Source organism: Pseudomonas sp. 05N433, assembly GCF_056396925.1.
The window spans coordinates 1-46036 of the sequence record NZ_JBFTML010000042.1 but is presented as its reverse complement, the minus strand read 5'-3'; the positions used below and the strand labels follow the sequence as shown (position 1 = coordinate 46036).

47 protein-coding genes and 1 pseudogene are annotated in these 46036 nt (G+C 60.0%); 17 read left to right on the top strand and 31 right to left on the bottom strand.

Annotated features, from left to right (window positions below; all coding sequences use genetic code 11):
* Positions 1–349: 349 nt before the first annotated feature.
* Positions 350–1411 carry a DNA polymerase IV gene (dinB, locus tag AC1DIS_RS21170; protein ID WP_477743356.1) on the top strand — a complete coding sequence of 354 codons (1062 nt, stop codon included), beginning with the start codon at positions 350–352 and terminating at the stop codon, positions 1409–1411.
* Positions 1412–1508: 97 nt separating this feature from the next.
* Here the strand turns inward: dinB and AC1DIS_RS21165 are convergent, their stop codons facing one another.
* The 4 genes from AC1DIS_RS21165 to AC1DIS_RS21150 form a co-directional block, all read right to left on the bottom strand.
* Positions 1509–2462, bottom strand: a complete 954-nt coding sequence (locus tag AC1DIS_RS21165) for a hypothetical protein (protein WP_258612619.1) — start codon at positions 2460–2462, stop codon at positions 1509–1511.
* 17 nt (positions 2463–2479) lie between these two features.
* Entirely contained in the window at positions 2480–4195 is a 1716-nt protein-coding gene (locus tag AC1DIS_RS21160; RefSeq protein WP_018926940.1) for a proline--tRNA ligase, read from the bottom strand.
* 130 nt (positions 4196–4325) lie between these two features.
* On the bottom strand, positions 4326–5894 hold the full coding sequence (locus AC1DIS_RS21155) for an AmpG family muropeptide MFS transporter (protein WP_018926939.1): 1569 nt from the start codon (positions 5892–5894) through the stop codon (positions 4326–4328).
* Between the two features lie 44 nt (positions 5895–5938).
* Positions 5939–6319, bottom strand: coding sequence for an MGMT family protein (locus AC1DIS_RS21150; RefSeq protein WP_219731186.1), 381 nt, complete (start codon positions 6317–6319; stop codon positions 5939–5941).
* Between the two features lie 138 nt (positions 6320–6457).
* On the opposite strand from AC1DIS_RS21150, the gene AC1DIS_RS21145 reads away from it, so the two are divergent.
* A complete protein-coding gene (locus AC1DIS_RS21145; protein ID WP_018926937.1) occupies positions 6458–7465 on the top strand; it encodes a DUF481 domain-containing protein in 1008 nt (335 codons plus the stop codon).
* Positions 7466–7615: 150 nt separating this feature from the next.
* Here AC1DIS_RS21145 and AC1DIS_RS21140 read toward each other — a convergent pair whose 3' ends face one another.
* Entirely contained in the window at positions 7616–7825 is a 210-nt protein-coding gene (locus tag AC1DIS_RS21140) for a cold-shock protein (protein WP_002554837.1), read from the bottom strand.
* A 354-nt stretch (positions 7826–8179) separates the two neighbouring features.
* Here AC1DIS_RS21140 and dcd point away from each other — a divergent pair, with 354 nt between their 5' ends.
* Positions 8180–8746: a dCTP deaminase gene (gene dcd / locus AC1DIS_RS21135; RefSeq protein ID WP_007904652.1), complete on the top strand. Its 567-nt coding sequence runs from the start codon at positions 8180–8182 to the stop codon at positions 8744–8746.
* A 107-nt stretch (positions 8747–8853) separates the two neighbouring features.
* The gene (locus tag AC1DIS_RS21130; RefSeq protein ID WP_019580966.1) at positions 8854–9063 is read left to right on the top strand and encodes a hypothetical protein; all 210 of its coding nucleotides are present in this window, start codon (positions 8854–8856) and stop codon (positions 9061–9063) included.
* A 52-nt stretch (positions 9064–9115) separates the two neighbouring features.
* On the opposite strand, the gene AC1DIS_RS21125 is transcribed toward AC1DIS_RS21130, so the two are convergent.
* From AC1DIS_RS21125 to AC1DIS_RS21090, 8 genes are all read right to left on the bottom strand, one after another.
* Positions 9116–9880: an ABC transporter ATP-binding protein gene (locus AC1DIS_RS21125; protein WP_018926934.1), complete on the bottom strand. Its 765-nt coding sequence runs from the start codon at positions 9878–9880 to the stop codon at positions 9116–9118.
* A 13-nt stretch (positions 9881–9893) separates the two neighbouring features.
* Positions 9894–11012, bottom strand: coding sequence for a succinylglutamate desuccinylase/aspartoacylase family protein (locus AC1DIS_RS21120; RefSeq protein WP_064619966.1), 1119 nt, complete (start codon positions 11010–11012; stop codon positions 9894–9896).
* Between the two features lie 12 nt (positions 11013–11024).
* Positions 11025–11735 carry an ABC transporter permease gene (locus AC1DIS_RS21115; protein WP_204125325.1) on the bottom strand — a complete coding sequence of 237 codons (711 nt, stop codon included), beginning with the start codon at positions 11733–11735 and terminating at the stop codon, positions 11025–11027.
* Entirely contained in the window at positions 11732–12460 is a 729-nt protein-coding gene (locus tag AC1DIS_RS21110; RefSeq protein ID WP_477781059.1) for an ABC transporter permease, read from the bottom strand. The genes AC1DIS_RS21115 and AC1DIS_RS21110 overlap by 4 nt, the downstream gene beginning before the upstream one ends.
* Before the next feature lie 56 nt (positions 12461–12516).
* Entirely contained in the window at positions 12517–13299 is a 783-nt protein-coding gene (locus tag AC1DIS_RS21105; protein WP_477781058.1) for a transporter substrate-binding domain-containing protein, read from the bottom strand.
* A 397-nt stretch (positions 13300–13696) separates the two neighbouring features.
* Positions 13697–15385, bottom strand: a complete 1689-nt coding sequence (locus tag AC1DIS_RS21100) for an ATP-dependent DNA ligase (RefSeq protein WP_477743357.1) — start codon at positions 15383–15385, stop codon at positions 13697–13699.
* On the bottom strand, positions 15382–16413 hold the full coding sequence (locus AC1DIS_RS21095) for a ligase-associated DNA damage response exonuclease (RefSeq protein ID WP_477743358.1): 1032 nt from the start codon (positions 16411–16413) through the stop codon (positions 15382–15384). Before AC1DIS_RS21095 ends, AC1DIS_RS21100 begins: the two co-directional genes overlap by 4 nt.
* Before the next feature lie 165 nt (positions 16414–16578).
* Positions 16579–19029: a penicillin acylase family protein gene (locus tag AC1DIS_RS21090; RefSeq protein WP_477743359.1), complete on the bottom strand. Its 2451-nt coding sequence runs from the start codon at positions 19027–19029 to the stop codon at positions 16579–16581.
* A 201-nt stretch (positions 19030–19230) separates the two neighbouring features.
* On the opposite strand from AC1DIS_RS21090, the gene AC1DIS_RS21085 reads away from it, so the two are divergent.
* Positions 19231–19788: a cysteine hydrolase family protein gene (locus AC1DIS_RS21085; RefSeq protein ID WP_018926925.1), complete on the top strand. Its 558-nt coding sequence runs from the start codon at positions 19231–19233 to the stop codon at positions 19786–19788.
* 193 nt (positions 19789–19981) lie between these two features.
* Here AC1DIS_RS21085 and AC1DIS_RS21080 read toward each other — a convergent pair whose 3' ends face one another.
* From AC1DIS_RS21080 to AC1DIS_RS21065, 4 genes are all read right to left on the bottom strand, one after another.
* Positions 19982–20191: an SEC-C metal-binding domain-containing protein gene (locus AC1DIS_RS21080; RefSeq protein ID WP_007906737.1), complete on the bottom strand. Its 210-nt coding sequence runs from the start codon at positions 20189–20191 to the stop codon at positions 19982–19984.
* Positions 20192–20196: 5 nt separating this feature from the next.
* Entirely contained in the window at positions 20197–20685 is a 489-nt protein-coding gene (locus AC1DIS_RS21075) for an LEA/WHy family protein (RefSeq protein WP_477781057.1), read from the bottom strand.
* A gap of 88 nt (positions 20686–20773) precedes the next feature.
* Positions 20774–21250 (bottom strand): YchJ family protein, encoded by a 477-nt coding sequence (locus AC1DIS_RS21070; RefSeq protein ID WP_018926923.1) that lies wholly within the window; start codon positions 21248–21250, stop codon positions 20774–20776.
* Positions 21251–21254: 4 nt separating this feature from the next.
* Positions 21255–21752: a DUF6231 family protein gene (locus AC1DIS_RS21065; protein WP_018926922.1), complete on the bottom strand. Its 498-nt coding sequence runs from the start codon at positions 21750–21752 to the stop codon at positions 21255–21257.
* A gap of 179 nt (positions 21753–21931) precedes the next feature.
* Here AC1DIS_RS21065 and AC1DIS_RS21060 point away from each other — a divergent pair, with 179 nt between their 5' ends.
* From AC1DIS_RS21060 to AC1DIS_RS21045, 4 genes are all read left to right on the top strand, one after another.
* The gene (locus tag AC1DIS_RS21060; protein WP_026286483.1) at positions 21932–22627 is read left to right on the top strand and encodes a PA1041 family peptidoglycan-binding anchor lipoprotein; all 696 of its coding nucleotides are present in this window, start codon (positions 21932–21934) and stop codon (positions 22625–22627) included.
* Between the two features lie 90 nt (positions 22628–22717).
* A complete protein-coding gene (locus AC1DIS_RS21055; protein ID WP_477743360.1) occupies positions 22718–23431 on the top strand; it encodes a PA1041 family peptidoglycan-binding anchor lipoprotein in 714 nt (237 codons plus the stop codon).
* Positions 23432–23593: 162 nt separating this feature from the next.
* Positions 23594–23872 carry a DUF1145 domain-containing protein gene (locus tag AC1DIS_RS21050; protein ID WP_018926919.1) on the top strand — a complete coding sequence of 93 codons (279 nt, stop codon included), beginning with the start codon at positions 23594–23596 and terminating at the stop codon, positions 23870–23872.
* Complete coding sequence (locus AC1DIS_RS21045) at positions 23865–24623, top strand: collagen-like triple helix repeat-containing protein (protein ID WP_064619944.1); 759 nt, start codon at positions 23865–23867, stop codon at positions 24621–24623. Before AC1DIS_RS21050 ends, AC1DIS_RS21045 begins: the two co-directional genes overlap by 8 nt.
* Before the next feature lie 163 nt (positions 24624–24786).
* Here the strand turns inward: AC1DIS_RS21045 and AC1DIS_RS21040 are convergent, their stop codons facing one another.
* Positions 24787–25251, bottom strand: a complete 465-nt coding sequence (locus tag AC1DIS_RS21040) for a CopD family protein (RefSeq protein ID WP_064619942.1) — start codon at positions 25249–25251, stop codon at positions 24787–24789.
* 99 nt (positions 25252–25350) lie between these two features.
* Here AC1DIS_RS21040 and dinG point away from each other — a divergent pair, with 99 nt between their 5' ends.
* The 5 genes from dinG to pdxH all read left to right on the top strand — a co-directional run bounded on the left by dinG (position 25351) and on the right by pdxH (position 33291).
* Positions 25351–27495: an ATP-dependent DNA helicase DinG gene (dinG, locus tag AC1DIS_RS21035; RefSeq protein ID WP_007935913.1), complete on the top strand. Its 2145-nt coding sequence runs from the start codon at positions 25351–25353 to the stop codon at positions 27493–27495.
* 96 nt (positions 27496–27591) lie between these two features.
* Complete coding sequence (locus AC1DIS_RS21030) at positions 27592–30096, top strand: beta-galactosidase (RefSeq protein ID WP_477743361.1); 2505 nt, start codon at positions 27592–27594, stop codon at positions 30094–30096.
* 265 nt (positions 30097–30361) lie between these two features.
* On the top strand, positions 30362–31507 hold the full coding sequence (locus AC1DIS_RS21025) for a serine hydrolase domain-containing protein (RefSeq protein ID WP_258612615.1): 1146 nt from the start codon (positions 30362–30364) through the stop codon (positions 31505–31507).
* Positions 31508–31620: 113 nt separating this feature from the next.
* Positions 31621–32619, top strand: coding sequence for an OmpA family protein (locus AC1DIS_RS21020; RefSeq protein ID WP_064619932.1), 999 nt, complete (start codon positions 31621–31623; stop codon positions 32617–32619).
* A 24-nt stretch (positions 32620–32643) separates the two neighbouring features.
* Positions 32644–33291, top strand: coding sequence for a pyridoxamine 5'-phosphate oxidase (gene pdxH, locus AC1DIS_RS21015; protein WP_018926913.1), 648 nt, complete (start codon positions 32644–32646; stop codon positions 33289–33291).
* A 5-nt stretch (positions 33292–33296) separates the two neighbouring features.
* On the opposite strand, the gene AC1DIS_RS21010 is transcribed toward pdxH, so the two are convergent.
* Complete coding sequence (locus AC1DIS_RS21010) at positions 33297–33533, bottom strand: hypothetical protein (protein WP_064619929.1); 237 nt, start codon at positions 33531–33533, stop codon at positions 33297–33299.
* Between the two features lie 168 nt (positions 33534–33701).
* Between AC1DIS_RS21010 and AC1DIS_RS21005 the strand changes: the two genes are divergently transcribed.
* The gene (locus AC1DIS_RS21005; protein ID WP_018926911.1) at positions 33702–34166 is read left to right on the top strand and encodes an outer membrane lipoprotein; all 465 of its coding nucleotides are present in this window, start codon (positions 33702–33704) and stop codon (positions 34164–34166) included.
* Positions 34167–34249: 83 nt separating this feature from the next.
* Here AC1DIS_RS21005 and AC1DIS_RS21000 read toward each other — a convergent pair whose 3' ends face one another.
* From AC1DIS_RS21000 to nhaA, 3 genes are all read right to left on the bottom strand, one after another.
* Complete coding sequence (locus AC1DIS_RS21000) at positions 34250–34486, bottom strand: DUF7683 domain-containing protein (RefSeq protein ID WP_018926910.1); 237 nt, start codon at positions 34484–34486, stop codon at positions 34250–34252.
* A complete protein-coding gene (locus tag AC1DIS_RS20995; RefSeq protein ID WP_477743362.1) occupies positions 34483–35664 on the bottom strand; it encodes an S-type pyocin domain-containing protein in 1182 nt (393 codons plus the stop codon). The genes AC1DIS_RS21000 and AC1DIS_RS20995 overlap by 4 nt, the downstream gene beginning before the upstream one ends.
* A 121-nt stretch (positions 35665–35785) precedes the next feature.
* Positions 35786–36973: a Na+/H+ antiporter NhaA gene (nhaA, locus tag AC1DIS_RS20990; RefSeq protein WP_477781056.1), complete on the bottom strand. Its 1188-nt coding sequence runs from the start codon at positions 36971–36973 to the stop codon at positions 35786–35788.
* A gap of 247 nt (positions 36974–37220) precedes the next feature.
* On the opposite strand from nhaA, the gene AC1DIS_RS20985 reads away from it, so the two are divergent.
* Positions 37221–38318, top strand: coding sequence for a PLP-dependent cysteine synthase family protein (locus tag AC1DIS_RS20985; protein ID WP_477743415.1), 1098 nt, complete (start codon positions 37221–37223; stop codon positions 38316–38318).
* A gap of 45 nt (positions 38319–38363) precedes the next feature.
* Here AC1DIS_RS20985 and AC1DIS_RS20980 read toward each other — a convergent pair whose 3' ends face one another.
* The 3 genes from AC1DIS_RS20980 to AC1DIS_RS20970 form a co-directional block, all read right to left on the bottom strand.
* Positions 38364–39977, bottom strand: a complete 1614-nt coding sequence (locus tag AC1DIS_RS20980) for an NAD(P)/FAD-dependent oxidoreductase (protein WP_018926906.1) — start codon at positions 39975–39977, stop codon at positions 38364–38366.
* A gap of 95 nt (positions 39978–40072) precedes the next feature.
* A complete protein-coding gene (locus AC1DIS_RS20975) occupies positions 40073–40738 on the bottom strand; it encodes a COG3650 family protein (protein WP_018926905.1) in 666 nt (221 codons plus the stop codon).
* A gap of 92 nt (positions 40739–40830) precedes the next feature.
* The gene (locus tag AC1DIS_RS20970) at positions 40831–41430 is read right to left on the bottom strand and encodes a short chain dehydrogenase (RefSeq protein ID WP_018926904.1); all 600 of its coding nucleotides are present in this window, start codon (positions 41428–41430) and stop codon (positions 40831–40833) included.
* 106 nt (positions 41431–41536) lie between these two features.
* Between AC1DIS_RS20970 and AC1DIS_RS20965 the strand changes: the two genes are divergently transcribed.
* On the top strand, positions 41537–42451 hold the full coding sequence (locus AC1DIS_RS20965; RefSeq protein WP_019580939.1) for a LysR family transcriptional regulator: 915 nt from the start codon (positions 41537–41539) through the stop codon (positions 42449–42451).
* Between the two features lie 41 nt (positions 42452–42492).
* On the opposite strand, the gene AC1DIS_RS20960 is transcribed toward AC1DIS_RS20965, so the two are convergent.
* The 6 genes and pseudogenes from AC1DIS_RS20960 to AC1DIS_RS20935 form a co-directional block, all read right to left on the bottom strand.
* Positions 42493–42972: a DoxX family protein gene (locus tag AC1DIS_RS20960; RefSeq protein WP_111455058.1), complete on the bottom strand. Its 480-nt coding sequence runs from the start codon at positions 42970–42972 to the stop codon at positions 42493–42495.
* The gene (locus AC1DIS_RS20955) at positions 42969–43730 is read right to left on the bottom strand and encodes an HvfC/BufC N-terminal domain-containing protein (RefSeq protein ID WP_477743363.1); all 762 of its coding nucleotides are present in this window, start codon (positions 43728–43730) and stop codon (positions 42969–42971) included. Before AC1DIS_RS20955 ends, AC1DIS_RS20960 begins: the two co-directional genes overlap by 4 nt.
* Positions 43727–44581 (bottom strand): MNIO family bufferin maturase, encoded by an 855-nt coding sequence (bufB, locus tag AC1DIS_RS20950; protein ID WP_064619907.1) that lies wholly within the window; start codon positions 44579–44581, stop codon positions 43727–43729. Before bufB ends, AC1DIS_RS20955 begins: the two co-directional genes overlap by 4 nt.
* Before the next feature lie 26 nt (positions 44582–44607).
* Positions 44608–44913 carry a BufA1 family periplasmic bufferin-type metallophore gene (locus tag AC1DIS_RS20945; RefSeq protein WP_018926899.1) on the bottom strand — a complete coding sequence of 102 codons (306 nt, stop codon included), beginning with the start codon at positions 44911–44913 and terminating at the stop codon, positions 44608–44610.
* Positions 44914–45129: 216 nt separating this feature from the next.
* Positions 45130–45822: an RES family NAD+ phosphorylase gene (locus AC1DIS_RS20940; protein ID WP_026345678.1), complete on the bottom strand. Its 693-nt coding sequence runs from the start codon at positions 45820–45822 to the stop codon at positions 45130–45132.
* Positions 45816–46036, bottom strand: a pseudogene (locus tag AC1DIS_RS20935) (hypothetical protein); the annotation flags it as partial. The gene AC1DIS_RS20940 and the pseudogene AC1DIS_RS20935, both read right to left, overlap by 7 nt.

Sequence of the window (46036 nt, the reverse complement as noted above, 5' to 3'; positions counted from 1 at the left end):
ACCTTCGGGTTATGAGCCCGACGAGCTACCAGACTGCTCCATCCCGCGTCTGTGTGTCGGCATTCTACAGAGGATCGCCGGGCTGTCAACCTTCAATCTCGGTAAAATCTGTTCCTGTTCAATCGCTTAGGTGAAAGCAGGGGGTGTGGATCGGGCTGAAACGCAGGCAGGGCAAGGCTTTTGGCTCTATCGGTAGGTGGCTTTCGATTGAGAAAATAAATTCCTCCGGTACTTTTCCTACCGCTTGAAAAGAAGATTCAGACTACTGGTGCTATATACAGGTGTCAGTGAGATACTGCCGGTACGACACGCCGATACTTCATTTCTTCGCCATGAACACCGCTTTTATATGACGCAGCGAAAAATCATCCACGTCGATTGTGACTGCTTCTATGCCGCCATCGAGATGCGTGACGACCCGCGCCTGGCCGGTAAGCCTTTGGCGGTGGGCGGCTCGGCGGATCGGCGTGGGGTGATTGCTACCTGTAACTATGAAGCTCGGGCGTATGGCGTGCGCTCGGCCATGTCTTCCGGACATGCCTTGAAACTGTGTCCGGACCTGACCATCGTCAAGCCGCGCATGGAGGCCTATAGAGAAGCGTCGAAGGAAATACATACGATCTTTCGCGATTATACCGACCTGATCGAGCCGCTTTCCCTGGACGAGGCTTACCTCGACGTGTCGGAGAGTGCGCATTTTGGTGGCAGCGCCACGCGAATCGCCCAGGATATTCGTCGCCGGGTGTCCAATCAGTTGCACATCACCGTGTCGGCCGGTGTGGCGCCGAACAAGTTTCTTGCCAAGATCGCCAGCGACTGGAAGAAGCCCAATGGCCTATTTGTGATCACGCCTGATCAGGTGGACGACTTTGTCAGCGGCTTGCCGGTGAGCAAACTGCATGGTGTTGGCAAAGTGACCGCTGACAAACTGGGCAAGCTCGGCATCATCGATTGCGCGCAATTACGCGAGTGGAACAAATTGGCGCTGGTGCGTGAATTCGGCAGCTTCGGCGAGCGACTCTGGAGCCTGGCCCGTGGGATCGATGAGCGGTTGGTGCACAACGACAGTCGTCGGCAGTCGATCAGCGTTGAAAACACCTATGACGTGGACCTGCCGGATCTGGTGAGTTGTCTGGATAAATTGCCGGAGCTGCTGGAGTCCCTGAATGGCCGAATGGCGCGGATCGACAGCAGCTATCGCCCGGGCAAACCGTTCGTCAAAGTGAAATTCCACGATTTTACCCAGACTACGTTGGAGCAGGCCGGGGTAGGGCGGGATCTGGGGAGTTATCAGCTGTTGTTGACCCAGGCCTTCAATCGCGGCGGGAAACCGGTGCGGTTGTTGGGGATTGGGGTGAGGCTGGAGGATTTGCGGGGCGGGTTCGAACAGTTGGAGTTGTTTGAGCGGTGAGATTTTAAAATCAAAAGATCGCAGCCTTCGGCAGCTCCTACAGGGTGTACTCCATCCAATGTAGGAGCCGTCGAAGGCTGCGATCTTTTAATAGGCCTTAATTCGGCCCCGGATCCGCCACCAGTCGCCCGGCATCCTTGGTCAGTGACTTGAGGAACTCAGCCTGCAACTCGGGATCGTTGCGGGTCAGTTCGATCAGGCTCTGTTCCAATTCGCTGGCTTCTTCTTCCAGACCCAGTTCCGACAGGCGCTTGACCCGGTGCACCCACTGGCTCACCTCGTCGTCTTCGAGATCGTCGTAAATCAGCCCATGGGCTTCGAGCAGCTTGCCGCGCAAGTTGTTACTGATCGCCAGTGACGAGTTGGTGTGCACATCGTCCTTGTTGTCCTCGACACTGATCTGCAGCTTGCCCAGATGATTGAGGTCATGTTCGGCGAACGGGCTGTCCAGCAGGTTCAGGCGCAACACACCGTTGCGGTCGGTGCTCAGCTCGAACGTGTCCTTGCCGGCCTTCACCTGCACCGGACGCTCGCTCCAGGGCAGACTCGAGTATTCCGTGCGCTTGTCACGCTGGACTTCGTCGATGCCCGCCAGGTTCTGCTGCGCGCGACCGTGAGACTGCACGTTCATGAACGGGTTGAGCCCGGCAAAACCATAGCTGAGCCAATCCTTCGTCACGCTGTCCGGCAGATTACCGAGGGCGAACACGTTGACCACGTTCGCACCGATGCCTGCCACTACGGCCACCGCCCCCAGTGGGATCTCATAGATCTCCCTCCAGGGTTGGTAAGGCGTGTAGCGGTCATAGTGGCGTGTGACTTCGAACTCGGTGACTTCGAAGGTCTTCTGCTCGTGGATTTTCACCCGGCGTTGCGGCAGCTCCAGCACTTTGGGCTCGCCGACATCGATCTGCAGGCTGTGATCGAGCAACTTACGCTCGACCCGCTCCTCGTGCTCGCTGCGTTGTGACATGTGATTGGCACAGCCGCTGACCAGCAGGGTGCCGCACAGGGCGGCACCACCGAGGCCTAAGGTGTTTCGCTTGAACATGACGTCTCTATCTGGTGTCAGCGGCGGATACGGGCCTGGAGGAAAGACAGCACGTCAGCAACCGGCAGCGCTTGCGCCTCGGCTTCGGTACGGCTCTTGTATTCCAGATTGCCGTCGGCGAGGCCGCGGTCACTGACCACGATCCGGTGTGGAATGCCGATCAGCTCCATGTCCGCGAACTTGATGCCCGGGCTGGTTTTCTTGTCGCGGTCGTCCAGCAGCACGTCGAAGCCGGCGGCAGTCAGTTCTGCGTAGAGCTTGTCGGTGGCTTCGCGAACCTGTTCGGTTTCGTAGCGCAGCGGTACCAGAGCAATCTGGAACGGGGCCAGAGCGTCGCTCCAGATGATCCCGTTCTCGTCGTTGTTCTGTTCGATGGCGGCAGCTACTACGCGGGATACACCAATGCCGTAGCAGCCCATTTCCAGGGTGACCGGTTTGCCGTTCTCGCCCAGCACTTCGCACTTCATCGCTTTGCTGTACTTGTTGCCCAGCTGGAAGATGTGCCCGACTTCGATGCCGCGCTTGATTTCCAACGTGCCTTTGCCGTCAGGGCTTGGGTCGCCGGAGACAACGTTGCGCAGGTCGGCAACGGTCGGAACCGGCAGATCGCGCTCCCAGTTCACGCCAAAGTAGTGCTTGTCGTCGATGTTGGCACCGATGCCGAAGTCGCTCATCAGTTCGACGGAACGGTCGATGATGATCGGCAGCGGCAGGTTCAGCGGGCCGAGGGAGCCGGCGCCGGCGCCAATGGCGTCGCGCAGTTCGGCTTCGGAAGCCATGACCAGCGGGCTGGCAACGCCAGGCTGGTTGGCGGCCTTGATTTCGTTCAGTTCGTGGTCGCCACGGATGATCAGGGCAATCAGCTTGCCTTTCTCTTCAGCGTGCACCACCAGGGTCTTGATGGTTTTTTCGATCGGCAGGTTGAAGCCTTCGACCAGTTGCGCAATGGTCTTGGCGTTCGGCGTGTCGACCAGACGCAGCTCTTCGGCAGGCAGTGGACGAGAGGTTTCCCGCGGTACGGCTTCGGCTTTCTCGATGTTCGCGGCGTAGTCGGAACCGTTGCTGAAGACGATGTCGTCTTCGCCGGACTCGGCCAGTACGTGGAACTCGTGGGAACCGGCGCCACCGATGGAGCCGTTGTCGGCTTCAACCGGACGGAATTTCAGGCCCAGGCGGGTGAACACGTTGCAGTACGCCTGGTGCATGCGGTCGTAGGTGACCTGCAGCGATGCCTGGTCGGCATGGAACGAGTAGGCGTCCTTCATGATGAATTCGCGGCCACGCATCAAACCGAAGCGTGGGCGGATTTCGTCACGGAATTTGGTCTGGATCTGATACAGGTTGATCGGCAGCTGTTTGTAGCTGCTCAACTCGTTGCGCATCAGGTCGGTGATGACCTCTTCGTGAGTCGGGCCGGCGCAGAAGTCGCGACCGTGGCGATCCTTGAAGCGCAGCAATTCAGGGCCGTATTCTTCCCAGCGACCCGATTCCTGCCACAGCTCAGCCGGTTGAGTGCTCGGCATCAACACTTCGAGAGAACCGGCGGCGTTCATTTCTTCACGCACGATGGCTTCGACCTTGCGCATCACTCGCAAGCCCATCGGCAGCCAGGTGTACAGGCCCGAGGCGAGTTTGCGGATCATGCCGGCGCGCAGCATCAGCTGATGGCTGATGACGACCGCGTCGGAAGGCGTTTCTTTCTGTGTGGCGAGCAAAAATTGACTGGTGCGCATGGTTGGCCGTTGTCGGTTGCTGATAACGAGAAGTAATGGGGCATTGTACGGGCGAGATCTGCTGGCGTACAGGCGTGCGGCCGGCTGTGTGGCTGGAGGGCGAGAATCTGCTCGCCCTCTGCGTCCTGTATCAAAGAGGCTGCGATTCTTCCGTGACCGGGGTCTGAGCCGGTTCAGGTGTCGGGGTCGGACCGGCACGGCGGTTTTCCTGGAACCAGTGCAAGGCGATCAACAGCAGCGTCGGAACGCCCAGCAGGGCAGTGATCAGGAAGAAGTTGTGGTAGCCGAATTTTTCCACCATGACCCCTGAATAGCCGCCGATCAGGCGAGGCAACAAGAGCATGATCGAGCTGAGCAGGGCGTACTGGGTCGCGGAGAATTTGAGGTTGGTCAGGCTCGACAGGTAAGCGACGAACGCCGAAGTCGCCAGGCCCGAGCTGAAGTTGTCCAGGGAAATGGTGACGATCAGCATCCGCAGATTGGCGCCCATGTCCGTGAGCATCAGGAACAGCAGGTTAGTGGCCGCCGATGCGGCACCGCCGATGAACAGAATGGGCAGAATGCCGAAGCGCACGATGAGCAGGCCGCCCATACCGGCGCCGACCAATGTCATGATCAGGCCGAAAATCTTGCTGACACTGGCAATCTGATCCTTGGTGAACCCTTGGTCGATGTAGAACACGTTGGCCATCACGCCCATGACCGTATCGGACATCCGGTAGGTGGCGATCAGCCCAAGCAGCAGCAGGGCTTGCCAGCGGTAACGCAGAATGAAGTCGTTGACCGGCGTCAGCACCGGCGCCAGGCCACGGCGGCCCATGGCCGACAAGCACAGGGCGGTGAGCGTGGTATAGAGGATTGCCCGCAGGAATGCGCGGTCTTCGAGCAACAGGTCGAGCAGGCTGACGCCGTTGAATAGCACGCTGGCGAAGTCGGTGTTGTAGAACTGGGTGAACATGGCCGGTACGGACACCAGCAGTACGATCAGCACGAACACCGACGCCAGCTGGTGCACGAAGCTGTAGCGTCCGGCCTGAAGCTGAGTGCGCAGTGGCACCGGCGGTTCGCGCATGAAGAAGGAGGTCAGCAGCGCCGGGATCATCAAGATGCCGAACAGCAGATAGGTGCCAGTCCACGCCGCATGTTTGTAGTTGAAACCGGTGGAGCCGAAGCCTTCGGCAAAAAACAGCGCGCCCGCCGTTGCCAGCAGGGCCGCGACCCGATAACCGGCCATGTAGCTGGCCGCCAGTGCAGCCTGGCGGGTATCGTCGACGATTTCCAGGCGATAGGCGTCGATGGCAATGTCTTGCGTTGCCGAAGCAAAGGCGACTACCACAGCGATGGCGATCAGCCAGGACAGGTGTTTTTGCGGGTCGCAGAAACCCATGCCGATCAGGCCGAGGATCACCAGTGCCTGGGCCAGCACCAGCCAGGAGCGTCGTCGGCCCAGCTTGCCGAGCAGGGGTAGGCGCCACTGGTCGAGCAGCGGGGACCAGACCCATTTAAAGGCGTAGGCCAGGCCGATCAGGCTTGCATAGCCGATGGTTTCGCGGGCAACACCGGCCTCGCGCAGCCAGACTGAAAGCGTCGAAAACACCAGCATGTAGGGCAGGCCGGCGGCGAAACCAAGCAGCAACAGCACGAGCGTCGAGGGGCTGGCATAGGCGGCGAGCGCGGCGCGCCAGGTTTTACGGGGCATGGGCTGGAGTCTGCCTCAAGAATTACGGAAACAAAGCGCGCACTCTAACCGCTGTGCTCTACCGGGCGCCAGCCATGGCGCTGAATATCAACACGATTGTTCAGAACACTGATGCCTTCCATGCGCAATCGGGCCCGCTGTTCATCCCCTGAAGGGCTGCCTGCAGGCAGGCTGATCCGACCGCCGGCACCCAGCACGCGATGCCAGGGCAATTTAGTGTCACCGGGCAGTTGGCTCAATGTTCGCCCGACCCAGCGGGCGGCGCGACCCAGTCCCGCCAGTTCGGCGAGCTGACCGTAACTCACGACTTTGCCCTCGGGCACTTGTGCCAGGGTCAGGTAGAGCGCCGTGCGTCGGATTTGCGCTGCGCTTTCGGTTTCAGCGGTTGAGTCGGTCACGTCCGGGTTCCTGAAAAAAATACGCATTGACCGTCTGTAGGGTAAATCCTGGATTGTCAGTTGAGAAATGAACTCAATAGAAATAGCCGGGTCAGTCCTTGCCAGGGCCTTATTTCCAAGAATAWTGCCGATTTTTTTTCGCAAAGTTGAGCTTTTGATTCGCTTATGTTGCCCAGAACCTTACTGTGCCTCGCTGTCGTCAGTGCATCCACTCCCTTGCTCGCCGATACGGTCTGGTTGAAGAACGGTGACAAGCTGAGCGGCAAGATTACGCTCTTCGATGGCGGCAAGCTGTTGATCCAGACCCCGTATGCCGGTGCGGTTCCGATTGACTGGAAAGAGGTCAAAACCCTGGAAAGCGATCAGCAAATGTTGGTCAAACAGGATGCTTACACTGGCGAGAAGGCCAAGTCGCTGCATGCGGCGGAGGACGGCAAGGTCATCCTGGCCAACGGCGATGGCCCCAAGACTGTGGAGTTGGCCAGCATTCAGCAGATGCTCAAGCCCAAGCCGGTGGTCGAGGATTTGGTGTGGAAGGGTAATGTCGACATGGCCCTGGATTATCGGCGGGCCGAAAAAGATACCGATGATTATGATGTCGGCTTCAAAACCAGCGCGCGTCATGGTCGGTGGCGTCATACGGCGGAAGGTGAGTACAACCGCGAGTTCCAGGATAGCGTCGTTACCACTGATAACTGGCGTGCCGAGTATTCTCTGGACCGATTCCTTACCGATAAGTGGTTCTGGCAAGGTCGTTTGAATTACAAGCGCGACAAGGTCGAAGAGCTGTCCCGGCAGCGCACCATCGGTACCGGCCCCGGTTATCAGTTCTGGGATGACGAACTGGGCGCCTTCTCCCTAGGGTCGCTCTTGAATAACACCGACTATGAGTATTCCAATGGCCGCAAGGAAAATTTCTATTCCTTGGCGATGAAGTGGGACTACAACCGTTATCTGGTCGGCAAGAAGGTTGAGTTCTTCACCAAGGGTGAGGTGGGTAAGCCTTTGTCGGGTGTCGCGGATTACGCCCTCGATGCCGAGGTCGGTCTGCGCTACAAAGTCACTGATTGGGCATCGCTGAATCTGAAGGCTGAGAGAGACATTATCAGCGGCAGCGATGAGGCTGACCTGAGCAAGACCCGATATACCGCAGGGTTTGGCGTGGCCTGGTAACACGCTGGAAGATCAAAAGATCGCAGTCTTCGGCAGCTCCACACTTGTGGGTGCCGCCGAAGGGTGCGATTTTTTGTTGCCTCACAAAACACACAGGCACAAAAAAGCCCCGCTTTTAAGGGCGGGGCCTTTTACTAAAGCAAGTACAAGTTAGATAACTTGAACTTCTTCAGCTTGCATGCCTTTCTGACCGCGGGTAGCGATGAAAGAAACCTGTTGGCCTTCTTTCAGGCTTTTGAAGCCGTCGGATTGGATAGCTTTGAAGTGAACGAACAGGTCGTCACCGGATTGTGGAGTGATGAAGCCGAAGCCTTTTTCATCGTTGAACCACTTAACGGTACCGGTTTGGCGATTAGACATGGTGTAACTCCTTGAACAAAGATAACTGCGACTCAGGAAGAACCCTGGCCGAGACTGAGTGCAAAGAGCAGGAAAAATTCTTGTAGATGGTTGGATCGAAATTCAACATATCGTGTAGAGATTCTCAGTGACACAAGCAGCACAGTGGCGCCACCTTAACCCTTTTTCCGGAACGTGCCAATGGTTCGTGCGAAGGTTTCTCTTTTTTAATGACTGACGGTTAATAACATGGCGGTGAGGCCCCGGAATTCACGGGGGAACGGCGAGAATTGTCTCCCAGACTTTGAACCCGGAGCGCCTGCCCGGTAAGATGCCGGACAGAATTTTTCCGCCTCGCTATTCAGGACACCCGCCATGAGCATCAAATCGGACAAGTGGATTCGCCGCATGGCGCAAGAGCACGGCATGATCGAGCCTTTCGTGGAACGTCAGGTGCGCGGCAGTGACGACAGTCGTGTGATCTCCTATGGTGTGTCGAGCTACGGCTACGATGTGCGTTGCACCAATCATTTCAAGGTGTTCACCAACATCAATTCGGCCATCGTCGATCCGAAAAACTTCGACGCTGGCAGCTTCGTCGACATCCACAGCGACGTGTGCATCATCCCACCAAACTCCTTCGCCCTGGCCAGTACCGTCGAATACTTCCGCATTCCGCGCAACGTATTGACCATCTGTCTGGGCAAGAGCACCTACGCCCGCTGCGGCATCATCGTCAACGTGACTCCGCTCGAGCCCGAGTGGGAAGGCCATGTGACCCTGGAGTTCTCGAACACCACCAACCTGCCGGCGAAGATCTACGCCAACGAAGGCGTTGCGCAGATGCTGTTCCTCGAGTCCGACGAGGAATGTGAAGTGTCCTACAAGGACCGTGGCGGCAAGTATCAGGGCCAGCGTGGCGTGACCCTGCCGCGTACCTGAGTCAACCGTCTGACAAACCGTTGGAATTCCTGGGCGGGCGTACACTCTATGGGGTGTACTGCTCCGATTCGCGCAAGGCGGATCGGGCCATCGCTCAGGAGTGCTTCATGAAGATCGATCCGCGAATAAGTGCCGAACTGGCAAGGCTCGAGCCCAATCAGGTTGGTGTGCTGGCCTGGTCCTTGTTGGCGCATCCGCCAGTCAGCATGGCAGGGGGCATCCCCCATCAGCCTGATCCCGACACCCCCAATGAAGATCCGACAGAACCCGGAGAGCCCACCCTGCCGGATGAGCCACCTCCCGCACCTGTGGTCTGATACCCGCTTTTGTGGGCGCGAGCATCGCTCGCTCCCACGGGAAGGTGGCGTTTTACTTGAGGTTGCCGCTCAAGAACTGCTTCAACCGCTCACTCTTCGGATTGCCCAGCACGTCTTCCGGCGCGCCTTCTTCTTCCACCAGCCCCTGATGCAGGAACAGCACCTGGCTCGACACTTTGCGGGCGAAGCTCATTTCATGGGTGACCATGATCATGGTCCGGCCTTCCTCGGCCAGGCCCTGAATTACCTTGAGCACTTCGCCCACCAGTTCCGGGTCGAGTGCTGAGGTTGGTTCGTCGAACAGCATGACTTCAGGTTCCATGGCCAGCGCACGGGCAATGGCCACCCGTTGTTGCTGACCGCCCGACAGGAACGCCGGGTACTGATCCGCCACACGCGGCGCCAGGCCAACCTTGTCGAGGTAACGTCGGGCGCGGTCCTCGGCTTCTGCCTTGGTGCAACCGAGCACCCGCCGCGGGGCCATGGTGATGTTTTCCAGCACCGTCATGTGGCTCCACAGGTTGAAGTGCTGGAACACCATGGCCAGGCGGGTGCGGATCCGTTGCAGCTCATCGGGGTCGGCCACATGGATGCCGTGACGGTCCTTGGCCATGCGGATGTTCTGGCCGTCCATGCTCATGGTGCCGTCGTTGGGTTGCTCTAGAAAGTTGATGCAGCGCAAAAAGGTGCTTTTGCCCGAGCCGCTGGCGCCGATCAGGCTGATAACGTCGCCGGTTTTGGCCTTGAGCGAAACGCCTTTGAGCACCTGATGATCGCCATAGCTTTTATGCAGGCCTTCGATGGTCAGTTTGTACATGGGGCATGCATCCTCAAGGCGAAAGTAGATAGCCGCTGCGATAGGCTTCGGTGCCCGCGACGTGGGCGATTACCATGCCGGCAGTGGCCATGCGCCGCAGCGAACGGGCGTACATCAGCCCGGCGACGGTGCAATGAACAGGGGTGACGCGATCATTGATCGGGTCGATGACTTCGGCGATCAGTTGCCCGGCCTCCAGGTATTCCCCGGGCAGGACTGTAAACACCAGCAGTCCGCCCACGGGTGTCGCGACCGGTTCGACGCCGGCCAGCGGCGTGGCCGGGTAGGGCAGTTCCGGTAAGGGCGCCGGCTCACCGGCAATCGCGCCGAAGTGAATCAGATAATCGATCAGCGCTTGGCAGTCGAGGCTGGCCAACGGGTGATTAACGTCGCCCTGACCGCGCAATTCGACGGTGACCGAAAAGCTGCCCAGCGGAATATCGAAATGCTCGCCGAAGCGTTCTTTCAACTGCCACCAGAGCAGGGTGAAGCATTCATCGAATGACTGGCCACCAGAGTCGGTGGCCAACAGGCTGGCTTCGGCACCGATGTAACGCGCCAGCGGCTCGACCTGAGGCCAGGCTTCGGGCGTGGTGTAGAGGTGTGCCACGGCTTCGAAATCGCAATGCAGGTCCAGCACCATGTCCGCATCGCAAGCCAGTCGTTGCAGGGTCAGGCGTTGGGATTGCAGTTGCGTGCTGGCGGTATGGCGCGCCAATACGTCGCGCAGGCTGCTGCGGATCAGTTCGAGGTTGCGTTGTGGATTGTCGCCCAGCAAGCCTTCGATCTCGTTGCCGACTTCTTCACTCAAGTCGACGAACCAGCGATTGAAGTTCTGCCCGCTTTCCAGCTCGTAACGGCCCAATGGAACGTCCATCAACACTTGTTCCAGGCCGACCGGGTTGGCCACGGGCACCAGCACGATTTCGCTGCGCAGCCGACCGGCGGCTTCCAGCTCCGCCAGACGCTGTTTGAGGTGCCAGGCCACCAGCATGCCGGGCAGTTCATCGGCGTGCAGGGAGGACTGGATGTAGATCTTGCCTTTGGCCGCCTGGGGGCCGAAGTGAAAGCTGTGGATCTGTCGCACGGTCCCCGGCAGTGGGGCCAGCAGGTCATGAATCTGGTGGCGCATGTACGAATTGTCCTAGTGAGTCGGCCCGAGGAAGGCCAGCCATCGGCGTTCGGCGAGGCGGAACAGGCCGACCAGCGCAAAGGTAACGGTCAGGTAGATCAGCGCGGCGATGCCGAACGACTGGAAGGTCAGGAAGGTCGCCGAGTTGGCGTCGCGCGCGACTTTCAGGACATCCGGGATGGTCGCGGTGAACGCCACGGTGGTCGAGTGCAGCATCAGGATCACTTCGTTGCTGTAGTAAGGCAACGAGCGACGTAGCGCCGACGGCATGATGATGTAGGCATAGAGCTTCCAGCCAGACAGACCGTAGGCCTTGGCCGCCTCGACTTCGCCGTGAGCCATGCTGCGAATCGCCCCGGCGAAGATTTCCGTGGTGTAGGCACAGGTGTTCAGGGCAAAAGCCAGGATCGTGCAGTTCATCGCATCGCGAAAGAACGCATCAAGGACGGGCTGCGCGCGCACGGCCGCCAGACTGTAGATGCCGGTGTAACAGATCAGCAGCTGAATATAGAGCGGCGTACCCCGAAACAGATAGGTGTAGAACTGCACCGGCCAGCGCAGGTAGAGCTTGGGGGAAACCCGGGCGATGGACAGCGGGATCGACACCAGAAAGCCGATGAAGATCGACGCACTGAGCAGCCACATGGTCATGGCCAGGCCGGTGATGTTGTAGCCGTCGGTATAAAGGAAGGGTTTCCAGTATTCCTGCAAGAGTTCGATCATCGTACGGCCTCCCGGGCACCGGCGGCGTAGCGGCGTTCGAGCCAGCGCAGGACGACGTTGGAGGCACTGGTGATCAGCARGTARATCAAKGCGGCCAGCACCAGGAARTARAACAGTTGATAGGWGCTTTTACCGGCGTCCTGCGCCGCCTTGACCAGGTCGGCCAARCCGATGATCGAGACCAGCGCGGTGGCCTTGAGCATCACCATCCAGTTGTTGCCGATGCCCGGCAGGGCGAAGCGCATCATTTGCGGGAACACCACGAAACGGAAACGCTGGCCACGTTTGAGGCCATAGGCGGTGGCGGCTTCGACCTGGCCCCGTGGCACGGCGAGGATCGCCCCGCGGAACGTTTCGGTGAAGTACGCGCCATAAATGAAGCCCAGGGTGATGACCCCGGCGCTGAACGGGTTGATCTCGATGTATTCCCATTCCATGAGGTCGGTTAACGAGGTCAGCCAGGTTTGCAGGCTGTAGAAGATCAGCAGCATCAGCACCAGGTCTGGTACCCCGCGAATCAGCGTGGTGTAGATCTGCGCCGGCACGCGCAGCAGTTTGACTTTTGACAGCTTGGCACTGGCGCCCAGCAGGCCGAGCAACACGGCCACCAACAGCGACAACACCGATAATTTGATGGTCATCCAAGTGCCTTCCAACAGCAACGGACCGAAGCCCTGAAGGCTGAAGGCTGAGAGCCCCAGGTTTTGTAATAGGTTTTCAAACATAAATCAGCAACCTGATCGGGTGAAAAAAGCGCCCATCGCGAGATGGGCGCCGGGCATTACTTGCCGCTGTACAGATTCAGATCGCCAAAGTGTTTCTTCTGAATGGTGGCGTAGGTGCCATCGTCGTGTAACGCTTYGATACCTTTGTCCAGAAGTGCCTTGAGGTCTTTGTTACCTTTCGAGATACCGACAGCAGTTTTGGCTGGCAGCAATTCGCTGTCGACAGGCTTGCTGACTTCGTAATCGGCGCCTTTTGGCGACTTCAGGAAGCCCAGTTCGGCTTGCAGCATGTCCTGGATCGCGGCGTCGAGACGACCGGAAGTCAGGTCGGAATACACCTGATCCTGGTTGGCGTAGGCCTGGGTTTTCACGCCGGCCTTGTCCAGCACGGCTTTGGCATAGGCTTCCTGAATGGTGCCTTGCTCGTAACCGACGGTTTTACCCTTCAGCGTGGCGACGTCAGTGGTGAGGCCGGAGCCCTTCTTGAACACGTAGGCGGTAGGGCCGGAGAACAGCTCACTGGAGAAGTCGATGACTTTTTCGCGAGCCGGCGTGACGGTCATCGAAGAGATCACACCGTCGAATTTATTGGCCTTGAGGCCTGGGATCATGCCGTCGAAATCGCTTTCGACCCATTTGCACTTGACCTTCRGCTCGGCGCAGATTGCATTGCCCAGGTCGATGTCGAAGCCCACCAGGCTGCCGTCGGCTGCCTTGGATTCGAACGGCGCATAGGAAGGGTCAACACCAAAACGCAATTCTTTGTATTCCTTTGCCAGCGCGGAGCCGGCAGCCATGCACAACGCCAGTGCAGAAAGGGTCAGCAATGCTTTTTTCATTATTCAATCCCTAAGAACCAATATGAGCGCTTGTGGCGCAGAAGTACTGTTACTGAAAAGCGTAAGACCTATTAAAAGTAGCAATTTCCGAACCAGAGTCCCGAACAAGCGTTTTAAAAGGTGGCACAGGAAATGGCAAAGCACGATTTGTGCACGAAAACGGGCGCTGCCAGATTCTTGCGTCTGGATGGTGCACAGGGAAGCTGATACCCATTAAATCTTGATGCTATTTGTGTAGCAGCTGTCGAGCCTGCGAGGCTGCGTTCGGCTGCGCAGCAGTCGCAAAATCAGAACTTGCGGTGCGTCAGGCGGACCGCATCAGCTGGATGCACGACGGCTACGCCGCCGAACGCAGGCTTCGCCAGCTGCTACAAAGGCAGGGGCCACAAGAGTCGGATCAAGCCAGTAAATCCTGCAACGTCGCCAGGCTGTCAGCTTCTTCCACCGACTTGTCCTGCCGCCAGCGCAATATCCGCGGAAACCGCACTGCAATCCCGCTCGGGTGCCGTTTCGACGGGGCAATGCTCTCGAATCCCAGCTCAAACACCAGGCTTGGTTTCACACGGATCACAGATCCGGACTTTTCCACCGTGGTCTTGCGCACGAGGCTGTCGATCTGGCGGATTTCTTCGTTGGTCAACCCGGAGTAGGCCTTGGCGAAAGGCACCAGTGTCCGCTCGCAGGCACAGGGTGGGCCGTCCCAAACGGCGAAAGTGTAATCAGTGTAGAGACTGGCCTGGCGGCCATGACCCTGCTGCGCATGGATCAGCACCGCATCGACACTGAACGGGTCGACTTTCCATTTCCACCACACGCCCGTGTCTTTGTTCCGCCCGACGCCATACTGCGCATCGCGGGCCTTGAGCATCATGCCTTCGACCTTCAGTTTGCGAGAGGCTTCCCGTTGGCGGGCGAGGTCGAACCAGTCTTCGCCGATCAACATGGGCGAGGCAAGTAACACCGGGTTTGCGCAGGTGGTGATGAGGTGTTCCAACTGAGTGCGGCGCATGGCCTGAGTCTGGTTGCGCAAATCCTGGCCCTGCCATTCGAGCAGGTCAAAGGCCTGAATGACCACGGGCACCTCATCGAGGATTTTCTTGTCCAGCGTGTGACGGCTGCTGCGTTTTTGCAGCAGGGCGAAAGGCTGCACCGCCAGCGACGCAGGCGATTGCCGCTCGCAAGCGTTCCCAGAGCCCGAGGGCGCGGTTTTCCAGGCGACGATTTCACCGTCGATCACCGTGCCGTCGGGCAAGTCGTGAATCAGGCTGCCCAGTTCGGGGAACCGTTCGGTCACCAGTTCTTCGCCTCGCGACCAGACCCACAAGCGCCCATCGCGCTTGACCACTTGGGCGCGGATGCCGTCCCATTTCCACTCCACTTGCCATTGGCTGGCCGGGCCGAGCAGCGCTTCGAACTGCTCAACCGGTTGCGACAACGCATGGGCAAGGAAGAACGGGTAGGGTTGGCCACCCCGTTGGGCGTGTTCATCGGGTGCTTCGGGGGCAATCAGCTTCAGGTAACTCGCGGCATTCGGGCGGTGTGACGGGGCGGTGTAACCCACCAGTCGCTGGGCCACGCGTTTGCCGTCGAGCCCGGCCATTGCTGCCACGGCGCGGGTGACCAGCGATTTGGAGACACCGACACGGAAACTGCCGGTGATCAGTTTGATGCACAGCATCAGGCCCTGGCGATCCAGTTGCGCCCACAGCGCGGGCAGGCGTTCAGCGAGGACCCGCGGGGGCGCGCTGCGCAGTGGCAACAGTTTGTCCTCAATCCACACCGTCAGTCTGTCGGTAGACGTGTGAGGCGTTTCGGGCAGCACCAGCGAAATGGTTTCCGCCAGATCACCCACCGCCTGGTAGCTTTCCTCGAACAACCAGGGCGAGAGCCCGGAACACGCGATTGCCATGTCGCGCAGCACCCGTACCGGCACCCATTGCCGAAGCCGCCCGCCGGCCAGCAAATACACCGCCCAGGCGGCATCTTCGGGCGTGGCCTGGGCGAAGTAATGCTGCATCGCCGCCAGTTTGGCGTCGCTTGAGGTGGTGGCATCGAGTTCGGCATACAGCTCGGCGAAGGCTTTCATGCCTGCACCTCGGCGCTCTCGGGTTCGAAGGCTGCGTTGTTCTCATCGTCGCCGTATTCGGTGCGCAACCCCATGGCATCGAGGCCCTGTTCGCGCAGATGCCGTACCAGCACTCCGATCGATCCATGGGTGACCTTCACCCGTTCGGCCCCGGACTGTTCGATGGTCCAGAGCAGGCCGGGCCAATCGGCGTGATCGGACAACACGAAACCACGATCCACGCCATGCCGCCGCTGCGTGCCGCGCAAACGCATCCAACCGCTGGCGAGGCCATCGCTGTAGTCGCCGAAGCGCCGTACCCAATTGCCGGTACCCGTTGCAGGCGGCGCGAGGACCAGAGCTTTGCGCATCATCGGGTCCTGCTTTTTTACTTCGCTGGCATAAATCGTTGGCGGTAAATGAATGCCGCTCTGACGATAAAACTGATTGATCGGCTCAACCGCACCATGCACCAGGATGGGGCCCAGGCCGGCATCGAGGCCATGAAGAATCCGCTGAGCCTTGCCGAAAGCATGACAGAGCAGCACGCTGGTTTTATCGACTGCGGCGTTGGACTGCCACCACTGATTGATCTCGGCAAGGATCTGCGCCTGGGGTTGCCAACGGTAAATTGGCAGGCCGTACGTCGATTCTGTGATGAAGGTGTGACAGCGCACCGGTTCGAACGGTGCACAGGTGCCGTCGGGCTCTGTTTTGTAATCACCGGAGGCGACCCAAACCTCACCGCCGCATTCCAGCCGCACCTGGGCTGAGCCGAGCATGTGGCCTGCGGGGTGAAAACTCAGTTTTACGCCATGGTGCAGCAATGGCTCGCCATAGGGCAGCGTTTGCAGGTTGATGTCCTGGCCCAGCTGCGCGCGCAGAATGCCCGCACCCGGTGCCGCCGCCAGATAGTGTTGGTTGCCACGGCGAGCATGGTCGCTATGAGCGTGGGTGATGACTGAGCGCTCGACGGGGTGCCACGGGTCGATATAGAAATCCCCGGGCGGGCAGTACAAACCTTCAGGACGTGCGATAACAAGGTCCATATTGTTACCAGAATGGAGAGGCCTGTTAGCTAGGAGGTTTGCCCGAAACGAGAAGTTCTATTTATTTTCACAGAGATTAATAACAAAAGATCGCAGCCTGCGGCAGCGCTTACAGATGGGTGCGAATCCCCTGTAGGCGCCGCCGCAGGCTGCGATCTTTTGATGTTACTTGCCAGGCGTCAGCGTCAACCGCGTCTTGCCATACACCTTGTCAAAGTTCTGCGGCTGCATCGGCAGGCTCATGTATTGACCTTTGAGCCATGGATCGACGCTGTCGAGATAGTGCGGGCTGGCCGGGTTGCCGGATTGGCCGGTAGCGTTCTGGCCCATCAGCGGTTCGGCCTGGCCGAAGTCGACAATAAAGCGCATGGCCGGGGCCTGCGTGGTGTTGAAGTCCTGACCCCAGGCGAACGAGGCGGTGTTGAGCGTAGTGTGATCGCCGCCGGCCGCCAGCGGACCGCGCACGGTCTGGCCGCTGGCGTTTTTCCACTCGTAGCGGTGCAGTTTGCCCCACTGCCAGGCTTTGTGATCGCCGCCCAACTGGCTGTCGCCCGCGCTGATCGCAGCCGCCAGGCTACGGGCCAGGATCGCCGGTTTGTCTTCTTTCTGCGCGGTGCGCACGTCATCCCAGAACGGACTGTCCTCACGCCCAAGCAGGTGATCGGCCTGGGCCGCGTAGGATAATTTGCCGTTGGCGATAAAGGCTTTCCACGCCGGGCTRCTTTCCGGGCCCAGTTCGTCGAGGAAAATCTGTTTGGTACTTTCCTGCAGGAACAGCTCGTAAATCGCCGCGTCGGCGGAGGTCGGGCTGAGTTTGCCGTCGAAGGCCATCAAGCGGGTATACGCCTCGCGAGCCTTGCCGCGATCGGCCACCGGCAACGCTTCGATGGCCTGCTTGAGTGGCTGGGCCATGCCCGGCGCTTCAAACATCTTCTTCAGCTTGGCGGCGAAGGTGGTGGTCTGGTCGTATTGCATGGCGATCAGGCTGCGGGTGTCGTGTTTGCCCACGCCCGCCAGTTCGGCCATGCGTTCGCCACGCTCCGGCGCCGCCCAGGAATTGGACAGCTGCATGCCGTAGCCATGGGGAATGACCCGCTGGTTGGCGGTGCCGAGCCAGCCCTGCGCCGGGTCCTGGTCATACGGATGGAGCATCGGGTCGGCGTAACCGTCCCAGTCGTAGCGACCTTCCCAGCCCGGCGACGGCAGCAAGCCTTCGCCTTCGCGACGGTTCGGGTAGCGCCCGGTGACTTGCCAGCCGATATTGCTGGCATCGGCAAACACCAGATTCAGGGCGATGGCGCGGATTTCACGGCTAGCGTCCGACGCTCTCTCGGTACTCTGCGCCCGGGACAGGTCGAAAAAGGCGTCCAGGGTTTTGTCATCGGTGAAGTCCGGCGCCTGCAGGGCCAGGCCGAAACCATTCGCCAGCGCCGTGCCCTGAGCGCTGTTGAGCAGTGGCCCATGGCGGGTTTCGTACACCGCTTCGCGAATCGGCCGCTGGCCTTTGACGAAATAGGTTTCGTTGCGCACGATCGCCGGCTGCCATTTGCCGCCCACTTCGTAGGAAAGGCCATTGCCCTGGCGTTTGATTTTTTCCAGGAACACGTCCTGGTTGTCGCCCATGACCGAGGTCATGCTCCACGCCACTTTGCCGTTGAAACCAGCGAGCACCATCGGTAACCCGGCAATGGTTACGCCGGAGGCCTGGTATTTCGGCGCGCGAATCTGCACGTAACTGAACAGCGACGGGACGCCCAACGGTCCATGGCTGTCGCTGGCCAGCAGGCTCTTGCCGCTGCGGCTGCGTTGCGGGGCGATCGCCCAGTTGTTCGAGGAGGTAGCGCCCAGCAGATTCAGATCCGACAGTTGACCAGTGGCTTTGCTGATTTCGTTCAGCCCCGGGATTTGTCCGGTGAGTTTGATGCCCTGAAGTTTTTCAGCTTCAGCCACCGGCAGTTTTTCGTCGGGAGCGGACGGGGTCAGCCACGCCAGTTTGTCGGTGCTGACAGTCTGGGCCAGCATCAGCGAGGAAATTTCTTCCGGCAGGTTCGCCGACTGGCTGAAGTTCAGCAGGCAGAAAATCAGCGCCGAATCTTCCGGTTTCCAGTATTCAGGTTTGTAGCCAGTGGCCGCGAGGTCCGCCGGCAGCTTGTCGCGGTAGCGGAACAGGTAGGCGTTGACCCCGCGGGCATAGACTTCGAAGAAACGCTTGAGGCGTGGCGACGAGGCCTTATACAGCTCATCCGCGCTTTTCTTCAGGTTGACCGCACGCATGTAGCGGTCGGCATCGAGCAGGTCCGCGCCGGACATTTCCGCCAGACGGCCCTGGGCCAACAGGCGCAGAGTGACCATTTGGCTGATGCGGTCGCTGGCGTGCACGTAGCCGAGGGTGAACAGCGCATCGTGGAAGCTGTTGCTCTCGATCAGCGGCATGCCCATGGCATTGCGGCGAACCGAAACGTTTTGCGCCAGGCCCTTCAGCGCTTGCACGCCGGAGGTGGGCGGGAGGGTGTCCTGGGCGTTCCATGTCTGACAACCGGTCAGGCTCAAAACACCGGCCACTGCTGCGGCAACGCCGAACCGGGGAAGAAAATGTGTAAGGGCTGGCGAGGCCATGGCAAAGCTCCTGCGGGGGTAGTGACGCGACAAAGGCGCTACGTTAGTGAGCAGGAGGTGGACGCGCAAGCGGCGGCTGGGTTATTTCTTTTCGGTGATCGCCGGCATCAGGTCGTCCTGTTTGCGTTTGCTGGCTTGCCGGTAGCAAGAGGCGATGCTGTAGTGCGGCAAATTCAATGGCCTCGCATGGGAAAAGTCGGCATGGAACTTAAGACAAACGCGGCGCTGATCATCATCGATCAACAAAAAGGCATCCTGCATCCCAAGTTGGGCCGTCGAAACAACCCTCAGGCCGAAGAGCGCATCCTGGAGTTATTGGGGCATTGGCGTCGCACCGGGCGGCCGGTGATTCATGTGCAGCACCTGTCCCGCTCTGTGGATTCGGTGTTCTGGCCGCAGCAATCGGGGGTGGAGTTTCAGGAGCGCTTCCAGCCATCGATCGGTGAGTGGCTGATACAGAAACAAGTGCCGGATGCGTTTTGCTCGACCGGGCTGGAAGCGAGTTTGCGCGAGGCGGGGATCGATCAGTTGATCATCGTTGGCGTGGCGACGCACAACTCGGTGGAATCCACGGCGCGAACGGCTGGGAATCTGGGGTTTGAGGCGTGGGTTGTGGAGGATGCGTGCTTTACCTTCGACAAGGCGGACTTTTTCGGCAATGCCCATTCAGCTGAAGAAGTGCATGCGATGTCGCTGGGGAATCTGCATGGGGAATATGCGACGGTCGTTAGCGCCGCGAGCATTCTCATGAACGACTGAAACCTTGAACTGACCCCAAAATTAGGATTGGTGTCCAACTTTTGGGGTGCAGATCAACTTGTAGGAGCGAGGCTTGCCCGCGAAGAACGATGACGCGGTTTTTCTGATTGATCGTGGCGCCCTTTTCGCGGGCAAGCCTCGCTCCTACAGGGATTTGCGATTCAACAGGCGAAGAAGTTATTCGCCCGAATCCTCAAGCCCCGTGGCACTTCTTGAATTTCTTGCCGTTGCCGCAGGGGCAAGGGTCGTTGCGACCGACGTCTTTCAGGGCGTTGCGCACCGGTTCCTGGTGGGCGTGGCCGCAGTTTGGGCCGTGGACATGGCCATGGTCGTGATCATGGTGGTCGTGATGGTCATGATCGTGGTTGCAGTCAGGGCCATGGACGTGGGGTTGCTGGGTCATCGGGGTCACTCCGGAATTAAATCGGCGGCGATTATCACGCCATTGCGCGCCAGGTGCACGTAGTGCGCGATGAATAAACCGGTTTCAAGTGTGCCTTCCAGACGATAGGGAATCGGTTGCTCGGGTTTTTTCAGCAGTTTCACCACATCCCGAACCCTGGGCCACAGGTTGGTTCGGATCGGCACCTTGAAGTAGGCACTGTGCTTGGGGCCGACGGTGAACCAATGTTCGTGCTCGCCWTCGGTCAGCAGGACGTCCCCCAGATGAATGCGATATTCCAGGGCGCGCACCGTCAGGTCTTCGTCATTGGGGTTGTCGACGCGAAAATGCAGCAGGAATTTCTGCTCCAGCAACTTGGCCCGGACCACCTCGACCTTGACCAGATGCACTTGCGGGTCTGGCAAGTCGTTGCTGAACCATGAGGCGCAGCCGCCGACTCCTGAAAACAGAAGCAGCAAAGTGAACAGATAGAGCGCGAATCGTCCGGTGATCATGGTCGTGTTTCTCCCTTTGTAGCAGCTGCCTCGCTGTAGCAGCTGCTACGGCCGAACGCAGCTTTCGGCAGCTGCTACAGGGGGCACCTCAAGCGCCGAAATAACTCGCGCAGCACTTCTTGAACTTCTGCCCGCTGGCGCACGGGCACGCATCGTTGCGCCCGGCCTTGAGCGGCACCGTAGGGTCGATGAAGTACCAGCGGCCGGCGTTCTGCACGAATGACGAACGTTCGCGGTGGCTGTGTTCGCCGCTGCCGTCGTGCCAGCGAGCGGTGAAGGTGACGAAGGCGTGCTCCGGCTGGCCGCCGAAGACCTCGGCGCCTTCCACTTCCAGGCCCAGCCAGGTGCTCTGGGCGCTCCAGTCGCTGATCGACTGGCGATCCAGGCCGGCCTGTTGCGCGGGCAGGGTGGTGGCCACCAGATAGTCGACCAGCCCCAGCACATAGGCGCTGTAGCGCGAACGCATCAGGACTTCGGCGCTGGGGGCCGGATGGCCGGCATGGTAATGACCGCAGCAGGCATCGAGCAGCGTGCCGCTGCCGCAAGGGCAAATGGATGTACTCATTGCGTTACCACCAGTATTTCCCGAAGTTTTCCGGATTGGCCCAGAAGCGTGAGTTGAGCCAGTCGGGTACCTGTTTGTAGTCAAGCAGATCGTAGGTAAACAACGTCAACACTTGATCGTCGCGCTGGAAGCGTTCGCTGGCTTGCAGGGCCAGGGAGAAAAAATCCGTCTCCTGCCAACCGCTGGCGGGCAAGTCGGCCAACACCGCAATGCGACTGGCATTGAGGTTGCGTATCCCGCCGAGCAGATTCAGGCCGTCGCGCTTGGGTAAGTGTTCGAGGCAATCGACCACCAGCGCCAGATCAAACCGCTGCGCCGCCAGTTCGGCCGGCAATGCTCCGGGTGCGGCAAAAGCCACGATGCTATCCGGGTGCGCGAGTTTGAATGCCTCGAGCGCGGGGAACTCACTGGCGCCAATCAGCAACAGACGCGTCGGGGCGTAACGATCAAGCAATGCGGCCAACGCCTGCTGGGGCGTGCGCGAAGAAATACTTGCAGTCATCGAAGATCCTCAATCAGAACGCCAAGATTAACGTGTCTTGTCGAGCGTGTTTAAGCAAAAAGCGCCGATCTTCCGTGAACATAAGGCAAAACAGCAATGGCCTATTGCTGGCGGAGATTAAAAGTCCGGTCTTTACTCCTTGAAATCGGTTATTAGCCGATCCCTCAGGAGAAAACTAGATGAGCATAGTTCGGACAGCATTACCTTTGGTTCTGCTAACCAGTGTGTTAACTGGTTGCGCAGGTTTGCAGAAAACCGACTGGCCGACCTGTGCGGCGGTCGGTGGTGTCGTCGGTGCAGGGCTCGGTGCGACAGAGAGCTCTTCATGGGCGGGGTATGGCGCGCTGCTGGTCGGCGGCACGGCAGCGGCTTATTGCTGGGTGCATGGCGATGGCGACGAAGACGGCGATGGTGTGCCGGACAGCCGCGACAAGTGCCCTCACACACCGAGAGGTGTGCGAGTCGATGCCGACGGCTGTCCTCCACCCGCGCCTGCGCCGGTGGTCGAAGAGAAGGCGGTGGTCAAGGAAGAAGTCATCGTTATCCGTGATGTTCACTTCCAGTTCGACTCGTCCAAGCTCACTCCTTCCGATAAAGAGGTACTCAACACCGTTGCTACGCGCCTGAAACAGGAGCCCGCCAGCGCCCGGTTGACCGTGACCGGTCATACCGACAGCGTCGGCAGCGATAAATACAACCAGAAACTGTCGGACAAACGCGCCCATTCGGTGGTGGAGTACCTGATTTCCCAAGGCGTGCCACGCAGCAGTTTCGTGTCTGTGACCGGTGCCGGTGAAAGCCAGCCGGTGGCCGATAACAAAACCGCTGAAGGCCGTGCGCTGAACCGGCGTACGGAAATCAAAATCGACCGCTAACCCCCTTGTATTCCGCGGCTTGTGCAGTCGCGGATGCGGGTCTTTACTCCTGTGTGACCGGTATGGGCCGGTGACACAGGAGCATTCACAATGAGCGTTCTCACAAGGACCGTCTTGCCGGTTCTACTGCTTGGTAGTCTTCTGACCGGCTGCGCGACTCACAGCGATGGCACCGCCCCCTTGAATCAACGTACCTGGCCGATCTGCAGTGTCATTGGCGGACTGGTTGGCGGCGGTCTGGGCGCGATCGAAAGTGGCGGTTGGGCGGCAGGTGGAGCGGCGCTCGGTATCTTGACCGGTGGCTTGGTCTGTTACGCCCAGGATGGCGACGAGGACGGTGATGGTGTTTTCGATCGACGCGATCGTTGCCCCGATACGCCTGCCAATACACCTGTCGATCATCACGGTTGCCCGCTACCGCAATATCCGGCCAGCGTAAAACCTGCTGAACCGCCGGTATCCGAAGTCATCACGCTGAGCAGTAATGTGTTGTTCGCGTACAACAAATCCGACCTGACGCCCGAGGCACGCAGCGAGCTGGATTCGTTGATGCCCAAATTGCAGAGTGCCGATGTGGTGAGCGTCAAGGTCGTCGGCCATACCGACAGTCAGGGTTCGGACGCCTATAACCAGCAGCTGTCGGAACGTCGTGCCAGCAGCGTGGCGGCCTACCTGTTGAGCCGGGGGCTGGCGCCGAACAAACTCACCAGCGAAGGACGGGGTGAAACCCAGCCGGTGGCTGACAATGATACGGAAGAAGGGCGGGCAAAAAACCGTCGTGTGGAGTTGCACATCAATCGCTAGGCTCCGTGATCAAGAGGCCCGTGATAGAGCCGTCGGATGGCCGTCAAGGTTGACCCGGCGGCCATTCGATGCCTTTCGGAAGAATTTTCCGTTGCCCTCTGGCTTATCCCGCGTGTAAGCCGTTATGGTGCGTGCAAATAATAATTCTCGACGGGGGAGCGTATGAAGGTGTTTTGGGGGCTGGGGAAGTTGTTGACCCTGCTGTTCTGGTTGGTGGTGCTGGTCAATCTGCTCATACCGTTTGTTCGTCCACTGCACCTGTTGGTCGATCTGGCTGGCAGCCTGTTGGCGCTGGCTCATCTTCTGGAGCTGGTGTTCTGCAATCGCAGCCTCAAAGGTCGAGCCCACCCCTGGCGTGATCGCCTGAAGATTGTCTTTTTCGGCGTTTTCCACCTGCAAACCATTCCGGCCCCGGCCACTGCGAAGGCTTCCCATGCGTAAACTCTGTCTGCTCGCCGCACTCATCAGCCCATTGGCCTGCGCTCAGGTGGTGAGTGTTGAAACCAACTCGCTGATGCGCTTGCCCAACACCGCCAGCTCCCTGCAACTGGAACGACTGGAAGTCGCCGATTACGGCACCTTGCTGATTCCCTCGAACGTGACCGAAGTGACGGTCGGCGAGCTGCACCTGGGACGCGAAGCGCGGATCGCCATTGTGCCGAGCGAACAGGCTCTGGCGTTGAAGGTCAGCCGGGCCGAGTTGGCCGAAGGCAGCCAGATCACCGCGCGGGGCGCCCCCGGGACTTATCTCAAGGCTGCCCGCTCCGGGCGCAATCTGAATTTGCAGATCAAAGCGCTGAAGGCGCCGCAATTGTCGGTAGACGCTCGCGGTGGCGCGGGCGCCCCGGGTTTTGTCGGTCTTGACGGGGCCAACGGCCAAGCACCGGGTTGCACCTGGGGCCAGGCCGGTCGCGGCTTCGATGGCAGTGACGGCAGCGACGGCCAACCCGGTGCGCCGGGGGCGCTGGTTCGACTGGAAGTGCCGCGTGACTATCCGGCGGAGCAGATCAAGGTCGAGGTGGCGGGCGGAGTCGGTGGCGCGGCCGGACCGGGTGGCAAACCGGGGGCGGGCGGCAAGGCCAAGGGCTGCATTGTCTATAAAGCCGATGGCGGCAAGAGCGGTCGCCCCGGTGCCGATGGCCAGCCTGGGCCTGCCGGGGCGGCAGGCTCGGTGAGCATTCAGCGGTTGTAAGAACGACCGAGAACCCCTGTGGCGAAGGAGCTTGCTCCCGCTGGGTCGCGAAGCGGCCCCAAAGCCGGCGACCCTGTTCTTTCAGAACGTGCGCAGTGATCGATTACGACTGCTACGCAGCCGAGCGGGAGCAAGCTCCCTCGCCACAGAGACTATGCATTGCTCAGAACATCGGCCGAGCCGCAGCAATCGCCACCAGCACCAACCCGACCATCAGGTTAATCCCTACCAACCGGCGAATCTTGCCCAGCGTCGCCGCGCCCGTCGGCCAATCCTCAGCCGCCACCGCCGTGCGCAGTTCCGGCAGCAGCAACGCCTGAATCCGGATAAACAACGCGGTCATCACCACATACAATCCCATCATCGCCTGCACATACCGCGGTGCCGCTTCAAACCCGGTGAACTGCAAATGAATCATGCCCACACCGCTGATCGGCAAAAGCACCACCGCGACCCAGACCCAGCGGAAAAAACCTTGAAACACTTCCACCCACAGCTTCAACCGGGCAGGGCCTTCCAGCGCCTTCATCGCAGCGGGGCGAAGGACCATCCAGGCGAAAAACATGCCGCCGACCCAGACCAGGGCGGCCAGGACATGCAGGGTATAAACGATGCCAAAAGGTGTCATTGGGGTACTCCGTTCTGCGCGGGATTAATTAGCGGGGTATGATAGCGGCCGATCCGAACCACTGAAAATTTATCCAGCGTTTTTTGCGCCCGACAATCAATGATCAGCACTGAACTCAAAACCACGATCCAGGGCGCCTACTCGCGTTTTCTCGAAGCCAAGAGCCTCAAGCCACGCTACGGCCAACGCCTGATGATCGCCGAAATCGCCAAAGTCCTCGGTGACATCGACACCGACGACGAAGGCCGGCGCAGTGGCGACCCCGCGATTGTCGCGGTGGAAGCCGGCACCGGTACCGGCAAAACCGTGGCCTACAGCCTGGCAGCGATCCCCGCCGCCAAGGCCGCTGGCAAGCGTCTGGTGATCGCCACGGCCACCGTGGCCCTGCAAGAACAGATCGTCTACAAGGATTTGCCCGACCTGATGCGCAATAGCGGGCTGAATTTCAGCTTCGCCCTGGCCAAGGGGCGGGGGCGCTACATGTGCCTGTCCAAGCTCGACATGTTGCTCCAGGAAGGTCACGCGCAAACCGCTACCGCACAGCTGTTCGAAGAAGAAGGCTTCAAGATCGAGGTCGATGAGGCCAGTCAGAAGCTGTTCACCAGCATGATCGAGAAACTTGCCGGCAATAAGTGGGACGGCGACCGCGACAGTTGGTCCACCGCGCTCGAAGACGCCGACTGGGCGCGCCTGACCACCGATCACAGCCAGTGCACCAACCGCCATTGCCCCAACTTCGGCCAGTGCGCCTTCTACAAGGCCCGCGAAGGCATGGGCAAGGTCGACGTGATCGTCACCAACCACGACATGGTCCTGGCCGACCTGGCCCTGGGCGGCGGCGCGGTTCTGCCGGACCCGCGCGACACAATCTACGTGTTCGACGAAGGTCATCACCTGCCGGACAAGGCCATCGGCCACTTCGCCCATTACACACGCTTGCGCTCCACCGCCGACTGGCTGGAGACCACCGCCAAGAACCTCACCAAATTGCTCGCCCAACACCCGCTGCCGGGGGATCTGGGCAAGTTGATCGAACAGGTGCCGGAACTGGCCCGGGAGATCAAGACCCAGCAGCAGTTCATGTTCAGTGCCTGTGAGCAAGTCGCCGACTTCAAGCCCGGCGAAGACGTCGAAGGTCGCGAGCGGCCGCGTCACCGTTTCGTCGGCGGGGTGATTCCCGAACATATGCGTGAGATGGGCATCGAGTTGAAGAAGGGCTTTGCCCGACTGACCGACCTGTTCACCCGGCTTACCGAACTGCTCAAGGAAGGCATGGACGGCGAGGTCAACATTGGCATCGCCAGCAACCAGGCCGAAGAGTGGTATCCGCTGTTCGGCAGCCTGTTGTCGCGCTCTTCGGGAAACTGGGAGTTGTGGACCGCCTTCACCGTCGAAGACCCGGAAGATAACCCGCCCATGGCCCGTTGGCTGACGCTGGCCGAAAGCGGTTCGCTGTTCGACATCGAGGTCAATGCCAGCCCGATCCTCGCGGCGGAAATGCTCCGGCGCAACTTGTGGAACGTGGCTTACGGGGCGCTGGTGACCTCGGCGACCCTGACCGCTCTCGGCACCTTCGACCGTTTCCGCATGCGCGCCGGCCTGCCGAAAACCGCCGTGACCGCCGTGGTCCCGAGCCCGTTCCATCATGCCGACGCCGGCGTATTACGGGTGCCGGACCTGAAAGCCGACCCGCGCGATGCACCGGCCCATACGGCGGCGATCATTCGCGACTTGCCGGAACTGGTCGAGGGCTCCCGTGGCACCCTGGTGCTGTTCTCCTCGCGCAAACAGATGCAGGACGTGTTCGACGGGCTGGATCGCGACTGGCGCAAGCAAGTGTTCATTCAAGGCAACCTGTCGAAGCAGGAAACCCTGAACAAGCACAAGGCGCGGGTCGATGGCGGGGATTCCAGCGTGCTGTTCGGCCTGGCGAGCTTTGCCGAAGGCGTGGATTTGCCCGGTGCCTACTGCGAGCACGTGGTGATCGCCAAGATCCCGTTCTCGGTGCCCGACGATCCGGTCGAAGCCGCGCTGGCTGAGTGGATCGAAGCCCGTGGCGGCAATCCGTTCATGGAAATCTCCGTGCCGGACGCCTCGTTGAAACTGGTCCAGGCCTGCGGTCGCCTGCTGCGAACCGAAGAAGACCGCGGCACCATCACCTTGCTTGACCGTCGTTTGGTCACACAGCGCTACGGCAAAGCTATTCTCAATGCGTTGCCGCCATTTCGTCGTGAAATTTCCTGATGCGCCGGTGGGCAAATTTGCCCACCGCGTTGTCTACCTCACTGCCACTGCCTTTCCACTGGCCCATTGATGGTCGTTAGGGAGAACCACGTTCTTATGATTCGCCGTTCGTTGCCCGCCGTTTTTGCCTTGATGTTCGCAGCCCCTTTGCTGGCGGCCCCCGCCGGCCAGCAGACGCTGTTCAACTTTGTGCGTCCCGCCGACGTGGTTCAGGTGGCGACCCAGGACGCCAGCCTGCCGCAATCCAATGCGGAGCAAACGGCCGAAGGTGAAGTGTTGCGTCGCGTGACCTTCAACCCGGCTGCCCAGACGACCTTGCGCCTGACACCGCAGACCGGTGCCTGGGACTGGTCGCAGTCGGGCGTCATGAGCCTGCGGATCCAGAGCGCGATGAACTGGGCCGTGACCTTGTACGTGAAAATCCAGAGTAACGACGGCAAGACTCTGGTCAGCCGTGTCGATCTGCCGGCCGGCCCGGCGCAGACCTTACTGGTACCGCTGCAGCCGAGTTCACCGCTGAGCCAGGGCATGAAAGCCGGCCCGCCGATGCCGATCAATTTCGAAGGGCAGCGTGTATTGCTGGCCAGCAGTACCGGTGAGCTGGACCGTAGCCAGGTGGTGTCGGTGACCTTGTCGATGGATCAGCCGAAAGTCGCCCAAAGCATTCTGCTCGAGCGCTTCGGCGTGCAGGACGGCGAGGCCGTGACCAAAGCCGCTTATGGCGGCCTGGTGGACGCTTACGGTCAATCGACCCGGGCCAAATGGCCGGAGAAGATCAGCAGCGACGAACAACTGAAATCCTCCGCTGGCAAAGAGCAGCAACAACTGAAAACCTGGCTGGCGGAGCGCGAGAAGGCGCCTCTGGACAAGTTCGGCGGCTTGAACAAAGGCCCAGAGTTCAAGGCCAGCGGCTTTTTCCGCACCGAAAAGCGTGATGGCCGCTGGTACCTGGTGACTCCGGAAGGGCATCCGTTCTATTCCCTCGGCGTCAACACCGTGACCCCGAGCGTCAACCAGACCTACGTCGCCGGGCGCGAGTGGATGTTCGAGTCCCTGCCTAAACCCGACGAACCCTTGGCCAGTCACTATGGCGAAGGCGATAACCGTGGCGGCAACGGTGTTGATCAGGGCCGAGCCTACAACGCCGGTCGTTGGTACGATTTTTATGGCGCCAACCTGCAGCGGCTGTACGGCAAACCTTGCGCACCGGGCGGAGACATTAAGGCTGGTGTTGCCGAAGCAGCCAAGGCCGAGGCGGTAGAGGCGACGGCTGAAAAGGCCGCCGAGCAATCAGCCGCGCCTGCGCCTACCGAGTCTGGAGCCGGTGTTGCCGAGGCGGCCAAGACCGGGGCTGTTGAAGCGACGGTCGAAAAGGCGGCCGCCGAACCCTGCAAAGTAACTGTCGACGAACAACGCTGGGCCAGTCATACCCTCGATCGCCTGCAAGCCTGGGGGTTCAACACCCTCGGCAACTGGAGCGCACCGGTGTTGGGTAACGCTGACCGTGTGCCGTACACCTTGCCGCTATCGATCGTCGGCGATTACGCCAGCATCAGCACTGGCACCGATTGGTGGGGCGGCATGCCTGACCCGTTCGATCCGCGTTTCGCCATGGCCACCGAACGCGCCGTGGCCATCGCCGCTCGCGACCATCGCGACGATCCGTGGCTGATCGGTTACTTCGCCGACAACGAACTGGCCTGGGCCGGTCCCGGCGATGACCCGAAGGCCCGCTATGCGCTGGCCTACGGCACCTTGAAAATGACCACCGACGTGCCGGCCAAACGCGCCTTCCTCAAGCAACTGCGCGACAAGTACCGCAACCAGGCGGGGTTGTCGAAAGCCTGGGGCATTGATCTGCCTGCCTGGGAGTTGATGGAAGACCCAGGCTTCGTGCCGCCGGAGCCGAGCGCCGAACACCCGGAAATCGAAGCCGACTTCAAATACTTCCAGAAGGTCTTCGCCGACACCTACTTCAAGACCGTTTCCGATTCGCTCAAATGGCACGCGCCGAACCAGTTGTTGCTGGGTGGTCGCTTTGCCGTCAGTTCCCCGGAGGCAGTCGAGTCCTGTGCACAATACTGCGACGTGTTGAGCTTCAACATGTACACCCTGCAACCCCAGGACGGTTACGACTTCGCCAAACTGCGCAGTCTGGACAAACCGGTGCTGATCACCGAATTCAACTTCGGCTCGGCAGATCGGGGCCCGTTCTGGGGTGGCGTGACGCAATTGGCGAAGGAGGAAGACCGCGGCACGGCTTACGCTCACTTCCTCAAACAGGCAATGAGCGAACCGTCGATTGTCGGGGTGCACTGGTTCCAGTACCTCGACCAGCCGGTGACCGGTCGTCTGCTGGATGGCGAGAACGGGCACTTCGGTCTGGTGGGTATTACTGATTTGCCGTTCCAAGGCTTTGTCGACAGTGTGCGTAAAAGCAATGTGCAGATCATCGATCAGCTTGGCAAAGAGGCGGAGAAGGCCAGCGCTGAGGCGGATAAAGCCAGTCACGATGTCGAGGGTGGCAGGAAGGGCGAGGCAGGCAAAGGCCCGGGCAAGGGCGCAGGGCATGCGGGTGGGCATTCGGGCAATGGCCATTGATTCCTGATACACCTGTGGCGAGGGGGCTTGCCCCCGTTGGGCCGCGAAGCGGCCCCCATGCCTACAGATGCACCGCAAATACAGGTTTTTGCGACCGCTTCGCAGTCGAACGGGGGCAAGCCCCCCTCGTCACGGGGATCGCATCGTTGATGTCTGCGGCATTTCCATAACCGGGCGACCATCCGACCCGATCCTGTTCCCAAATCCCTCAAGGGCTGGAACAATGCGGGCCACTTTGTAGAGCGTTTATCCGGGAGAGTTGCGGGTGCAGATTCAGGGTCATTACGAGCTTAAGTTCGAAGCGGTGCGTGAAGCGTTTGCAGCGCTGTTCGACGATCCTCAGGAACGCGGCGCGGCGTTGTGCATCCGGATCGGTGGTGAAACCGTCCTCGACCTTTGGGCCGGTACCGCCGACAAGGACGGCCATGAGGCTTGGCACAGCGATACCATCGCCAACCTGTTCTCCTGCACCAAAACCTTCACCGCCGTGACGGCGCTGCAATTGGTGGCTGAAGGCAAGCTGCAACTCGATGCCCCGGTCGCCCGCTACTGGCCCGAATTTGCCGCCGCCGGTAAAGAATCCGTGACGCTGCGCCACTTGCTCTGCCATCAGGCGGGTCTGCCGGCCTTGCGCGAGTTGCTGCCTCCTGAGGCACTTTACGACTGGCAGACCATGGTCAATGCTTTGGCCGCCGAAGCACCCTGGTGGACGCCGGGCCAAGGTCACGGTTATGCGGCAATCACCTATGGCTGGCTGATCGGTGAATTGCTGCGGCGCGCCGACGGTCGTGGGCCGGGCGAGTCCATCGTGGCGCGGGTTGCCAAGCCCTTGGGGCTGGATTTCCACGTCGGCCTGGCCGATTCAGAGTTCCATCGCGTGGCGCACATCGCCCGCAGCAAGGGCAACGTCGGCGATGTCGCGGCCCAGCGCTTGCTGCAGGTGACCATGCGCGAACCGACGGCCATGACCACTCGGGCCTTCACCAACCCGCCGTCGATCATGACCAGCACCAACAAACCGGAATGGCGGCGCATGCAGCAGCCGGCCGCCAATGGCCACGGCAACGCCCGCAGCCTGGCCGGTTTCTACGCCGGACTGCTCGATGGCAGCCTGCTGGAAAGCGAAATGCTCGACGAGCTGACCCGCGAACACAGCGTTGGCGAAGACAAGACTTTATTGACCCAGACCCGCTTCGGTCTGGGTTGCATGCTCGATCAACCGGACGTACCCAACGCCACCTACGGCCTCGGCCCACGGGCGTTCGGTCACCCGGGTGCTGGCGGCTCCATCGGTTTTGCTGATCCGGAACATGATGTGGCCTTCGGTTTTGTGACAAATACGCTGGGGCCGTACGTCTTGATGGATCCACGAGCGCAAAAGCTTGTGCGAGTACTGGCCACTTGTCTGTAAATCACGCTTAAGGGGGCCAGGGCTGGAACCCGAAAGCCTTTGTGGTTTCAAAGCGTCTGTTTAGCCGGGGGCGCCCCGGCTGACTTTTCATTACCTCATTTTGTGGATACCCAATGTCGTCCAATAAAACCCTCGCCCTGGCCCTGTGCTTCGCTATCACCGGTTGTGCACAAACCCCACAAAATGATGCCGCAGGTGGCAGCAGTTGGTGGCCGTTCGGTTCATCCGACAAGGTCGCGACTAAAGAACCCGCCCCGTCCCCGTCCCCGGCACCCCTGAAACCAGCTGCCGCAGTACCCGTCGCCAAGGCTGAAGCCGATGCCGGAGGCAAATGGTGGTGGCCGTTCGGCGGTAAGGAGCAGAGCACCAGCACTGCCAAAGCAGCCGTGCCGATGCCCGATCCGAAAATCACCCAAGCCTGGCTTGACGACTATGAGCCGCGCCTGCGCGAGGCGGTCAAGGGCAGCAACCTGCAACTCGAGCGCCGTGAAAATGTGCTGGTCGTCACGGCTCCGGTGGAAGGCTCGTTCAACCCGGACCGCCCGGCCATGCTGCTGCCGGTGACCCTCGCTCCGTTCACCCGTGTCGCGAAAATCCTCGAAGCCGATCCAAAGACTGCCGTGCTGGTACTCGGCCACAGTGATACGTCGGGTGCCGCACCGGCCAACGTGAAACTGAGCCAGGAACGCGCCCAGGCGGTGGCAGCGATCTTCCGTCTCAGCGGTCTGCAGCGTGATCGCCTGATGTTGCGCGGCATGGGCGGTGACGCACCGCGCGCCGCCAACGACAGTGCTGAAGGTCGCGCCTTGAACCGTCGCGTCGAGCTGTTGTTGACGCCGCAAGACACCATGGCCGCGCTGCTGAGCAAGTACAATATGCCGGCTCCGGCACCGGTAACCAAAGTCGTCGCGCAAGACGTCAAGCCAGTGGCCAAGCCTGTGACCCCGGAACCGGCTGCGAAAAAAACCGCTGCCTCGTCGAAGAAAAAGGCACCGGCCAAGAAAGCGGCCGCCAAGGCTCCAGCCAAAAAGGCACCCGCGAAAAAGACCGCTCCGGCTAAAGCCGCTGTCGATTCGAAGAGCGCCACCGCCACCGATGCCACAAAGCAGTGATTCATTAACCAAAAGGAATGCGCCATGACCCGGCCCTTGGCAGATATGCGTCGCGATTACACCCGAGATGGCTTGACCGAGGCGCAAGCCCCGGCCGAGCCGTTCGCACTGTTCCATCAGTGGTTTGCCGATGCGGTGAAAACCGAGCAGGTACCGGTGGAGGCGAATGCCATGACGTTGGCCACCGTCGATCAGGACGGTCGGCCGCATTGCCGCATTCTGCTGCTCAAGGGCCTGGACGAGCAGGGCTTCACCTTCTTCACCAACTACGAGAGCGACAAGGGGCAGCAATTGGCAGCCAATCCATTTGCAGCCATGACGTTCTTCTGGCCGGCCCTGGAGCGCCAGGTGCGCATCGAAGGGCGGGTGGTGAAGGTCACGCCTGAAGAGTCCGACGCCTACTACCAGGTTCGCCCTCTGGGCAGTCGTCTCGGTGCCTGGGCGTCGCCCCAGAGCCGGGTGATCGCCGATCGCGGCGAACTGGAGGCGCTGCTCAAGGACACGGAGCAGCGTTTCAGCGATAGCCAGCCGCACTGCCCCGAACACTGGGGCGGTTATCGTTTGCTACCGGAGCGCATCGAATTCTGGCAGGGCCGTCCGAGCCGTCTGCACGATCGCCTCAACTACCGCTTGCAGGGTGCTGACTGGGTGCGTGAGCGCCTGGCCCCGTAAACGGTCTACCGATCGGGATACCCTGCCGCAGCGGCCTCTAGCCACTGTGGCAGGTCCCGACGCTTGATCTTCTGCGCTTGAGCGTTCGCCAGTTGCTGGAGCATGAAGGCTCTTTTTTGTTCGTCTTTACCCGCCAGTGACAACGCCAGATCGCGGTCCCCCCAGCGTTTTATCCGCACGTACAACCACCAATGGAAGTACAAACCGGCGATGGTCGTGACGACAATGATGAAGTAATCCATGATATTCCTTGGGTCAGCGGCGCAGATTTCGTAATGTGACGCTACTGTATGGTGAGTTCGCAAAGTGCCTGTACCAGGCCTGAATGAAACCAATTTTATCCGGGCGATGCCGTGACAGGCGTCAAGCTGCGGGTTTTAATGGATACCTGTCCTATGGAGTTTGATGCTATGCGTAAGTCTGTTTTGCTGGTTGCTTCCTTTTCCACGATGGCGATGTTGCTCTCCGGTTGCCAATCGAGCCTGACCGGTGACTCCTACTCCCGTGACGAAGCGCGTCGCGTGCAGACGATTCGCATGGGCACCATCGAATCCCTGCGTCCGGTGAAAATCGAAGGCACCAAGACCCCGATCGGCAGCGCTGCGGGCGCAGTCGTGGGTGGCGTCGGCGGTAGCGCCGTCGGCGGTGGTCGCGGCAGCATCGTTGCAGCGGTCATCGGCGCTGTAGCGGGTGGCCTGGTGGGGTCGGCTGCCGAAGAAGGCCTGACCCGCACTCAAGGCGTCGAAATCACCGTGCGCGAAGACGATGGCAGCATGCGCGCCTACGTGCAGGAAGTTCAGCCAAACGAAGTGTTCCGTGTGGGGGAGCGTGTGCGGATTTCCACTGTGGGTGGGACCAGCCGCGTTTCGCACTAAGCGGGAATGTAGGGTAAAAGAAAACCCCGATCAGGTGAGCTGGTCGGGGTTTTCTTTTGGGCTGTGGAGTTGAACCAGAGCATTTACTTGCTTGCATAACAACCGAGCTGAAAATCGTATTGTGGATCGTAAAATGATCGACCGACTAATGTTTCCAGTTTTGTTATCTGCTGGGAATCAAGGTCATAGCCATAGATTTCTTCTTCAGCCTCAGTCCAACTCATTATCGCCCTCAGCTGTGCAATGCCGTCTGCCGGGACAGGCACTTCGAATACCAGCGCTTCTGTTTCTTTATCAAAAGCATAAATTACGTGGTTCACGGTTCTATCCTTCTTTTCGGATCCGCCGGCTTGTTTTGATTACCTGTTTCAGCGTCAAACTCACCCAGATGGCGACCTCGTTTGTCATACATTTCTACTGCTCCATGCTGATAATCCCATTCTAGAATTCGCCCTTCAGCCGTTCTCCAGCGCATTCGGGTGCCTCTACCTTTGACCCGAGTCTTCTGTTTTGCCGGTGTGGCATCAGGAAAAGCGGTAAGCCCGTTTGGCGCCGGATGATATTTGTGGTCCGCAACACTCACCACAATATAAACCGGCAACACCCCCGAATCCGCCGGAAACACAAGAATGAAATCCTTGTACTCCGGCGGATAAACCGGATTCACGATGATGCTGTCAGCCGCCTTCGTCGGCGGGTAAACCCAGATGTGCGGCGCTTGTGGCGCAGCTTCCAAAGCGGGGATGCCGAGGGTGCTTGAACCGTTCTCGGCCGGCATCCAGATCAGCTCAATGCCGTCCCCGAGATCAGCCACCTGCTGACTGCCGCGCAAGGTGAACTGCACGACATCGACCATCTCCCAGTCACGGTTTTTACCAGTGTAAAAACCGTATCCCTTGAGACTGCCGTCAGCCTGTTGCTCGACTCTGAGGCGAACGCGAGTGCGGGCCTGTTTGAGTGATCGCAATTGATCTTCGGTGTAGAGCGAGCTGTCGCCAAGGCTCGACGGCATGACCAGGGCCACCAGACCTGCCAGGGTGGCCGCAGCGGTGCTGACTGCGACGGCGGGTAATGCGGCGAACGCTGGGCCACTCAGKGCGAAGCTGCCGAAACCCACCGGAATGGCCGTACCACTGATTTTCTTCAGCGGCACGACACCGCTTTCATCGGCCTCGCGAGCGCCGAGCAGAACCAGTTCGCCGTAGTCTTTCAGGCTGTCGGTCGGAACAACGCCGGAGGGATTCGTGTAGTCGATGATTGCATCGGGCAGTTTGCAGGACTTGGCGAACACGCATCCCGCGCGGGCAACGTCGTCTTTTTTCGTCGGGACCAGAACGCTGTCTTCGAAGGCCTGCTGCCTTGCGAGCATGGCGTCGTGGGCGTTTTGTCTGGCATCACGCTCGGCCAATTCGGTGGCCGTCATGAATCGGTGAGTGACGTGATGCCCGTCACCTGACGGTGGGTTTTGTACCCGGGGGATGTCCTTGTGGCCAGCCACTGATTGTCCTTTCGCTCGTCCATCGGCAACCCCCAAAGAGGGGGCTGCGCGACGTTAACGAACGTGGCTAATCGTGACTGTAGGACGAATCCTCAATGTTGCTAAGAGTGTTCTCTATCGTTCAGGAAGGCAGCGCAGCACTCTTGCGGCTCGCCGCCGCCGTCACCGCATAACCGATCAATGCCGCCAGGATCGAGCCGGTCAGAATACCCATGCGGTCCATCCCGGCATATTCACTGGCGCCCGGCACGAAGGCCAGGGAACCGACGAACAGGCTCATGGTGAAGCCGATGCCGCAAAGGATCGCCACCCCCAAAATCTGGCCCCAGTTGGCGCCTTGGGGCAGGGCGGCGATGCCGATTTTTACCGCCAGCCAGGTCAGGCCGAAGACACCGACGGTCTTGCCCAACAGCAGGCCGACGGCGATGCCCATCGGTACATGATGGGTGAAGCTTTCGACGGTCACGCCGCTCAGGGACAAGCCAGCGTTGGCGAAGGCAAACAGCGGCAGGATGCCGTAGGCCACCCACGGATGCAGGGCATGCTCCAGGGTCAGCAGCGGCGAAGGCTCGGCGTTTTTCGTGCGCAGTGGAATGCAGAAGGCCAGGGTCACACCCGCCAGCGTCGCGTGCACGCCACTCTTGAGTACGCAGACCCAAAGGATCAGCCCGATGATCATGTACGGCCCGAGTTTCACCACACCAAGTCGGTTCATTCCGATCAAGGCCGCGATGCAGGCCGCGGCCAGCGCCAGGGACAGGGTCGACAGAGCGCCGGAATAGAAGATCGCAATGATGATGATTGCGCCAAGGTCATCGATGATCGCCAGGGTCATCAGGAACAGTTTCAGCGACACTGRCACGCGTTTACCCAGCAGGGCCAGCACGCCAAGGGCGAAGGCAATGTCGGTAGCCGTCGGGATGGCCCAGCCGCTCAGGGCGGACGGGTTATCGCGGTTGAGGAACCAGTAGATCAGCGCCGGCACCACCATGCCGCCAATTGCGGCCGCGCCGGGCAGGACGATCTGCGACGGTTTCGACAGTTGGCCGTCGAGGACTTCGCGCTTCACTTCCAGGCCGATCAACAGAAAGAACAGGGCCATCAGGCCGTCGTTGATCCACAGCAGCAATGGCTTGGCGATTTTCAGCGCGCCGATCTGAGCCACCACGGGGGTGTCCAGCAGGCCGTTATAGAGCCACGACAGCGATGAATTGTTGATGATCAGGGCCAGGACAGCTGCGGCGATCAATAGCAGACCGCTGGCAGCTTCCAACTGAAAGAAACGCGTGAACGTGCTACGCAGAGGCAAGGTCGCTCTCCATCGATGAATTCAAAAGGTGGCACACCCTAACCCGTACCGTTGGTTGTTAAAACAAAAGTTATATTCTTTTTTGTTATATACCGTTACAACGTGCCCGGTCAGCAAAGGCCTGAGCCTAGCAGTTGCCGGACGTATTGAACCCCAGCTGTATCTGTGCGTGATGTAGGTTTTTTCCTAAGCTTGTGGACTGAGCCTTGCGACAAGGCCGACTCTTGCCTGATTCAACGAGAAAACCATCATGAGCGACAACCGACAGTGGGCCCGCGAAGCCATCCGGATCATCGAAGCCGACTTCCAGCGCAGCGCTGATACTCACCTGATCCCCTTGCCGCTGCCGGGGTTGCCGGGCATCGAGTTGTACTTCAAGGATGAGTCGAGCCATCCCACCGGCAGCCTGAAACATCGGTTGGCCCGCTCATTGTTCCTCTATGCACTGTGTAACGGCTGGCTCAAACCCGGTGCGCCGGTGATTGAAGCGTCCAGCGGTTCGACGGCGATTTCCGAGGCGTACTTCGCCCGGCTGCTGGGTTTGCCGTTCATTGCGGTGATGCCCGCGAGCACGTCCAAGGAAAAGATCGCGCAAATCGCTTTCTACGGTGGCAAGAGCCATCTGGTGGACGATCCGACGCAGATTTACGCTGAGTCCGAGCGCCTGGCTCACGAACACGACGGGCATTTCATCGACCAGTTCACCTACGCCGAACGCGCCACCGACTGGCGAGCGAACAACAACATCGCCGAATCGATCTTCCATCAGATGCGCTTCGAGCAGCACCCGGAACCGAGCTGGCTGATTTCCAGCCCTGGCACCGGTGGCACCACCGCGACGCTGGGCCGTTACGTGCGCTATCGCCAGCATTGCACCCGTGTGCTGTGCGCCGATGCCGAGCGTTCGGTGTTTTTCGATTACTACAAGACCGGCGACGCCAGCCTGCGCCTCGATCACGGGTCACGGATTGAAGGCATTGGACGGCCGCGTGTCGAGGCGTCGTTCCTGCCCAAAGTCATCGACGCGATGGTCAAGGTGCCGGACGCCTTGTCACTGGCAGCCATGCATTACCTGGCACAACGTTTGGGGCGACGGGTGGGTGGTTCGAGCGGGACCAACCTGATCGGCGCCTTGATGGCGGCCCAGCAGATGGCGACGGCGGGGGAGTCGGGGTCGATCGTGGCGATTCTGTGCGATGGCGGCGAGCGCTATGCCGACACCTATTACGATCAGGCCTGGCTGAAGGCCCAGGGGTATGAGTTGAGTAGTCTGATGGATGCCGTGGCGGCCAGCGTTGAGCGCGGAGAGCCGCTGCCGGCCAGCGTGTTGCGCGCCAATATCTGAGATATTTGATCGTTCCCACGCTCTGCGTGGGAACGATCATCTGGGTCAGGCTTCTAGGCCAAGGATATCCCGGGCAACCGCTTCAGCAATCCGAATCCCGTCTACACCCGCCGACAGAATCCCGCCCGCATAACCCGCGCCTTCACCCGCCGGGAACAAACCCTTCACGTTCAGGCTCTGCATCGACTCGTTACGGGTAATGCGCAGCGGCGATGAGGTGCGCGTCTCGATCCCGGTCAACACGGCGTCGTGCAGCGAGTAACCACGAATCTGCTTCTCGAATGCCGGCAAGGCTTCGCGAATCGCTTCGATGGCGAACGCCGGCAGGGCCAGGGCCAAATCACCCAAGGCAACGCCCGGTTTGTAGGACGGCTCGACGCTGCCCAATTCGGTGGACGGCTTGCCGGCAATGAAGTCGCCGACCAGTTGCGCCGGTGCTTCGTAGTTGCTGCCGCCCAGCACAAAGGCGTGGGATTCCAGGCGTTCCTGCAACTCGATGCCGGCCAGTGGGCCGCCCGGATAATCGACTTCCGGGGTGATGCCGACGACGATCCCGGAGTTGGCGTTGCGCTCGTTACGCGAGTATTGGCTCATGCCGTTGGTGACCACGCGGTTCGGCTCGGAGGTCGCCGCCACTACGGTGCCGCCCGGGCACATGCAGAAGCTGTAGACCGATCGACCGTTCTTGGCGTGGTGCACCAGTTTGTAGTCGGCAGCGCCGAGTTTCGGGTGGCCGGCGTATTTGCCAAGGCGCGCGCGGTCGATCAGCGACTGCGGGTGTTCGATGCGGAACCCCACCGAGAACGGCTTGGCTTCCATGTACACACCACGGCCGTGCAGCATGCGGAAGGTGTCCCGGGCGCTGTGGCCGAGGGCCAGAATCACGTGCTTCGAATGGATCTGTTCGCCGCCATGGAGTTCGACGCCCACCAGTTGGCCGTCGTCGATCAGCACATCGGTAACCCGCTGCTGGAAGCGCACTTCGCCGCCCAGGGCGCGAATCTGCTCACGCATGTTTTCCACCACACCGGTCAGACGGAACGTCCCGATGTGCGGCTTGCTGACGTAGAGGATTTCTTCCGGCGCACCGGCCTTGACGAACTCATGCAGAACCTTGCGACCGAGGAATTTCGGGTCCTTGATCTGGCTGTAGAGCTTGCCGTCGGAGAATGTCCCCGCGCCACCTTCACCGAACTGCACGTTGGATTCGGGGTTGAGCACACTTTTACGCCACAGGCCCCAGGTGTCTTTGGTGCGCTGGCGCACTTCGGTACCGCGTTCGAGGATGATCGGCTTGAAGCCCATCTGCGCCAGCACCAGGCCGGCGAAGATCCCGCACGGGCCGAAGCCGACCACGATCGGACGCTGGCTCAGGTCGGCCGGCGCCTGGCCGACCACTTTGTAGCTGACATCCGGCGCCACGTTGACGTTACGGTCATCGGCGAACGTGCGCAGCACCGCCGCCTCATCGCGAACGTTGAGGTCGATGGTGTAGATGAAACACAGTTCGGAGGACTTTTTGCGCGCATCGTAACTGCGCTTGAACAAGGTGAAGTCGAGCAGGTCATCACTGGCGATGCCCAGGCGCTGCACGATGGCAGGGCGCAGGTCTTCTTCGGGATGGTCGATCGGCAACTTGAGTTCGGTGATTCGTAACATGGCGGGATCCGGTTCGCGGGGCGCACAACTGCGCCAAGGCGTTTGAAGCCCGCGATTATAAGCCTCAAAGGATGATTCCCGTGAGGCTAAAACGATCAGTCGTTACGCGATCCGCCAAAATACCCGCAGCCGCGTTGCACCTGGCCGTCGATACGCAACTCGGCGCTCATGTGCTGCACGCTGCCGGTGCTGCTGTCGACGCAACGTCGCGGCGCGACCCAGAGCTCGATGCGCTGATTATTGGCTTCGGTACTGAGGTTGAAGCGGCCATCGCCCAGTTGTTCTTCAACGTACGGCAGGGCCAGGGGCGGCTGACCAGCGCGGTCGACGATCATGCCCTTGCCACTGACCTTGACGTTCCACTCCGGGCCATGGCCGGCGGCGCGCAGGATCAGCTGCTTGAAATTGGGATCGTCGCACGCCGTGCCCGAGCGCTCGACGCGGTACAGCTGCGTAAGGTCGAGTTGGCTGTCAGCACCACTGGCAACGATCCGGCCGCGCACATCGGCGAACAGCTTGCCCTGATCATCGGCCAGGGTCGCGGCCTCTTGCAGGATGCTGGTGCCACCGATGTCATTGACCACGAAACTGCGCTGCTCATTACACGGCTGGAACAGCAGCTTGCCGTCGGCCGCCGTCAATTGGCCCTGCATGCGGGTCTGGCCCACATGGGAAGCACTTTGCCGTGGGCCATCGAGCAGTTGGCAAGCGGCGAACAACGGAAGCAGGGCAACAAGTACCAGGGAACGGGCAACACGCATCTTTGAGTCTCCAGACAAGTGTCGCCACGTTACTCAGCCTGACCGTTCATCACAACCCTGCGATGTTCTCGGTTGCCTCTACGGGGGGCGGTTTAACCGACGCGATAGGTCTGGCCGGTCTGCAGGCCTTCCACGCTTTTGGCGTAGGCCAGCGCCACCTCGGCGGCGGGAACCGGTTTGAAACCACGGAAGTACGGCGCATAGCTCCCCATGGCTTCGACCAGCACGTTCGGGCTGACCGAGTTGATGCGCAGACCGCGTGGCAGTTCGATCGCCGCCGCACGGACGAAGGCGTCGAGGGCGCCGTTGACCAGGGACGCGGAGCTGCCGGTACGAATCGGATCGTGGCTGAGGATGCCGGTGGTGAAGGTGAAAGACGCACCGTCATTGGCGAATTCCCGGCCGATCAGCAGCAGATTGACCTGGCCCATCAGCTTGTCCCGCAAGCCGAGTTCGAAGTCTTGTGCGGTCATGGTGGCCAGCGGCACGAAGTTGACACTGCCGGCGGCGCAGATCAGTGCATCGAAGTTGCCGGTCTGTTCGAACAGTTTGCGGATCGAGGCGCTGTCACTGATGTCGACCTGGAAATCACCGCTTTTACGGCCGATACGGACGATTTTGTGGCGCTGGGACAGTTCATGGTCAATGGCCGAACCGACGGTGCCGGAGGCGCCAATCAACAGAATTTTCATCGTGTAGTTCCTCAAGTGGGTTGGATTTAAAGTTAAGTCTAGTGTGGTTTTTTTTATAAATAAGCGTGCTAATGGGCAACCTTTGGTTTTCAAATGGAAACAATCCATGAGTGAAATGGACGATCTGGCGGCGTTCGCGGTATTGATTGAGGCGGGCAGTTTCACCCTGGCCGCCCAACAACTGGGTTGCAGCAAGGGGCAACTCTCCAAGCGCATCAGCCTGCTGGAAACGCGCTTTGGCGTGGTGTTGCTGCAACGCACCACACGTCGCTTGAGCCTGACGGCGGCGGGTGCGGCGTTGTTGCCGCAAGCCCAGGCGCTGGTGGTGCAAGTGGAGCGTGCGCGTCAGGCGTTGGCGCGGCTGAAAGACGACATGGCCGGCCCGGTGCGGATGACGGTGCCGGTTTCACTGGGGGAAACGTTCTTTGATGGCGCACTGCTGGAGTTTTCCCGGCAGTACCCCGAGGTGCAGATCGAGCTGGAGCTCAACAACCACTACCGCGACTTGTCCCGGGACGGGTTTGACTTGGCGATCCGCTCGGAAGTGGCCAACGACGAACGCCTGGTCGCCCGACCGCTGCTGGCCTGGCACGAAATGACCTGTGCCAGCCCCGCATATCTTGAGCGATTCGGTGAGCCGCTGACGCCTCAGGCACTGGCCGAACACCGCTGCCTGCTCAACAGCCATTACAGCGGTCGCGAAGAATGGCTCTATCACCAACAGCACGAATTAACGCGGGTGCGTGTGTCGGGTCCGTTCGCCAGCAACCATTACAACCTCTTGAAGAAAGCTGCACTGACCGGTGCGGGCATTGCGCGTTTGCCGTCGTATCTGTTGCAAGAGGAATTGGCTGATGGACGTTTACGCTGGCTCCTGCGTGATTATCAAACCCGCAGCATGCCGATGTATCTGGTGCATCCGTATCAGGGCGGGTTGCCGAAGCGTACCCAAGTGCTGGCGGACTATTTGATCGGTTGGTTCAAGCGCAGTGGTGAGGCGTTGGATCGGCTTCAACGATAACGTCTCACCACACAACCTTTATGGGAGTTCTGAGGTTGGTATCAGCGGGCGTAACGCCGGGCAATCAGGTGATCGATCGACAACTTGCCAGGTCCAGTCGCCATCAAGTACAGCAACACCGCCGCCCAGGTGCCGTGGGTCGGATACGCATCGGGGTACACGAACAGTTGAATGGTCAGGGTCATACCCAGCAGCGCCAGGGCCGAAAAGCGTGTGGCGAAGCCGATCAGGATCAGAATCGGAAAGAAATGCTCGGCGAAGGCCGCCAGGTGCGCCGCCAGTTCCGGGGAGAGCAACGGCAGGTGATATTCGCTCTGGAATAACGGAATGGTCGAGTCCGCCAGCCTTGGCACACCGAGTTCAAAGGTGCCGTCGATCAAGTCGATGGCCAAGCCTTCCACCTTGGTTTGCCCGGACTTCCAGAACACCGCGGCAATGGAAAAACGCGCGATAAAGGCGATCAGGCTGTGGGGGATTTTTTCCAGCAGCGTGATGGCGCGGGTAATGGGGTTTGTGTTCATGGCGATACCTGGTTGTGGTGTAAATGAGTGATGGCGTTGTGGCTGATCAGCAGCGCCAGGGTTTGGCTGAGATCGAAGGCCGGCGCGTTTTCCAGCGCTTGGCTCAGGGGCTGGCCGAGTCGCAGGCTCTGAATGAAGATTCTGGCGCCGTGGTCGATGGCGAAGACCTCAACCTCCAGTTCGTTACGCAGCACCAGCGCGTTTTGCCCGTGGCCGAGGTCGATCCCGGCCAGCGTCGCGTCCTGTTGATGCGCCGCCCAGATTGCGACCACGGCGAAGGCTGAAGTCAGCAGATTGAGGGAGGGATGAAGCCCAAGCGTCAGCTCGCTCAGTGCCTGTGGGTCCGACAGCACGGCGGCGATTTGCTCATGGCCCAAAGGCTGCGCATCAGCGGCGTGATAGGCCTGAACGCGCAAGCGCTCCAGCCGCGCCACATCGGCCAGATAAGGCACGCTGGCTGCCGGTTCAAAACTGTCAATGAACTCGGCGAAGTCCTTGCCGTAGTCGTTGATGAGCGGGCTTTGCGGTGGGCAACTTTGCACATACAACCCTGCCATCGCCCGGAAAAACTCATCACCGACCAACTGCATAACCACCGGATAGCTGTCGGCCAAGGCGTTGATCAGCGAGCTCTGCACATTGTTGCGATACACCGCGAAACGGCTGGCCGGATCGGTACCGTTGGCACTGAACACGCCCTCGGGGCAGGGCCGTTGCGGATCGAGCAGGGCGGCGGAAAAAGCGGCTTGAGTGCTCATGGCCGGCTCCCTGCGCGGTGCAGCAACTCATCGGCATGACGGGCTTCGGCGTGCAACACACTGAAGGCCGGTAACCGGTTGTCGCGTTCGATCAACGTGGCGATCGGGCCGACCCGCTCCAGCACCTGCGAGTACAGCGCCCACACCGCGTTATCGACGGGCGCACCGTGATCGTCGATCAGTAGTCGGTCACCAAGGCTGTCGGTGTCTTCGGCAAACCCCGCCAGATGAATCTCTCCCACAGCGTGCAGTGGCAGGGCGTCGATGTAGGCCCGCGGATCTCTTTGGTGATTGATGCAGGAGACGTAAACGTTGTTGACGTCCAGCAGCAGGCCGCAGCCGGTGCGGCGAATGACTTCACTGATGAAGTCGGCTTCATCGATTGTCGAGTTTTGGAACGCCAGGTATGTCGCCGGGTTTTCCAGCAGCATCGGGCGTTTGAGGGTGTTCTGTACCTGATCGATGTGCTCGCAGACACGGTTCAGCGTCGGCGCGTCGTAGGCCAGGGGCAGCAGGTCATTGAGAAACACCGGGCCATGGCTGGACCAGGCCAGGTGTTCGGAAAAGGAGTGGGGTTGATAGCGCTCGATCAGCGCGGCCAGCCTTTGCAGGTGCTGACCATCCAGCGGACCTTCGGCACCGATGGACAGGCCAACACCGTGCAGCGACAGCGGATACTGCTCGCGGATCAATCCCAGAAAATGATGAAACGGGCCGCCGGCCACCATGTAGTTTTCGGCGTGGACTTCGAAGAAACCGATGTCCGGTTGTGCACCGAGCACTTCACGAAAGTGCTCGGTCTTGAGCCCCAGCCCGGAGCGGGGCGGGAGCCCGGAGAATGAATGGTTCATGGTCGACACTCTGGCTGGGGGGCTGATTACGACTTGGCTTTGTAGGCTTCCATCTGGCCGAAGCCGGTTGGCGAGGTCTTGCTCATTGTGGTGGCGCAGGTGCCCTTGGGGACGAGCTTCCAGGCGTTGGCCTGGTAGTCGGTTTTGGCGGTGCCAGCGCAAGTGGTGCCAGCACCAGCGGCGCAATCGTTATGACCTTTCATGGCCACGCCGAAGCATTTTTCCATGTTGGCGTCAGCGGCATGGGCCGTGGAGACAGCGGCGATGCTCAGGGCAGAACCAAGTGCCAGAACCAGGGCGGTGGCGGACAGGGTGCGGGTGGTAGCAGTCATGATGTTTCTCCGAAATTGAGCTTGGTATGGCAAGCGTTTGTGCTTGCTTACCGCTCTAGAGAAACGACAGGGCGGGGTGTTACAGCTGACTGCAGATTTTTTTCAAAAATCCTCAAAACACCATCAATCCCCTGTGGGAGGGCGCGCGATAGCGTCATGACATTTAGCCTTGATGCTGACTGACAACGGATTCGTGCTATCGCGCCGATAAGACAGTCATGCAATGCTGATTTTATTAACGCTAGTGATCTGACCGTTCCAGATCATCTCGTAGTGGGCTGTTTGAATGACTGATGAGACTGGTCTGGGAGTCATCAGCGCCCAGCAGTAGTTGCCATGCATACGCACGGAGTTGTATCGCAGGCCAAGGCCCCCTGCATCCTTGACTGCCTTACCCAAGCGATGTGAGTGCGTGTAGTCGACGGGATCGTAGATAGGATCGTGCATCGGAATGGATACGGCATCCCTCATTGCTTCGTCAACGAAAGTGCAGGATAACCCCCGGAAAACAAACCTCTCGTAATTGAGACTCTGGACATTCGACCAATACTGATTTTGGTGATGCTGTACCTCAGCCAGAGCAGTTTCCATCGAGGCAGCCAAGTACAACACGCCGAAACTGCCATCGCTGAAACGCGAGCCAGTTGGGTTGACGTGGGTGAAAGGGGCTGTCGCATAAGAGCATCCAGGGATGCCAAAGGGAATTTCCGCACGCGGTATCAGCTCAAGCCGACCTACCTCATTTTGCAGCCTCGGATTTGTGAGGGCCTGTATCTGATACAGAACATCAAATTCGTTCGCGTCCGCCACGTCGTCAAACAACGCAATGGGCGGAAACTTTGAATTGATCAATCGGTAGGCCTGCAACTGCTCACCGGCCAATACTGGCAACTGGCTCACCATTACCATTGTGCGCCTCGCAGCACGTCGATCCGCCGAAACGTCTCGTACAAGGAAATCATATCCCCCTGGGACATGATTTCGAGCGGGGTACGCCCGTTGAAGAACTCGTTTTCGTTCGCCATCGTCGGAAAACCATAGACGTTCTCAGGGTTATCAAAGACAAGACGCAGAGCGGCATGGATGTTGAGAATAAAACTGATGCGCTGCATCTGGTCTGAAT

Bases quoted from the DNA above. Each gene is read 5' to 3' on its own strand.
- AC1DIS_RS21100 (WP_477743357.1), bottom strand. From the start codon at position 15,385: ATGAAAGCCTTCGCCGAGCTGTATGCCGAACTCGATGCCACCACCTCA.
- AC1DIS_RS21120 (WP_064619966.1), bottom strand. From the start codon at position 11,012: ATGCGCCACCAGATTCATGACCTGCTGGCCCCACTGCCGGGGACCGTG.
- AC1DIS_RS20960 (WP_111455058.1), bottom strand. From the start codon at position 42,972: ATGAACACAAACCCCATTACCCGCGCCATCACGCTGCTGGAAAAAATC.
- AC1DIS_RS21060 (WP_026286483.1), top strand. From the start codon at position 21,932: ATGAGCATAGTTCGGACAGCATTACCTTTGGTTCTGCTAACCAGTGTG.
- AC1DIS_RS21055 (WP_477743360.1), top strand. From the start codon at position 22,718: ATGAGCGTTCTCACAAGGACCGTCTTGCCGGTTCTACTGCTTGGTAGT.
- dinG (WP_007935913.1), top strand. From the start codon at position 25,351: ATGATCAGCACTGAACTCAAAACCACGATCCAGGGCGCCTACTCGCGT.
- AC1DIS_RS21095 (WP_477743358.1), bottom strand. From the start codon at position 16,413: ATGGACCTTGTTATCGCACGTCCTGAAGGTTTGTACTGCCCGCCCGGG.
- AC1DIS_RS20965 (WP_019580939.1), top strand. From the start codon at position 41,537: ATGAGTGAAATGGACGATCTGGCGGCGTTCGCGGTATTGATTGAGGCG.
- AC1DIS_RS21115 (WP_204125325.1), bottom strand. From the start codon at position 11,735: ATGATCGAACTCTTGCAGGAATACTGGAAACCCTTCCTTTATACCGAC.
- AC1DIS_RS21045 (WP_064619944.1), top strand. From the start codon at position 23,865: ATGCGTAAACTCTGTCTGCTCGCCGCACTCATCAGCCCATTGGCCTGC.
- AC1DIS_RS21005 (WP_018926911.1), top strand. From the start codon at position 33,702: ATGCGTAAGTCTGTTTTGCTGGTTGCTTCCTTTTCCACGATGGCGATG.
- AC1DIS_RS21155 (WP_018926939.1), bottom strand. From the start codon at position 5,894: ATGCCCCGTAAAACCTGGCGCGCCGCGCTCGCCGCCTATGCCAGCCCC.
- AC1DIS_RS21065 (WP_018926922.1), bottom strand. From the start codon at position 21,752: ATGACTGCAAGTATTTCTTCGCGCACGCCCCAGCAGGCGTTGGCCGCA.
- AC1DIS_RS20980 (WP_018926906.1), bottom strand. From the start codon at position 39,977: ATGTTACGAATCACCGAACTCAAGTTGCCGATCGACCATCCCGAAGAA.
- AC1DIS_RS20945 (WP_018926899.1), bottom strand. From the start codon at position 44,913: ATGACTGCTACCACCCGCACCCTGTCCGCCACCGCCCTGGTTCTGGCA.
- AC1DIS_RS21080 (WP_007906737.1), bottom strand. From the start codon at position 20,191: ATGACCCAGCAACCCCACGTCCATGGCCCTGACTGCAACCACGATCAT.
- bufB (WP_064619907.1), bottom strand. From the start codon at position 44,581: ATGAACCATTCATTCTCCGGGCTCCCGCCCCGCTCCGGGCTGGGGCTC.
- AC1DIS_RS21020 (WP_064619932.1), top strand. From the start codon at position 31,621: ATGTCGTCCAATAAAACCCTCGCCCTGGCCCTGTGCTTCGCTATCACC.
- dcd (WP_007904652.1), top strand. From the start codon at position 8,180: ATGAGCATCAAATCGGACAAGTGGATTCGCCGCATGGCGCAAGAGCAC.
- AC1DIS_RS21050 (WP_018926919.1), top strand. From the start codon at position 23,594: ATGAAGGTGTTTTGGGGGCTGGGGAAGTTGTTGACCCTGCTGTTCTGG.
- AC1DIS_RS21070 (WP_018926923.1), bottom strand. From the start codon at position 21,250: ATGAGTACATCCATTTGCCCTTGCGGCAGCGGCACGCTGCTCGATGCC.
- AC1DIS_RS21145 (WP_018926937.1), top strand. From the start codon at position 6,458: ATGTTGCCCAGAACCTTACTGTGCCTCGCTGTCGTCAGTGCATCCACT.
- AC1DIS_RS20970 (WP_018926904.1), bottom strand. From the start codon at position 41,430: ATGAAAATTCTGTTGATTGGCGCCTCCGGCACCGTCGGTTCGGCCATT.
- AC1DIS_RS21140 (WP_002554837.1), bottom strand. From the start codon at position 7,825: ATGTCTAATCGCCAAACCGGTACCGTTAAGTGGTTCAACGATGAAAAA.
- AC1DIS_RS21165 (WP_258612619.1), bottom strand. From the start codon at position 2,462: ATGTTCAAGCGAAACACCTTAGGCCTCGGTGGTGCCGCCCTGTGCGGC.
- dinB (WP_477743356.1), top strand. From the start codon at position 350: ATGACGCAGCGAAAAATCATCCACGTCGATTGTGACTGCTTCTATGCC.
- AC1DIS_RS21030 (WP_477743361.1), top strand. From the start codon at position 27,592: ATGATTCGCCGTTCGTTGCCCGCCGTTTTTGCCTTGATGTTCGCAGCC.
- AC1DIS_RS21130 (WP_019580966.1), top strand. From the start codon at position 8,854: ATGAAGATCGATCCGCGAATAAGTGCCGAACTGGCAAGGCTCGAGCCC.
- AC1DIS_RS21010 (WP_064619929.1), bottom strand. From the start codon at position 33,533: ATGGATTACTTCATCATTGTCGTCACGACCATCGCCGGTTTGTACTTC.
- AC1DIS_RS21150 (WP_219731186.1), bottom strand. From the start codon at position 6,319: ATGCGTATTTTTTTCAGGAACCCGGACGTGACCGACTCAACCGCTGAA.
- AC1DIS_RS21160 (WP_018926940.1), bottom strand. From the start codon at position 4,195: ATGCGCACCAGTCAATTTTTGCTCGCCACACAGAAAGAAACGCCTTCC.
- AC1DIS_RS21085 (WP_018926925.1), top strand. From the start codon at position 19,231: ATGGAACTTAAGACAAACGCGGCGCTGATCATCATCGATCAACAAAAA.
- AC1DIS_RS20940 (WP_026345678.1), bottom strand. From the start codon at position 45,822: ATGGTAATGGTGAGCCAGTTGCCAGTATTGGCCGGTGAGCAGTTGCAG.
- AC1DIS_RS20975 (WP_018926905.1), bottom strand. From the start codon at position 40,738: ATGCGTGTTGCCCGTTCCCTGGTACTTGTTGCCCTGCTTCCGTTGTTC.
- pdxH (WP_018926913.1), top strand. From the start codon at position 32,644: ATGACCCGGCCCTTGGCAGATATGCGTCGCGATTACACCCGAGATGGC.
- AC1DIS_RS21040 (WP_064619942.1), bottom strand. From the start codon at position 25,251: ATGACACCTTTTGGCATCGTTTATACCCTGCATGTCCTGGCCGCCCTG.
- AC1DIS_RS20955 (WP_477743363.1), bottom strand. From the start codon at position 43,730: ATGAGCACTCAAGCCGCTTTTTCCGCCGCCCTGCTCGATCCGCAACGG.
- AC1DIS_RS21125 (WP_018926934.1), bottom strand. From the start codon at position 9,880: ATGTACAAACTGACCATCGAAGGCCTGCATAAAAGCTATGGCGATCAT.